The 57671-nt window shown below is 49.5% G+C and carries 48 protein-coding genes (2 of these 48 running past the window's edge); 32 read left to right on the forward strand and 16 right to left on the reverse strand.

The genetic code is table 11. From position 1 onward, the window contains the following. The 5 genes in view from L2712_RS11080 to dinG are tightly spaced (at most 9 nt apart) and all read right to left on the reverse strand, a layout consistent with a single transcriptional unit that may run on beyond the window. Nucleotides 1–112, reverse strand: the 5' portion of a protein-coding gene (locus L2712_RS11080; protein WP_248977813.1) for a histone deacetylase family protein. Its footprint begins 791 nt before the window's first position; the window shows 112 of its 903 coding nt (coding positions 1–112); the start codon lies at nucleotides 110–112; the stop codon falls past the left edge of the window. 9 nt (nucleotides 113–121) lie between these two features. Continuing rightward, nucleotides 122–805 carry a DUF2057 domain-containing protein gene (locus tag L2712_RS11085; protein ID WP_033537684.1) on the reverse strand — a complete coding sequence of 228 codons (684 nt, stop codon included), beginning with the start codon at nucleotides 803–805 and terminating at the stop codon, nucleotides 122–124. A gap of 9 nt (nucleotides 806–814) precedes the next feature. Then, nucleotides 815–1477 (reverse strand): primosomal replication protein, encoded by a 663-nt coding sequence (locus tag L2712_RS11090; RefSeq protein ID WP_033537685.1) that lies wholly within the window; start codon nucleotides 1475–1477, stop codon nucleotides 815–817. Further along, nucleotides 1474–2247 (reverse strand): sulfite exporter TauE/SafE family protein, encoded by a 774-nt coding sequence (locus tag L2712_RS11095; RefSeq protein ID WP_033537686.1) that lies wholly within the window; start codon nucleotides 2245–2247, stop codon nucleotides 1474–1476. The genes L2712_RS11090 and L2712_RS11095 overlap by 4 nt, the downstream gene beginning before the upstream one ends. 8 nt (nucleotides 2248–2255) lie before the next feature. Continuing rightward, entirely contained in the window at nucleotides 2256–4328 is a 2073-nt protein-coding gene (dinG, locus tag L2712_RS11100; protein WP_248977814.1) for an ATP-dependent DNA helicase DinG, read from the reverse strand. 137 nt (nucleotides 4329–4465) lie between these two features. On the opposite strand from dinG, the gene L2712_RS11105 reads away from it, so the two are divergent. The 10 genes from L2712_RS11105 to L2712_RS11150 all read left to right on the forward strand — a co-directional run bounded on the left by L2712_RS11105 (nucleotide 4466) and on the right by L2712_RS11150 (nucleotide 18124). After that, on the forward strand, nucleotides 4466–6832 hold the full coding sequence (locus L2712_RS11105; RefSeq protein WP_248977815.1) for a DNA polymerase II: 2367 nt from the start codon (nucleotides 4466–4468) through the stop codon (nucleotides 6830–6832). A gap of 233 nt (nucleotides 6833–7065) precedes the next feature. After that, nucleotides 7066–8280, forward strand: a complete 1215-nt coding sequence (locus L2712_RS11110; protein WP_033537689.1) for a porin — start codon at nucleotides 7066–7068, stop codon at nucleotides 8278–8280. A gap of 685 nt (nucleotides 8281–8965) precedes the next feature. Beyond that, nucleotides 8966–11596: a TonB-dependent receptor gene (locus L2712_RS11115; RefSeq protein WP_248977816.1), complete on the forward strand. Its 2631-nt coding sequence runs from the start codon at nucleotides 8966–8968 to the stop codon at nucleotides 11594–11596. A 94-nt stretch (nucleotides 11597–11690) separates the two neighbouring features. Next, nucleotides 11691–12668 carry a class I SAM-dependent methyltransferase gene (locus tag L2712_RS11120; RefSeq protein WP_248977817.1) on the forward strand — a complete coding sequence of 326 codons (978 nt, stop codon included), beginning with the start codon at nucleotides 11691–11693 and terminating at the stop codon, nucleotides 12666–12668. Nucleotides 12669–13171: 503 nt separating this feature from the next. Continuing rightward, on the forward strand, nucleotides 13172–13954 hold the full coding sequence (locus L2712_RS11125; protein WP_033537691.1) for a DUF3450 domain-containing protein: 783 nt from the start codon (nucleotides 13172–13174) through the stop codon (nucleotides 13952–13954). Further along, a complete protein-coding gene (locus L2712_RS11130; RefSeq protein ID WP_088904318.1) occupies nucleotides 13954–15309 on the forward strand; it encodes a MotA/TolQ/ExbB proton channel family protein in 1356 nt (451 codons plus the stop codon). The genes L2712_RS11125 and L2712_RS11130 overlap by 1 nt, the downstream gene beginning before the upstream one ends. Continuing rightward, the gene (locus L2712_RS11135; protein ID WP_081953751.1) at nucleotides 15309–15836 is read left to right on the forward strand and encodes a MotA/TolQ/ExbB proton channel family protein; all 528 of its coding nucleotides are present in this window, start codon (nucleotides 15309–15311) and stop codon (nucleotides 15834–15836) included. The genes L2712_RS11130 and L2712_RS11135 overlap by 1 nt, the downstream gene beginning before the upstream one ends. 14 nt (nucleotides 15837–15850) lie before the next feature. Further along, the gene (locus L2712_RS11140; RefSeq protein WP_033537693.1) at nucleotides 15851–16255 is read left to right on the forward strand and encodes an ExbD/TolR family protein; all 405 of its coding nucleotides are present in this window, start codon (nucleotides 15851–15853) and stop codon (nucleotides 16253–16255) included. Nucleotide 16256: 1 nt separating this feature from the next. Further along, a complete protein-coding gene (locus tag L2712_RS11145) occupies nucleotides 16257–16874 on the forward strand; it encodes an energy transducer TonB (RefSeq protein WP_033537694.1) in 618 nt (205 codons plus the stop codon). Nucleotides 16875–16876: 2 nt separating this feature from the next. Further along, the gene (locus L2712_RS11150; protein WP_248977818.1) at nucleotides 16877–18124 is read left to right on the forward strand and encodes a tetratricopeptide repeat protein; all 1248 of its coding nucleotides are present in this window, start codon (nucleotides 16877–16879) and stop codon (nucleotides 18122–18124) included. Nucleotides 18125–18184: 60 nt separating this feature from the next. Here the strand turns inward: L2712_RS11150 and L2712_RS11155 are convergent, their stop codons facing one another. Further along, nucleotides 18185–18694 (reverse strand): diguanylate cyclase domain-containing protein, encoded by a 510-nt coding sequence (locus tag L2712_RS11155; protein WP_033537696.1) that lies wholly within the window; start codon nucleotides 18692–18694, stop codon nucleotides 18185–18187. 79 nt (nucleotides 18695–18773) lie between these two features. Here L2712_RS11155 and L2712_RS11160 point away from each other — a divergent pair, with 79 nt between their 5' ends. The 6 genes from L2712_RS11160 to L2712_RS11185 all read left to right on the forward strand — a co-directional run bounded on the left by L2712_RS11160 (nucleotide 18774) and on the right by L2712_RS11185 (nucleotide 24296). Further along, the gene (locus L2712_RS11160) at nucleotides 18774–20615 is read left to right on the forward strand and encodes a DUF885 domain-containing protein (RefSeq protein ID WP_033537697.1); all 1842 of its coding nucleotides are present in this window, start codon (nucleotides 18774–18776) and stop codon (nucleotides 20613–20615) included. 91 nt (nucleotides 20616–20706) lie between these two features. Next, nucleotides 20707–20985: a peptidylprolyl isomerase gene (locus L2712_RS11165; protein ID WP_011866267.1), complete on the forward strand. Its 279-nt coding sequence runs from the start codon at nucleotides 20707–20709 to the stop codon at nucleotides 20983–20985. Nucleotides 20986–20998: 13 nt separating this feature from the next. Continuing rightward, nucleotides 20999–21544 carry a GNAT family N-acetyltransferase gene (locus L2712_RS11170; RefSeq protein ID WP_248977819.1) on the forward strand — a complete coding sequence of 182 codons (546 nt, stop codon included), beginning with the start codon at nucleotides 20999–21001 and terminating at the stop codon, nucleotides 21542–21544. A gap of 49 nt (nucleotides 21545–21593) precedes the next feature. After that, nucleotides 21594–21824 (forward strand): RNA-binding S4 domain-containing protein, encoded by a 231-nt coding sequence (locus tag L2712_RS11175; protein WP_033537699.1) that lies wholly within the window; start codon nucleotides 21594–21596, stop codon nucleotides 21822–21824. Nucleotides 21825–21843: 19 nt separating this feature from the next. Next, nucleotides 21844–22230 (forward strand): ribonuclease E inhibitor RraB, encoded by a 387-nt coding sequence (locus L2712_RS11180; RefSeq protein ID WP_248977820.1) that lies wholly within the window; start codon nucleotides 21844–21846, stop codon nucleotides 22228–22230. Nucleotides 22231–22322: 92 nt separating this feature from the next. Beyond that, nucleotides 22323–24296 (forward strand): NERD domain-containing protein kinase family protein, encoded by a 1974-nt coding sequence (locus L2712_RS11185; protein ID WP_248977821.1) that lies wholly within the window; start codon nucleotides 22323–22325, stop codon nucleotides 24294–24296. A gap of 33 nt (nucleotides 24297–24329) precedes the next feature. Here L2712_RS11185 and gcvA read toward each other — a convergent pair whose 3' ends face one another. Next, nucleotides 24330–25229 (reverse strand): transcriptional regulator GcvA, encoded by a 900-nt coding sequence (gcvA, locus tag L2712_RS11190; RefSeq protein ID WP_248977822.1) that lies wholly within the window; start codon nucleotides 25227–25229, stop codon nucleotides 24330–24332. Between the two features lie 111 nt (nucleotides 25230–25340). On the opposite strand from gcvA, the gene L2712_RS11195 reads away from it, so the two are divergent. The 10 genes from L2712_RS11195 to L2712_RS11240 all read left to right on the forward strand — a co-directional run bounded on the left by L2712_RS11195 (nucleotide 25341) and on the right by L2712_RS11240 (nucleotide 41114). Beyond that, nucleotides 25341–26105, forward strand: coding sequence for a TSUP family transporter (locus L2712_RS11195; RefSeq protein WP_248977823.1), 765 nt, complete (start codon nucleotides 25341–25343; stop codon nucleotides 26103–26105). 147 nt (nucleotides 26106–26252) lie between these two features. Continuing rightward, nucleotides 26253–28454, forward strand: a complete 2202-nt coding sequence (locus tag L2712_RS11200; RefSeq protein ID WP_248977824.1) for a hypothetical protein — start codon at nucleotides 26253–26255, stop codon at nucleotides 28452–28454. Nucleotides 28455–28463: 9 nt separating this feature from the next. Beyond that, complete coding sequence (locus L2712_RS11205; RefSeq protein WP_248977825.1) at nucleotides 28464–30176, forward strand: toxin-antitoxin system YwqK family antitoxin; 1713 nt, start codon at nucleotides 28464–28466, stop codon at nucleotides 30174–30176. Nucleotides 30177–30260: 84 nt separating this feature from the next. After that, nucleotides 30261–32582: a toxin-antitoxin system YwqK family antitoxin gene (locus L2712_RS11210; RefSeq protein WP_248977826.1), complete on the forward strand. Its 2322-nt coding sequence runs from the start codon at nucleotides 30261–30263 to the stop codon at nucleotides 32580–32582. Nucleotides 32583–32692: 110 nt separating this feature from the next. Continuing rightward, complete coding sequence (locus L2712_RS11215) at nucleotides 32693–33733, forward strand: toxin-antitoxin system YwqK family antitoxin (protein ID WP_248977827.1); 1041 nt, start codon at nucleotides 32693–32695, stop codon at nucleotides 33731–33733. An 83-nt stretch (nucleotides 33734–33816) separates the two neighbouring features. Further along, entirely contained in the window at nucleotides 33817–34140 is a 324-nt protein-coding gene (locus L2712_RS11220) for a hypothetical protein (protein ID WP_232479518.1), read from the forward strand. A 201-nt stretch (nucleotides 34141–34341) separates the two neighbouring features. Continuing rightward, a complete protein-coding gene (gene yghU, locus L2712_RS11225; RefSeq protein WP_248977828.1) occupies nucleotides 34342–35202 on the forward strand; it encodes a glutathione-dependent disulfide-bond oxidoreductase in 861 nt (286 codons plus the stop codon). A gap of 221 nt (nucleotides 35203–35423) precedes the next feature. Then, nucleotides 35424–36563 carry an exonuclease SbcCD subunit D gene (locus tag L2712_RS11230; protein ID WP_248977829.1) on the forward strand — a complete coding sequence of 380 codons (1140 nt, stop codon included), beginning with the start codon at nucleotides 35424–35426 and terminating at the stop codon, nucleotides 36561–36563. Beyond that, a complete protein-coding gene (locus L2712_RS11235; protein WP_248977830.1) occupies nucleotides 36560–39616 on the forward strand; it encodes an AAA family ATPase in 3057 nt (1018 codons plus the stop codon). Before L2712_RS11230 ends, L2712_RS11235 begins: the two co-directional genes overlap by 4 nt. A 241-nt stretch (nucleotides 39617–39857) precedes the next feature. Beyond that, entirely contained in the window at nucleotides 39858–41114 is a 1257-nt protein-coding gene (locus tag L2712_RS11240; protein ID WP_033537790.1) for a peptidoglycan DD-metalloendopeptidase family protein, read from the forward strand. A gap of 51 nt (nucleotides 41115–41165) precedes the next feature. On the opposite strand, the gene L2712_RS11245 is transcribed toward L2712_RS11240, so the two are convergent. From L2712_RS11245 to L2712_RS11255, 3 genes are all read right to left on the reverse strand, one after another. After that, complete coding sequence (locus L2712_RS11245; protein WP_033537711.1) at nucleotides 41166–41672, reverse strand: M48 metallopeptidase family protein; 507 nt, start codon at nucleotides 41670–41672, stop codon at nucleotides 41166–41168. A gap of 45 nt (nucleotides 41673–41717) precedes the next feature. Beyond that, complete coding sequence (locus L2712_RS11250; RefSeq protein ID WP_033537712.1) at nucleotides 41718–42158, reverse strand: DUF3010 family protein; 441 nt, start codon at nucleotides 42156–42158, stop codon at nucleotides 41718–41720. A gap of 213 nt (nucleotides 42159–42371) precedes the next feature. Continuing rightward, entirely contained in the window at nucleotides 42372–43715 is a 1344-nt protein-coding gene (locus L2712_RS11255) for a DEAD/DEAH box helicase (RefSeq protein WP_248977831.1), read from the reverse strand. Nucleotides 43716–43932: 217 nt separating this feature from the next. On the opposite strand from L2712_RS11255, the gene rssA reads away from it, so the two are divergent. The 6 genes from rssA (at nucleotide 43933) to ribA (ending at nucleotide 49976) form a co-directional block, all read left to right on the forward strand. Beyond that, nucleotides 43933–44880, forward strand: coding sequence for a patatin-like phospholipase RssA (rssA, locus tag L2712_RS11260; protein ID WP_033537714.1), 948 nt, complete (start codon nucleotides 43933–43935; stop codon nucleotides 44878–44880). A gap of 85 nt (nucleotides 44881–44965) precedes the next feature. Further along, nucleotides 44966–45664 (forward strand): hypothetical protein, encoded by a 699-nt coding sequence (locus tag L2712_RS11265; protein WP_248977832.1) that lies wholly within the window; start codon nucleotides 44966–44968, stop codon nucleotides 45662–45664. A gap of 250 nt (nucleotides 45665–45914) precedes the next feature. Next, entirely contained in the window at nucleotides 45915–48032 is a 2118-nt protein-coding gene (nrdD, locus tag L2712_RS11270) for an anaerobic ribonucleoside-triphosphate reductase (RefSeq protein WP_033537716.1), read from the forward strand. A 96-nt stretch (nucleotides 48033–48128) separates the two neighbouring features. Continuing rightward, nucleotides 48129–48614 (forward strand): anaerobic ribonucleoside-triphosphate reductase-activating protein, encoded by a 486-nt coding sequence (gene nrdG, locus L2712_RS11275; protein ID WP_033537717.1) that lies wholly within the window; start codon nucleotides 48129–48131, stop codon nucleotides 48612–48614. 147 nt (nucleotides 48615–48761) lie between these two features. After that, entirely contained in the window at nucleotides 48762–49118 is a 357-nt protein-coding gene (locus tag L2712_RS11280; protein WP_033537718.1) for a YibL family ribosome-associated protein, read from the forward strand. A gap of 240 nt (nucleotides 49119–49358) precedes the next feature. Beyond that, nucleotides 49359–49976: a GTP cyclohydrolase II gene (ribA, locus tag L2712_RS11285; protein WP_248977833.1), complete on the forward strand. Its 618-nt coding sequence runs from the start codon at nucleotides 49359–49361 to the stop codon at nucleotides 49974–49976. A 284-nt stretch (nucleotides 49977–50260) separates the two neighbouring features. On the opposite strand, the gene L2712_RS11290 is transcribed toward ribA, so the two are convergent. The 6 genes from L2712_RS11290 to L2712_RS11315 all read right to left on the reverse strand — a co-directional run. Next, a complete protein-coding gene (locus L2712_RS11290) occupies nucleotides 50261–50605 on the reverse strand; it encodes a VF530 family protein (protein WP_033537720.1) in 345 nt (114 codons plus the stop codon). A gap of 98 nt (nucleotides 50606–50703) precedes the next feature. Then, nucleotides 50704–53115, reverse strand: coding sequence for a S8 family serine peptidase (locus L2712_RS11295; RefSeq protein WP_033537721.1), 2412 nt, complete (start codon nucleotides 53113–53115; stop codon nucleotides 50704–50706). 524 nt (nucleotides 53116–53639) lie between these two features. After that, nucleotides 53640–53954, reverse strand: a complete 315-nt coding sequence (locus tag L2712_RS11300; protein ID WP_408640512.1) for a rhodanese-like domain-containing protein — start codon at nucleotides 53952–53954, stop codon at nucleotides 53640–53642. A gap of 172 nt (nucleotides 53955–54126) precedes the next feature. Further along, a complete protein-coding gene (locus tag L2712_RS11305) occupies nucleotides 54127–54339 on the reverse strand; it encodes a YgaP family membrane protein (protein WP_033537722.1) in 213 nt (70 codons plus the stop codon). 11 nt (nucleotides 54340–54350) lie between these two features. Next, nucleotides 54351–57605 carry an efflux RND transporter permease subunit gene (locus L2712_RS11310; RefSeq protein WP_248977834.1) on the reverse strand — a complete coding sequence of 1085 codons (3255 nt, stop codon included), beginning with the start codon at nucleotides 57603–57605 and terminating at the stop codon, nucleotides 54351–54353. A 30-nt stretch (nucleotides 57606–57635) separates the two neighbouring features. Further along, nucleotides 57636–57671, reverse strand: partial view of an efflux RND transporter periplasmic adaptor subunit gene (locus L2712_RS11315; RefSeq protein WP_033537724.1) — the final stretch only. 981 nt of this gene lie beyond the right edge of the window; 36 of the gene's 1017 nt are visible here — the last part of the coding sequence; its start codon lies off the right edge, out of view; it ends in the stop codon at nucleotides 57636–57638.

The following is a 57671-nucleotide window of genomic DNA, read 5'->3' on the forward strand; positions in this document are numbered from 1 at the left end:
TCTTGTTATCTCTTAGATATTGGTATAAAGCCTGATATTTGGTGATGGGAAATCTATGGTGTTGGGGTAACGCCAGCTGAGAATAGCTGGCGTGATAGACGAGTGGAACCATGTAAGTTGTTTATAGCTGTTGAATTGCCCAGCTCATAAACTCTTTACGTGTTTTCTCATCGGCATGTAGCCACCAATATTGCAGCATTTGCTGTGCATGGTCAGCATCGCTTGGGTTGGCAGGGAGTTTGGCTGGCAGAGTGACAGCTTCTACGGTATTGGCTTGCTGGGCAGGCGCAGTACTACGGGCAACGGCGGCGCCACCTGTGGCGGCGGCTGTAGCGGCTTCAATATCCTGGCCAGAGTCACCATTAAAGAGTTTACTGACAAAGCTGCTTTCGGTGATATCGGTTTGAGTGACCTTATAGTTGACGTTGCCTCCGTCAACACGGCTGATCACAACGGCTGGCGACTTAGCAAAACTCTTAGGTTTCTTGATGATCTCGCCTTCTGCTGGTTGAAGCTGGTATTCATAATCACCATCAACGGCCAGGGTCACAATAAATGGTGAGGATTTAACGAAACTTTCACTGTCGCTGAAATCGTCTTGTACCATATCATGGTAACGGATAGCGATTTTGTGGGTACCTTCGCTTAGTTCCAGATCCGACTTATGGTTAAACAGGCTGCCTTCAACTTTTTTGCCGTCCAAGGCAAGGTATTCGAACGACATGGGAATCTTGAGATTTGCAGCCATTGCCGATGAGGCACCAAGCAGAGCGATTAAAGCGGTGATTGGCTTGATTGATTTCATTGTTGCTCCTTAACGATTTTGATGCTTATACGGGCGTTCAAACGCCTGAATACGATCTTCTATATAGCTAATAGCTTGTCGGCACTTGCCTAAGCGGCGATGGACCAAAAGTATTTCATTTTGCAGTGCAATTTTGTCAGCACTATGACAGTTTTCAAGCTTAGATTGCAAATGCGCAATTTTTTGTTCAAAGGTGTGAACCCAGTTCATATGTTTGTTCAATTCTTCATAGAGCTGGTGGCTATTATTCATCACCCCGGCCGCGATCCAGCTAAAGCCACTTTGTGCATGGCTGTTTTGGCGGCGTTTTCTTGCATGGGCAATACGCGATGTCTTCTGTTGCTGTGCTGACTTAACCCCGAGTCCCGTAGTGTTGAGTGCACGTTTTAAAGCGGTAAACCTGTCTTGTATCCCTTCACAACTCAGTGCGATAGTGTCTGCCGAGATATTGCCTTGAAGCAGTTTCTCTAATTGGGCGATCTTCTTACTGAGTTGATCTATGCAGGGACCGAGTTGGGCGCCCGCCTGATTGAATAGTTTGTCATTAAATCGCTCAGTGTCTTGCAGCAGTTTTCGTTCCCCTTTGGGGAGCTGGCTGTCGTGTTGTAACACCTCTTGCTCTAACTGTTTCAGTTGGACTCGTAAGCGGTGGATAAGTTCATTGGTCTTCATGACCAGGCCCCCCAGGCCAAATTAATGGCGATGAGTATGACGATGGCTATAAAGAGGGGACGAATAAAGGGAACCCCAAACTTTATCGCTGTTCTGGCACCGATAAAGGAGCCTAGCATCATGCAGAGCCCCATTGATAAACCAATGATCAGGTTCACCTGGCCTAAGGCAAGAAAAACCGCTAAAGAGGTCAGGTTACTAATAAGCGTCATTGCTCTGGCGAGGCCGCAACTGTTTAGTACTGGCAACTTATATTGCGAGACGCTGCTAATTGTCCAAAAGGCGCCTGTGGCGGGGCCGGCAAACCCATCATAGAACCCTAGCGGCAAACCTTGGCGCCACTGTTTGAACTTAGAGGGCGCTTTCTGCGGTGGCTCATAGCTGGGGCAACCCATGGCATTGGGTTTGAGTAGGGTGTAAAGGGCTACGGCGATGATAAATAGCGGTAGCCACTTTTCTAGCCATTGGTTGTCGATAAGGTAAACCACAAAGGTGCCCATCACGGCGCCAATAAATGTGGCGACGGCAGCGTGATACCAAAACTTGGGGGTAAAGAACTGTTTTCGATAATAGGTAAAGGCTGCCATGGATGAACCAAAGCTGGCAGCTAACTTATTGGTGCCCAGTGCCGTATGGGGGGGAATGCCTATCGTCAGCAAGGCGGGGATGGAGAGTAGCCCGCCGCCGCCGGCTACGGCATCAATAAAACCTGCGATGAAGCCCGTAGCAGCAAGAATGGCCCAGCTGCTGGGTTCGAGTAATAGATCCAAAGAGTTTCCTATTCAATAACTTGGCGGAAGGGTGGCAGGGCATCGAGCAACGATTTGCCGTAGCGTTTCGTCACTAAACGGCGATCCAATATAGTGATTCTGCCATAATCCTCTTCTTTACGCAGTAATCTACCACAACTTTGAATGAGTTTACGTGAAGCATCGGGAATCGTCAGTTGTAAAAAAGGATTTCCCCCTTTGACTTTGATGTATTCCGCGTGGGCTTGTTCCACCGGTGAGGTGGGGACGGCAAAGGGGAGCTTGGTAATGATCAGGTTAGTCAGGTAGTCGCCTGGAAGGTCCAAACCTTCTGAAAAGCTGCCGGTGCCAAAGATGATACTGACCTCGCCGTTATCACAACGCGTCTTATGATCTTGCAGTAGCTGTTGACGCGACGCTTCTCCCTGTATCAGTAGCGGGCTTTTAAGCTTGGGCCGAACCAGATCGGCCACTTTCTCCATCTGCCAGTAAGAGGCAAATAGCACTAGGGTTGCCATCTCCCCATCGATCAGGGTCAGGATCTGCTCGGCCAACTCATCTGTGTAGCGATCGTCTGTGGGTTCAGTGCGCATCTTAGGCAGATAGAGGGTGGCGTTCTGTTGGAAGTCGAACGGGCTGTCCATGGCCAGGTATCGACTGCCATCATTGACAGACAAGCCAACCTGATGGGTAAAGTGATTAAAGTTGTTCAATGCCCTTAATGTCGCGCTGCAAAGCACGACACCGGCAGCCTTTTCCCACAGCAGGGATTCCAGCATGAAGCCGACTTCGATAGGAGAGACATTGAACAGGTAGTCGCTCTGCTTGCCGACAATATGTTCTACCCAACGTGCCATAGGGGCGCCTTTGCTATTGTCCTCTTTGGCCATCATCTTCCAGAGCTTTTGCAGGTTTTCCAGACGCTGAAGCATAAATCCGGTTTCGCTCAGCAGCTGCTCAGCCTGATGCTTGGGCAGCTCACCATCTTTAATGGCTTCGCTAAGCAGTGCCAACATCTTGTTGAATTGCTTAAGTGCCCCATTTGAGGCGGTAGCCAGGTTTTCCGCCTGTATGGTTAAAGCCTGAGGCAATTTGCCGTGCTCAAACCGAATACGACGTTCGGGGTTATCAAACCCGGCCGCTTGACCATCACAATATTGGGCGACGCTGGCGAGTAGGCTGGTGAGCTCATTGATGTGATCAAGCATTGCCTGAGCTGGCGCTATGATATGGTTGCTCTTGAGCTGATTTTGCAGTTTAGCGCTGGTTTTACCGACCTTTTCAAGCCAATCGATAGCGCCTCTCAAGGTTGCTTGGGCGCTAGAAAAGTCCCTGGCGACCACTGGTAAGTGATGCGCCTCGTCAATGACATAGTAGAGATCTTCTGGGTCAGGCAGTATCACGCCGCCCCCCAGTTCAAGATCGGCAAACAGCAAACTGTGGTTGGCGATCAATACATCCCAGGTGTCGATATCTTCTCGGGCCTTATGAAAAGGACACTGTCTGTGGCTAGCCAGTTGTCGGTGGCAGCTGTGCTTGTCACAGGCTATCTGTTGCCACAGGTGATCTGGCAATGCTTGGGTGAGGGTGTCTCGCTCGCCATTCCAGCGACCCTCATGGAAATCTTTCAGCAAGCTTTGCAATAGTTCTACTTGACTGTGATCCGGTTTGGTTTGCCACATCGCCATCTGAGTGCCGTCATCGCCGCCGATCAGCATCTCCAATTTGGCCAGACAAACATAACGCTGTCGTCCCTTGACGAGACCAAAACTAAAATCGAGCCCAGATTGCTGTAAAAAGAAGGGCAGATCCTTGTTAAGCAGCTGTTCTTGCAGGGCAACCGTGGCGGTAGCGATACAGACTTTCTTTTTACTGGCAAGCGCCAGGGGGATGGTTCCCAGAATATAGGCTAAGGATTTACCTATACCTGTGCCTGCTTCCACGACTATGATCCGCCTGTGCTTGTCATATTCTCCTGCAAGCGTCTTTGAGATCTCGGCAACGATATAGTTTTGTTCCCGGCGTGACCTGAAGTTAGGTAAGGCCGCGGCGATATCTTTGTAAATGGTACGGATCTGGGTTTTAACGTCTGCAGATAACATGAAGGCATAGTGCTGGACAAATAATGCTGTACATAATAACAGTGATTACATAGCCTAAGAAGCATTGATGTGATGATTTGGCGACTTATTTACAGTTACCTAATCTAAAGTTATGAAATAAATGGAAATAGTTTAATTTGCGCGACGCTAATTCGCTGCTTGTCAGCATAAAAGGACGAATACTCACTCGTCATCATTTTGCTAACGAGCTGCATTATTATCTCAGAACTCCTCAAGGTCCAGTGCGGGTCATCGTTCCCCATGGTGAGCGTATCTGCTTTTGCCGCACACAAGATCTCGCAGCGCTTGGTACAGCACTGCAAGATACTGGGGTAAGGCAAGAATCGCTGGTATTGAAAACTTTCGATGATGAGCCAGTAAGTGCGCTTTATTTTTCCTCTAACCAAAGTTTCCGACACCTGAGTCGCACCGCGACGGATAAAGGCGTGGCGTTGTTCGAATCTGAACTGCGCGCCGAGCAGCGTTATTTGATTGAACGTTATATCGCCCTCGATGTGGAATTTGTGGGGCAATGGCAAGCAACAGAGCAGGGGATACCGACACTGTTGGCTGACAGGGGGCGGCGAAGTGATGCCAAGGTTTCCATGTCAGTCGTCTCCTTAGATTTTGAATGCTCTGTGGAGGGGGAACTATATAGCGTCGGCTTATTTGGTCATTCGGCCAGTGGAGAGCGTTTTCAACAAGTCATCATGGTGGGCGAGGCGGGACAAGCCGAAGCTGACTATCTCGAGATGGTTGAGGATGAGCGCGCGCTAATTTTGGCTCTGCTGCAATGGTTTAAAGAGCAGGATCCCGACATCATCATTGGCTGGGCGGTAGTGACCTTTGACTTTGCACTTCTCTATCGCCGGGCAAAATTGCTTGGGATAGATCTCACCCTGGGACGTTGCGGCGCGCGCTTATCCTGGCGAGTCGAAAATAAATTTAGGCCGGAAACCTTGGTGCTGCCAGGGCGTGTGGTACTAGATGGTATCGATTGGTTAAAAGCCGCATTTTATCAATTTGATAGCTTTAGCCTGGAGAACGTAGCACGTGAGCTGCTGGGGGAAGGTAAAGCGATTCACAACGTCAGTCAGCGCGCCGAGGAGATCACCAGTCTGTTCCTTCACGATAAAGTGGCGCTGGCACATTACAATATTACCGATTGTCGCCTTGTGTGGGAGATCTTTGAAAAAACCTCTCTGTTAGCCTTTGCGTTAGAGCGTTCACGCCTGACCGGATTGGAACTTGGGCGAGTAGGTGCATCGGTTGCAGCCTTTAATAACCTGTATTTACCCCATCTTCACCGAGCCGGTTATGTGGCGCCAAGCGCGCCGGTAAGTGATGGCGTTGAGAGTCCGGGGGGCTATGTGATGGACTCAAAACCCGGCCTTTATCAACACATATTGGTATTGGACTTTAAGAGCCTTTACCCATCAATTATTAGAACCTTTTTAATCGATCCCAAAGGCTTGATTGAAGGGCTTAAACAAGGTCAAGACACAGTTCCTGGCTTTCTGGGGGCCGAGTTTAGTCGTCGGGAGCCCATCTTACCTGAGCTGATCGCCAGCTTGTCGGCGAAACGGGAGTTAGCCAAACAAGAGGCGAATGGGCCCTTGTCTCAAGCGATTAAGATCATCATGAACTCTCTTTACGGGGTGCTTGGGTCTCGCGGATGTGTGTTTCATGATGCCAGACTGGCAAGCTCGATCACCTTGCGTGGTCACGAGATCATGAAACAGACAAAGCAATGGATTGAAGAGCAGGGGTTAACGGTTATCTATGGCGATACGGATTCAACTTTTGTGCATCTGGCTGAGCCTGAACAAGTGGGCGATATTGACGCCTTTGCCCGCAAGCTGGTTGATAGCATTAACCAGAAGTGGCGAGCCAAGTTAAAGCAAGAATATCAATTAGAATGTTATTTAGAACTCGAATATGAGCGCCATTTTGAGCAGTTTTTCATGCCAACGTTGCGGGGCTCAACCTTAGGGTCTAAGAAGCGTTATGTGGGCGCCTATCGAACATCGGAGCAAGAGCTTAAATTAGTCTTTAAGGGTATGGAGCAGGTCAGGAGTGACTGGAGTCCATTAGCGCGAGAAATTCAGGCCGAGATTTACTATCGACTGTTTGCCAAACTGGATGTGGTGGCGTATCTCAAACGGATCATTAGCGAGTTACAGCAAGGGATGTTGGATGACAAACTCATTTTCTCTAAACGTTTGCGCAGGGATATTGTCGACTATACTGCTAAATCATCACCCCATGTGAAGGCCGCAACAATATGGTGCGAGCGTAGTGGGGAAAAGGAGCACGGCAAGCGTGGCGCTAAGATCAGTTATCTGATGACACAAAATGGCGCTGAACCCGTGCAGTATCGTGTCGGAAAAATCGATTATCAGTACTATTTGGATAAACAAATAGCACCTATTTCTGATCCTATACTTTCAATTTTAAACACTAGTTTCAATAATCTTGTGGACAAGCAAATGACGTTAATTTAGTTGTTTTCACGTTGAGTAGATAGTGTGTACTTGTTAACAATTAGTATGAAGTCTGAGTTTTCTGAATTTTTTTAGTTAATTTGGTGAAAAAAGGCACGGTTATTGTGATTTTCATCTTTGAGGGGGTGCTGATCTTTTGCTAATCTTGAACTGAAATTGGAACGAAATAAAACAACGGAATGTAGCAAAAAATAAAGCAAACTGAACATAACAAACAAGGTTAGATTAACAAGATGAAGAAGAGTGTAATAGCAACAGCGCTAGCGGCAGTCATTTTTGTTCCCGCTGCATCCGCTATCGAGATCTATAAAGACGATAAAAATGCTGTAGAAATTGGTGGTTTTGTTGATGCCCGTGTTATTAACACTCATGGTTCAACCGAAGTGGTAAACGGTGCATCACGGATTAATTTCGGCTTTACGCGTGAGATGAGCGATGGCTGGAAAGCATTTACTAAGTTGGAGTGGGGTGTTAACCCATTCGGTAACAGTGAAATCGTTTACAGTAGTGAAAGTAACTTCGAATCAAAGAGCGGTGACTTTCTTAATAACCGCCTAGGCTATGTTGGTATTGCCCATGACCTATATGGTAGTTTGACTATCGGTAAGCAATGGGGTGCATGGTATGACGTGGTCTACAACACAAACTATGGTTTTGTGTGGGATGGTAACGCTGCTGGTGTATACACCTACAACAAGGCTGATGGTGCGATAAACGGCGTAGGTCGTGGTGATAAAACGGTTCAATACCGTAACGCTTTTGGCGACTTCAGCTTTGCGGTACAAGCTCAGCTAAAACACGATACCTTCTACACCTGTGAGGCAGATCCAAATCCAGCGTTGTCGACTGATTGTAAAGAGCGTTGGGATGACCCTGCTGTTTTGGATTCAGAAGAAGTTAAGTACAACTATACCTATGGTGCATCGGCGACTTACCAAGTTACCGACAAGTTTGCTGTTACAGCGGGTCTTAACCGTGGTGAATTTGATGTGACCTTCAGAAAGACAGCCGAGCAGATCACCGCTATAGACGTGATCTACGGTTTAGGTCTGACCTGGGGTAATTGGGATGGCGATGGTTTTTACGGCGCCGCTAACTTTAACAAAAACGAAAACCATGACACTGATAACCTTGGTCGTTTGATTAAAGATTCTTACGGTGTGGAAACCCTGTTTTCTTACAAGTTTGACAATGGCCTACGTCCCTTTGTTTCTTACAACGTATTAGATGCGGGTAAAGACTACATCATTCAACCGAATAACGTTGATCCTAACTCATCTTTCAAGCGTCAGTTCGTGGTGGCCGGTTTGCATTATGTGTGGGATGCCAACACAGTACTTTACATCGAAGGCCGTAAGGACTTCAGTGAATTTGAAGGTGCTGATGCCGAAGCGCAAGCTAAGTTTGAAGAAGATGGCGTAGCCATTGGTATTCGTTACACCTTATAATCAACAAATAGATCTTTTTCTGTTTAAAGAAGCGCCCTTTGGGGCGCTTTTTTGTGTCTGTAAAACAGTGGCGTATTAATTGAGTCGATTAAGCCGACCCTATGTTCTCTGTCTGTTCTCTTGATGTTTGTAACATCTTGTTCTATTTCATTATGCTTTTGCCGAATTCAACAGGCGAAAGGCTTAGATTTCTACCCTTGTATCGCTTGTTTTGTAATCAATTCTTTACGAGTCCACCAGAGTCTAGCTTGATATTGCTACTTACCTATAGGTTTTTATCAAGTTGTTACCATCTTCGTTTTGTTACATTTGCATATAGATAAATTATCCTAATCGCTAATTAAGCGCCCCATTAAATTAGCTTGGGCAGATTAAAGTTAATGAAGTGAGATGTGGTTAAGCTGATGTTTTATATTGATTTTTTCGGCGTCCCGCATTGCTCTGCTAATTAAGGGATGATGAAACCAAGCAAAGGGATCTGGCTAACAAAGATCATCCCAATTGTGATAAGCGTCTACAAAATGAGCGAACGCAAATTAATTCTGTGAAAATAGTGATGCGATTGTTGATTAAATGTTTCACATGTGGTTCTATTTGTTGGCGAATGTGCACAAGTGTAACGATTGGTGTTTATTTGTGTTTACTTTCACAAAAAAATAAAAAATAAAGTCCAGGGAGAAACAACATGTATAAGAACAGCTTATTAGCTAATTCGGTGCGTTTTGCGCTAGTTAGCGGTGCAGCTATGACTGCTTTTACTGCTCCAGCAGTATTCGCGGCAGACGAGGAAGCTGCGGATAAAGTTGAACGTATTGAAGTTACTGGTTCACGCATTAAGCGTAGTGATCTTGAGGGTGCTTCACCTGTAACAACGATCACTGCAGAAGATATGAAAGTTGAAGGTAACTTTACGGTAGCTGATGCGCTACGTAACAGTAACTTAAACTCTTTTGGTTCATTCTCTGAGCGTTCAGGTAGTTCTGCTCAGTCTCAAGCAACTATCAACCTACGTGGTGCCGGTTCAAGCCGTACACTGGTTCTGATCGATGGTAAGCGTTTCCCAGGTTCACCAACACTGGGTGGTGCTTCTGCTAACTTGAACGCCATTCCAATGGCGGCAGTTGAGCGTATCGAAATTCTGACCGATGGTGCTTCTTCTACTTACGGTTCTGACGCGATTGCTGGTGTTGTTAACATCATCATGAAGAAGAACTTCCAAGGTATTGAGTTCAATGTAGGTGGCGGTTCACGTGACCGTGACGGCGGCCTGACAAGTAAAGAATTCTCTGTGGTTGCTGGTTATGAAATGGATAAGGGTAACATTACCTTTGCATTCGACCACCAAGACCGTAAAGGTATCTCTGATGCAGACCGTGAGTTCACTGCGCCATGGATGAAAGATTTAAATAATGACGGCGTTATCCAAGCTTACTCTGAGACTGATGGCTGGTCCATCTACGGTGCAACTATTGCCTCACCTGATTTCTCAGAAGCTCAGGCATCTCCACTTTGTGATCAATTAGCAGCTGAATATGGTGATAACGTATTTAAGACTGTTGCCGCTGATGATGACTGGGGCCCAGGCTCTAGCTACTGTATGTATGCATACGGTAACGTTTCATTCAACAAGGCTTCTGTTGACCGTAACACTGTATATGTAGATGCTAACTATGAGTTGGGTGAAGATGTTGAATGGTTCGGCCGCATCATGTTTACTCAAAACAACTCATTCGGCCGTTATGCGCCACCAGCTGCACCTTGGTATAATATGGCAGCGGATAATCCACACAACCCATATGGTGAAGAAACTCGTGGTTACTTCCGTTGGGTTGGTATCGGTACCCGTGATGGTCGTGTAGATGATTATAACCAAGACTACCTAACTGGTCTTCGTGGGTCTATCAGCTCATGGAATGATGCAACGTGGGAATTCTATTACCACTTCAACAAGGCCGATAACAAGTCTATCGGTGAATACTACCTAAGCTATTCAGGTCTTGCTTACAACGAAGCTAACGGAATCGATCTAGGTTCTGAAGCCGGTGTAAACAACATGAAGGCGACTACCCTGACTCAGGATAAGGCGACTTTCCATCAGTATAATTTCGGTATCGGATTTGATGCTGGTGAACTGCCTGGCGGTACTGTAGCTCATTACTTCGGTGCTGAGTACTTCGAGCAAGATTACGCTTCTATCTATGACGCTCAGTCAGAAGCTGGTCTAATTGGTGGTAGTGCTGGTAACTCAGCTGGCGGTGACCGTCAAGTATGGGCTGCTTTCTATGAAGTAGCTATGCCAATAATCGATTCTGTCGAGTTGAACCTTGCGGCTCGCTACGATGATTACAGCGACTTCGGTGACAACGTTGCACCTAAAGCGTCTATTCGCTGGCAAGCTCTGGACAACTTAGTTGTTCGTGCTTCTTACTCTGAAGCATTCCGCGCACCAGCTCTTGATCAGCTTTATGCAGCAACAACCTTTAGTGCAGACGATGGTACCGATTACCCATTCTGTGTATCTAACGGCATTTCTGATTGTCCAGAAAAGCAGTATGACACATATATCCGTCCAAACTCGGAGCTAGGTGCTGAGACTTCTGAGTACATCAACTTAGGCATTGCATGGGATTTCGTTGACAGCTTTGGTGTCAAGGTTGACTACTTTGACTTGAAGATCGATGACGTTATTAGCCGCCGCTCAATCACTAACGTTATGCGTGGTATTGACAGTGGTAACCTAGCTCCTTCTGAAACTTTCTACGTGGTGCGTGCACCAGGTGAAGGCGGCAAGCTAGGTAAGGCTCTTGAAATCGGTACCGGTTATGGCAACACTGATAAGCTACAGATCAAAGGTGTTGACGTTGCATTCAATGGTAACATCGAGACTAGCTTTGGTGACTGGGGTATTAACTGGACTAACAGTTTCGTACTTGAGTATGTAGAAGAAGTGGAAGGTGGTTCAGGTGCACTCGATACTGCCGGTTGGTCAGGACAGCCAGAGTATAAGTCAGTATTCACTACGACATACACCAATGGCGATCACCGTGTATCGTGGAATATGAACTACACTGACAGCACATACGAGTCAAGCCGCAGTGTTGGTGATACGATTGTTCCAGAAGGTGAATTGGATTCATGGTTAATTCATAACATCAGCTATACATATAATGCTGGTGCATATGGTGCAATCATGGTTGGTGTAAATAACCTGACTGATGAAGATCCAGTTCTATCTTCAGATGGTAAGTTTGAAAATCCAGACCTATACAACAACTTCGGTCGTGAATACCGTGCTAGCTACACTCTTAAGTTCTAAGAGTTAGTTAATAGTTGTAATATAAATACTTGATAAAAAGGCCCTTAATAGGGCCTTTTTTTATGGTATTAATAAAGCCAATAAAGATAACAATATGAAAAGGGCAAGCATTATGAGCCAACATTGGGACGAATACTGGCAACAGGGGCACTTAACTTCATTCGGCGCCAGCTTTAGCGGAAACTATTCTGGCGTGCTTGAAACTATATGGCATCAGGATTTTAAATGTTTGCCTGATGATTTTAAGGTACTGGATTTAGCGACGGGCAATGGGGCACTGCCGCTTTTACTCAATCAGTTTTTTGCTGATACGCAGAAACCTGGAGAGGTAATAGGTGTTGATCTTGCCAAAATTAATACTGATCTTGCCAAGCTAGATCTCAATAACAATATCGATGTTTCCTTGGTTTCTCATGTTGATTGTGCTTCATTGCCCTATGCTAATAATCATTTTGACCAAGTGATCTCTCAGTTTGGCTTGGAATATTCAGACTTAACACTCTCTATACCGGAATCAATTCGTGTTTTGAAACCAGAGGGAGCTTTGAGCCTGGTTACCCATCATAGTCGCTCTTTGGTGATAAATCGTAACCGACGAATTTTAACTTTAATCAGTCGCGATGAAACCCTGCGTGTATTTGCCACAATGGAGGCCTTAGTTGCACAAATGGGCACTTTAATCGATGCGGAGGATTTGAGAAAAGTTAAGCAAGACCCTGAATGTGAGCGTCTAAGGCATGAGCTAAATCAACACATATCGGCCCTTGTTCAGTTTGATGAAGACGCATTGAAAGATAGTGAACTGTTAGCCTATGTTGCGACACTTTTTCAGCAGGGGCTTTTTTGGTCTCTGGAGCAAAAGACGACATACCTTAATTTCGCCAATACCCAAATTGTAACGTTAAAGGAGAGGTTGTCAGAATTGATAGCCGCTTCACTCGACGAATCCGCCTTGGCCAGTCTATTGGCTAGTCTCAATGAATATGGCGCTGTGCTCTATAGCCTAAGTCAAATAGCGAATGAGGACGGGCAGATTTTAGGATGGAAGATTGTTATAAACAAAACTGTCTAGCAGGGGAGGGGGCTAAACCGATCATATGTATATATTATGTTTCGAATATCCCTCATGGCAACGCCGGAGCAACATAATTGCATTTGCATGCTTTTCCCATGGCAAGTTGGTTATCACTTTGTTAATTAATCTTTTGTTTATTGTTAATGTAGATAGCCCTTTAAATTCAGGTGCTTAGTTACTTGCGCCTGTTTAAACTCCTGGGGGCTTGTTTAATTTGTAAATATTGACTTGTTTGAAAAAACACCTCTTGTAGTAATTTCGCCTCGTAAGAGCTTTTTCTGCTAGTTTTAGCCGTTTCCAAATGTTGACACAGGTCAACATTTTGTGAAATGATGCCTGCGGGTCTACACCTCACCCGGTGTAGAAAAGGGAAGATAATAACTAACAATCACAAGAGAAATGCACACTTATGGTGGCGGAATTCATGCAAATATAAGCAGAAAACCCGTGTTACCAATAAGTTAAACCTTTTATTTTTCACTTCAAATTGGTTGGGAACTATGTCCAAGGTAAGCAATAGAACTAAAATCGCTACAGCGCTCATTGGCGCGCTGGCCTTAGCAGGCAGTAACTTAGTGGTTGCCGATCCACTTTCTGACGTTCAGAAAGCGGATTCTAAAATTCATACAGATGCAGCAGCATCTCAGAAGAAAGTCGATAAGTATTACGATCAAGCGCAAGATATGGCGTTTGAATATGGCCAAGTTGCAGACACTCGTGAGTCAACTAAGTCATACAATGATTACGTGGCTGGTTTGGTTGCAGACCAAGAAGCCACAATGAAACTGATTCAAGAAGATATCAACGGTGTTGATAAGCTACGTCAAGGTGTTGTGCCTTTGATGTTCAAGATGGTTGATGCCCTTGAGCAGTTCGTTGCACTGGATCTGCCATTTAATAAGGAAGCTCGTGAAGCACGTATTCAGCGTCTTCGTGAGACCCTTGATACCGCTAACGTCACTTTGGCTGAAAAGTACCGTTTGATTCTTGATGCTTATAACATCGAGCGCGAATACGGTTCTAAGCTGAACGTTGAAACCGGTAAGCTACAACTAGACGGTAAAGAGATCTTGGTTGATTTCATCAACTTTGGTCGCGTTGCCTACTACGCACAAAGCCTAGATCAAAAGTCTGCTTGGATGTTCAATCCAGAGACGAAAGCATGGGACAAGCTAGAAGATAGCTACCTACGTAACATTACTAAAGCAATTCGCCAGGCTCGTGGCCAGGGTGCTCCAGATATGTTCGCGTTACCAATCCCAGCTGCGGAGGCTGCACAATAATGAAAAAGTTAATCTCTACAGCAATCGTTGCTGCAAGTCTATCTTTAACAGCTGGTATGGTGAGCGCTGCTGACGCGCCAAAGAGCATCGACCAGCTACTTAAGCAAGTTCAAACTGAACGCGCTAACGCTGCTCAAGTTAACAAGAAGCGTGAAGCTGAGTTCCAGGCAGAGCGTGGCGACAAAGCTGCACTACTTAAGCGTGAAAAGGCTGCACTTGCCGCTGAAGAACAGCGCGGTAAAGATCTGTCACAAGCATTTGCCGATAACGAGCGTAAAATTGCTCAGTTAGAAGAAGACCGTAAGATTGCTCAAGGTGACTTGGGTGAAATGTTCGGTGTGGTTAAAGGTGAAGCCGGTGATTTCGCTGGTAAGCTTGTTGCGTCAAACGTTAGTGCACAGTACCCAGGTCGTGATGCGTTCATCGCTGAACTTGGTGCGCGTAAAGAACTGCCAAAAATCGAAGAACTCGAAAAGTTCTGGGAAGAGCAGCTATTTGAAATGGCTGAATCTGGTAAGGTTGTTACCTTTGATGCAGCGGTAACGGGTATCGATGGTAACGTTCACACCACTAAGGTAACTCGTGTTGGTGCGTATAACCTACTAGCCGATGGTCAGTATGTTGTTTACAACGCCGACCTAGGTCTTATCCAGCAGCTTTCACAGCAGCCTGGTAGCGAGCAAGTAGCAAGCGTTAAAGCTTTCGAAGGCCAAACTTCTGGCGTTCACAAACTGTTCGTTGACCCTGCACGTGGTGTACTGCTAAACGTATTCACTCAGAAAGCAACTATCGAAGAGCGTATTGAAGCCGGTGGTACAATCGGTTACATCATTATCGGTCTACTGGTACTAGGTGCCCTGATCTCTATCGAACGTCTGGTGACTCTGTATGTTGTTGGCGCTAAAGTTAACGCTCAGCGTAAGAACATCGATAACCCAGGTAACAACCCTCTTGGTCGCGTGTTGAAAGCTTACCACGACAACAAAGATGTTGACGTTGAAACGCTTGAACTGAAACTTGACGAAGCGATTCTAAAAGAAACGCCTGCACTTGAGACTCGTATCTCAATCATCAAGGTTCTGGCTGCTATCGCTCCTATGATGGGTCTACTGGGTACGGTAACCGGTATGATTGCAACCTTCCAAAGCATCCAGCTATTCGGTACTGGTGATCCTAAGCTAATGGCTGGTGGTATCTCTATGGCACTGATGACAACCGTACAAGGTCTGGTTGCTGCACTTCCACTAATGCTAATGCACGCTATCGTGATTGCACGTAGTAAGTCAGTTGTTCAAGTACTTGAAGAGCAAAGTGCGGGTATCGTTGCCGAGCACGCTGAGAAGAGGAACGCCTAATGATGCTATACCTGATGGACATCTGGGATTCCGTCAGGGGCTTCATGGCCTCCGGAGGCGACGTCCTCTGGTTGGTTGCGGCAGTGCTATTTCTAATGTGGGTGTTAATGCTTGAGCGCTATTGGTATCTCAATTTGATTGCGCCAAAAGAGCACAAGAACATTATCACCGCATGGGACAATCGAGAGGATTCTACCTCTTGGCATGCACACCGTATCCGTGAAGCTTGGGTATCCCAAGCGAAACAAGATATGAATGCTCGTATGCTGATTATCAAAACCTTAGTAGCCATCTGTCCAATGATCGGTCTACTAGGTACCGTAACCGGTATGATACAGGTATTCGATGTGATGGCAGTTCATGGTACGAGTAACGCTCGTATGATGGCAGCTGGTATTTCAATGGCGACAATGCCCACAATGGCAGGAATGGTCGCAGCACTATCGGGTGTATTCTTTAGCACACGTTTAGATGCAAAAATGAAAATCAGTTTAGAAAAGCTCAAAGATAGCTTGCCACACCACTAGAGAGAGTATTGAACATGGCACGTAAAAAGCATTCAAGTATAGAAGAAGAAGCGCAAATTGATATGACGCCGATGCTCGACATCGTGTTTATCATGTTGATCTTCTTTATCGTAACGACGTCGTTCATTAAGCCATCTGGTCTTGACTACAACAAGCCAGAAGCTTCTCAAGCGACAACTAAGAAGTCTGCAAACATCTTTATTGGTGTCAGCAAGACAGGCGTGATTAAGATGGAAAACCGTCAGGTTGACATCGAGCGTGTGACAGCAAACGTTGAGCGTATGCTGGCTGAAGCACCAGAAGCGGCTGTACTGATCGAAGCAGATAAAGAAGCTGAACACGGCATTGTTGTAAAGGTTATGGACAATGTGAAGAAAGCGGGTATCGATAAAATATCGGTTTCAGCGGGGAAAGACTAATATGCTGAGAGGAATAGTATCATTATTAGTTGGTGGTGCTGTTACTTTTGCCCTGTTTGTTTTCATGGCCTTCTTGGTCGGTGGCGGCGCTAAACGCGCCGACACCAAAACTGATTCTCCAGTTATCGAGATCAGTATGGATAAACAGGATACGAAAGTGCAGGACAAGCCTAGGGTAAAACCTAAGCCACCTACACCGCCTGAGCAGCCACCTTTACCAGATACGCCACCGCCAGATAGCTCATCTGACATTGATACCAACATGGCTTTCAACATGTCTGGTGTAGTTGCTGGCTCAGCGAGTACCGGCTTTAAGCTGGGCAACATGATGACCCGTGACGGTGATGCGACACCTATCGTACGTATCGAACCACAGTATCCAATTGCTGCGGCACGTGACGGTAAGGAAGGCTGGGTACAACTTAGCTTTACCATCAACGAACTTGGTGGTGTAGAAGATGTGCAGGTGATCGACGCCGATCCAAAGCGTATTTTCGATAGAGAAGCTAAGCGCGCACTGAAAAAGTGGAAATACAAGCCTAAGATTGTTGACGGTAAAGCCCTTAAGCAACCTGGCATGACTGTTCAATTGGACTTTAAACTAGATGGAGGCAAATAGAGATGCAAAAAGTTAATACGCTTGCAGCAGCACTATTGTTTGCTATCGGTGGAAGTCTAACAATTGCGCCAGTCGCAAACGCCGCTGAGAAGTGCCCGATTGAGAAGCGCCAGTCTAAGGCCGTAGGTCAAAGCTCGGCAAAGAAAGTCCAAAAGTCTTTCGAAGCTTATCAAGAAGGTAACATTGACGAAGCGATTGCCGTTCTGCTTGAAGCCAGTCCTCGTGATGATTTTGATAAGGCCTATATTGCCCGTATGTTGGGTAACTTCTATGCCGAAAAGAATCAGATGGGTACAGCAGTCAAGTATTTGAAGCAAGCCGTAGACGCTGACATTCTTGGTGGTACAGACCATGGTGCTACCCTGCGTTTGTACGCTGACCTGTTGATTCAGGAAAAGAAGTTTAAAGAATCTATCCCTTACTACTATGAGTGGATGAAGTTTACCTGTAAGGAAGATGCACAAGTGTATCGCCGTATTGGTATCGCTTACTCTGAGCTCAAAGAGTGGGACAAGGTTCTTGGCGTTGTTGATAAAGGTCTGGCCATCAGTACTAAGCCCGATAAAGGCTTGTACCAGATGAAGCTGACCGCTTACTTCAACAAGAAAGATTATAAAAATGCGATTAAAGTACTCGAAACCATGGTTCCCTTGTTCCAACAAGATGGCCGTCTTTGGGTACAGTTAGCGCAGTTTTATTTGATGACTGAAGATTATGAAAAGTCACTAGCAACTTATCACTTAGCTTATATGAATGGGTTTTTAGAGACTGCGGCTAATATTACACGTCTGTCTCAACTGCTGGCACAAAACGGTTCACCGTATCGTGCAGCGAAAATCTATGAAAAGCATATGAAGAGTGGCCTGATCAAGGAAGATGAGAAAACCTTGTCTATCCTAGGTGGCTTCTATCACAATGCGAAAGAGCTAAAAGAAGCGGCTGAATACTATGGTAAAGCTGCTGACGTTAATAACGACGGTAAACTTTATCTTAAGCAAGCAAGACTTTTGACGCTTCGCGAACAACATAAGGCTGCTATTCCAGTGCTGAAGAAAGCACTTGCAGCAGGTGGCGTGAGCGAGGGTGAAGTTGAGTTTGAATTGGCGCTGGCTTATCTCGGCACTAAGCAGTACAAGGCAGCGTATAACGCTTGCTTAAAGGCTGCTAAGGATGAGAAGACTAAGCGCACAGCTAATAGCTATCTTGCTTATATCAAGGAAAAAGCACGTATCTATAACGTTGCACTTTAATCCTGGTTGTTATGACATAAAAAGCCCCGCGAGGGGCTTTTTTTATGTCATTTAATCTAGTTAGTTGAGACAGCGCATCGCCGTATGATGCTCCTTTTGCCCCTCGAGGGTATGAGTCAACGAGCGCACATCTTCAAACAAATTTTCGATGTTGAGACCGTCCTCAGGCTGGCAAAGGCAGGCAGCCAACTCATAGTCGATACGGTAGTTGTGTTTACGTTGAAAATCCTGGTTAAAGGCCATGATTTTCTGCTCGATGCGGCCGATAACGATTTCGGTTCCTTCTCTGTCTATGTTAAACAACCCCAAGGCAAAGTTATCCTGATTTAGCCTTGCAACCAGATCCGTGGTCCTTAATATCGCTTCTTGAACCTGTTTCATGAATAATTCAAGCAAATGAGGTTGCTTTACTGTTTCATGAATGTGTGGGCAAAGATACAATAGTGCCAGCGTCTGGCGTTCTCGCATATGGCGGTGCCACTCACGATTGAACACCTCCATAAAGTAGGTTTGATTGTAGACGCCAGTTTCAGGATCTCTGAATCCAGAATTACTAAATGAGTAAATCATTAACTCGCTCCTCAGATACACCTAAGGTAAGTATAGAAAACAACGTACACTTGCACAGAATATGAAGGATATAACTCGAATGAATAAAACGCTTCTCGCATTGACGATATCAGCTTTAGTAGCCATGGCTGGCTGCTCAGACAAGGACACTAGTGCAAGTCAAACGACAAAGGGCTCGCCGGCAGCAGAGAAAGTCTCTGCCACACAGACTCAGAGCGCTGAGCAGGTTTACCTTGAATTAGTCGATCGTTATTTTGACGATCTACTCAAGCTCGAACCTATGTACGCTACCTTTGTCGGTGTTAATGATTATAACGATCAGTTTGGTGGCAGTCTGACTGAAGAGTATTTAAAGGCACGTCATGACTTCAACAGTCGCTATTTGAAGGAAGTTAAGGCGATAGATCGAAATGCCTTACCTGAGGCGCTACAGCTTAGCTATGACATGTTTGCCTATGATAGAAACATGGCTCTAGTGTCTGAAACTTTCCCGGCTTATTTTATGCCGATGAACCAATTCTATAGCACAGTGATCACCATGGTGCAGTTGGGTAGTGGGGAGAGTGCCCAACCTTTCAACACGGTTAAAGATTACGAAAACTGGTTGTCGCGTTTGAGCGGCTTCATTCAATGGACCAAGTTGGCACAGTCGCGCATGGATGAGGGGATCGCCAGTAAGGTTGTGCTGCCAAGGGTTTTGGTTGAGCGCATTATTCCTCAGCTGGAGGCCCAGCTGGTCGAAAAGCCAAGTGAAAGTCTCTTCTATGCACCAATTACCAAGTTGCCGGCAAGTTTTAGTGAGCAAGAAAAAGCGCAGCTCACCCAGCAATATAGTGACTTAATCAGTAAAGAGCTGCTCCCAGCACTTACGTCACTTAAACAATACTTCCAAGACACTTACCTACCAGTTGCCAGAGCCAGTGACGGTTGGTGGGGATTGCCAAACGGTAAGGTTTGGTATCAGCATCTCGCCAATTCTCATACTACCACCAGTATGTCGGTGGATGAGATACATCAGATTGGCCTCGATGAGGTGGCGCGCATCTTGAGTGAGATGGACAAGGTGAGAGCTCAGGTAGGTTTTGAAGGCGATCTCACGGCATTCTTTGATTCGCTATCATCAGAGCCTCAGTATTTCTTTAGCGACCGTCAGGGGTTGATTGACGGATATGGTGTGCTGAAAGATAAGATTAACGCCGAATTGCCACAGTATTTTAATGTCATGCCAAAAGCCGACTATGTGGTTAAGCCGGTTGAGAGTTTCCGTGAGCAGTCTGCGGCAGGTGCTTCTTATCAAGCGCCTGCGGTAGATGGCTCTCGTCCTGGTGTATTCTACATCAACACCTTTAACCTTAAGGCGCAGCCCAAGTGGGGCATGACGACCCTGTCTTTGCACGAGGCGGCGCCAGGACACCATTTCCAGATCGCCATCAAGCAGGAGTTGACCGGCGTTCCTCAGTTCCAACGCTTTAGTGGATATACTGCCTTCGAAGAGGGATGGGCCCTTTACGCCGAGTATCTGGGGATTGAGATGGGATTGTTTGAAGACCCGTACCAATATTTCGGCAAGCTGTCCGATGAGATGCTGCGCGCTATGCGTCTTGTGGTTGATACCGGACTACATGCTAAAGGCTGGAGCCGCGAGCAGGCAATCCAGTATATGAAGGATAACTCGCCGATGGCCGAGAGCGACATTATCGCCGAAGTGGAGCGCTATATGGCGATCCCCGGACAGGCTCTGTCATACAAGGTGGGTCAGCTGAAGATATTGGCACTGCGCGCCGAAGCGGAAAAAGCTTTGGGGGACAAGTTCGATCTTAAAGGTTTCCATGACCAGATCTTGACCTCGGGCTCGCTGCCGATGGCGGTAATGGAGCAAAAAATCCACCGTTGGATCAAAGCCCAAGGCGCTAAGGCATAATCTGAGAGGAATGCCTTTTTAAACCCAGCAAATGTTTTATACTTGCTGGGTTTTATTTTATTCATTTTTAGGGAAATTAGAGGAGTGCCACATGGTACAAGCAACAGCACGTCATTTATTAGTCAGCAGTGAAGAAGAGTGTGCACAGATCAAACAGCAGATCTTAGATGGCGCCGATTTCGGCGAAATGGCTAAGGCACATTCATCATGTCCATCAGGCGCTCAGGGCGGCGATCTGGGCTCATTCGGTCCAGGCATGATGGTACGTGAGTTCGATGAAGTGGTCTTCAGCGCACCATTAAATGAAGTGCAAGGCCCGGTTAAGACCCAGTTTGGTTATCATCTGCTCGAAGTGACCAGTCGCGGTTAATTAAGGCGAGTTGATGCTTGAGTTATATACAGACAACTTAAGGATCCGCTCGCTCACACCTGATGACTGGCAAGACTTCTTGTCGGTTCATCAGGATGAGCGGCAAAATCGCTATGTCAGAGCGCCGCAAAGTGAACCCGTTATACGGGATAAGTTTGCCGAGCGGCTTATGCCATGGAGATTCGAGTCTGGTGCCTGGTTAACCTTAGTGATCGAAGAGATTGCCACAGGCGAGTTCATCGGCTTTAGTGGCTTTTATACTGTTGATGTTAGCCTTGGGCAGGTCGAAGTGGGCTATATGTTAAGCCGCAATGGTCAAGGACGGGGTTACGCAACCGAAAGCCTTAAGGCGGTGATCGATTGGGCTTGCCTGCAATATGAAGTGCATAAGTTCATTGCCTTATGTTCTAACGATAATCTCGCCTCGGTGCGGGTGCTGGAAAAGTGTGGTTTTGTGCATGAAGGCACCCTAAGACATAATTTTCGCCTTAACCATGTCTGGGTAGATGATTGCTACTTTGGTCTGTTGGCCAGTGAGCGTGGTGATAGCCCGCACTAGCCCCGAGGTGGTATACTCGCCCGGTTCAAATTAAACAAAGGTAGTTAGTGTGACCACAGAATCTCAAACCCTGGCGTTGTTGCCAGGAGAAACCTTTATCGAACTTTATAAAGTGTTAAAGGTTCAGTCTATGACCTCTGGTGGCGGCGAAGCCAAGGTGGTGATCAGCGAAGGCTTAGTCACTGTTGACGGTGAGGTTGAAACCCGTAAACGTAAGAAGGTGATTGCCGGACAGGTGGTCAGCTATAACGGCGAAAGTGTCACCATAGTCGCTGAGTAATCAAAGAGGGAGTCATATTATGCAGTATCCAGATGATGACAACGGCAAGATGTTAGCGGCTATGGCCGATGCTGGCATAGATTTAACCAAGGCCTTGGACGTAGACTTTTTCTTGGTCTTCGAAGATCAGCGTGATGCGGAATCTGCCGTTGAAGAGTTGGCAAAGTCAGATCTTGAGGGCGAGTTAGAGTTGCACCTTAACGATGAGCTGGGTAAGTGGGAGCTGATCGTATGCATTAACATGGTGCCAGAGTATCAGGCGATCGTTGATCAAGAGTTTGAACTCAATGAGTTTGCTGCCGAATTTGGCGGCGCGACCGACGGTTGGGGCGTGATGCAGCACCAAGAAGGTGATGATGAGTTTGCCGATCATGACCATGAATGCGGTGATGGCTGTCAGCACTAATGACCAAAAATTCGAGAAGCCACTATTTTTAGTGGCTTTTTTATGCTTTAAATTTGTCTCATAAAACAAAAATGCCTAAGTAGGGAGAGCCCATGGCAAAACAGATCAGTTTCGGTACGCCGGTTAATGACGCCGAGCGCTGGGCATTTGGCATGTTGGCAGATGAGTTGCCAGAAAATTATATCTTGCTTACCAACGTAGAGATCCCCACTAAGTCAGGTCAGGCAATGGAGGTCGATGCCCTGGTGATTGGCGAATGGGGCGTATATGTCGTCGACGTCAAAGGTTATATTGGTAGGCTGGATGCTGGGCTGCACGCCTGGTCTCTCGATGGTCGACAGGTAGACAACAGCCTTGCCAAGGCCAACTATGTGGCGCGGGTGCTGGCGGGTAACGTCAAGCATAAGATCCCGGTTGGTGTTTATGCCCCTTGGTGTCAGGGAATGGTCTTTGTGACTGGGCGAAAGGGCGAAGAGATAGAACTGGAGAAGCAACAGGGTTCCCTGAGCATCTATACACCGAGTCAGATAGTGGCTGCGTTAACCAAGGAATGGGGGCTCACGGCGCCACGTAAACATCAGGTGACCGACGAGCAAAAGCAGATGGTGTTAGAGACCATAGGTCAGGTGGCCTTGGTGGAGCAGCGCAACAATAAGATCCAAGATTTCATTAAGCTTAAGTGCCTGTTCATTCAAAGTGGTCTCGAGGTATGGCAGGCCGAATACAATCCAGGGGGCTGGACCGCGCCATGGCTGCTTAAGGTGTTGGTTCCGACACAGTTTGACAATAGCGATGAATCGCTCAGCTATGAGATGCGGCTACGTGATGAGTTTAAGCGCTTACAAACCTTGGCCGGTTGTAGTGGTGTGCCTCAGTGTGCGCCGCTGATTCAAGATGGCGAGCAATTAGTCCTGCCCATCAGAATGCCACGCGGTGTTCCCCTTGACGTACTTGAACATGAGCAGCTGACTACTTATCAGCTCTTGGAGATTTTGCGACGTGCCGTGTCAGGGCTGCAACAGATCCATCGCCGTGGTATCACGGTTGGCGGTTGGAGCAGCAACTGTATCTTTATCTCGGATCTGGGGGATGTGGAGTTTATCGACATCAAGGATAACCTGAATACCAGTGAAGATATTTATGCTTTTGCTAAGTGTTTCCTGACGCTAGCCGAGCAAACACGTCAGCCGAGGGTTTACCAGTGGTTCAGGCTGGCGGCGAGCGGTGCGATGACAGATCTGGATATGATACGCTGCGATATTGCGGCGCTGATCGACAATGGGGTGTGTGACACCTTACCCCAGCGGATCACCATCGCCAGTGGCGCCATCATAGATCACCACTACCAGTTAGAGCAGTTTATAGCGGCCACTGAAAACAGCCAGTTCTGGCGCGCACGGCATCTGCAGGGCAGTTATCCGTGTGGCATCTCTATCTATGTCAAGGTGGAGACCAATTGGTCGATGCTCAGCAGCCTCTACCGCAGTTTATCTAAGCTTTATCATCCTCATGTGGAGAAGGTGCTTAATTTCGGCCAGTTACCTCAGAGTGATGAGCTGTTTATCAGCCGCGCCTGGGAACAGGGGGCATCCCTCGACGAACTGACCGAGATTCAACTGGGCCAGCCATCGACCTGGTTTACTCAGCTGTTGTCGGCGCTGCAATATCTGCATCAGATGGATATTTATCATGGGGCGATCTGCCCGAAAAATATCATCTGCAATGATGATCGGGCCGTGCTGGTGAATTTCGGTATCGGGCTGGATATTGCCACCAGTCATTATGCGAGTCGATATGCCGATCCTCAGTTGTGGGCGGCAGAAGGAGACGCCGAGAAAGATCTCTATGGGCTTGTGGCGAGTTTTATCGCCACCCTGACGCCCGAGACGTTGCAGGGAGACGGTGGTCAGGCGGGTATTATCAAGGCACTGCACGCGTTTGACAGAGAGTGGTTTGGCGAGAAAACCTTCGATACCTGCCTTAAGGTGTTAAATTTTGAGTTGGATATCACCCCGGGTTGTAACTATCTAGAAGCGTTCGATGTGACCGACCTCCTGAAGAACTAAGCCTTTGTTTAGGCGCAAGTTGATGCCTTGCGCCTAACTGCTCCCATGGCGATAGGGAGCAAAGATCTCCAATAGCCAGTCGATAAAGGCTTGCGCCTTAAGCGGGCGCTCGTTGGCCTTGGGCGTCAGCACATAATAGGCATAGGGGCTGATAAATGATGTCGATAAGGGGATCACCAGGCTGCCTTCGGCCAACTCCTTTTCGATAAAGAAGCGCGGGATCAAGGCCAGTCCCATTCCGCTCACCGCGGCCTGGCTCAGCATATAGAAGTGCTCCATGCCGAGCATCTTGTCTGTGGTCAGGTTCAAGCCCACCTCGTCGGCCCACAAGGCCCAAAGTCCTGGTCGCGTAGTGTGCTTGAGCAGTGTCATCTGGTTAATATCTTCAAGGGTGTGTATCTGTTTGGCCAGCTGCCGGGAGCACACCAGACAAAGATCTTCATCCATGAGTTTTAGTACATGACAATGGCGTGGCCGCGCTGTGGCGCTGCGGATCGCTACATCATATTTATCTTGAGTAAAGTCGACCTGGAAGTCACCGATGGAGAGATCCACATAGAGGTGAGGGTGGCGGGCCTTAAACTCCTCTAGCCTTGGGATCAACCAGTTAATAGTGAGGCTGGGTAATACATTGATTGAAAGCGCCTGCGCCAGGACAGGCTGTGAGATCAATTCCTGAGTGGATTGACTGATACTCTGTAGGGCACTGCTAATGTGCCGTAGGTAGCGCTCCCCTTCAGGGGTGAGACACAAGTGTTTGTGCTGGCGCTGAAACAGGCTGACATTAAGGTAGGTTTCTAGGCTTTTTATCTGTTTACTGATAGCGCCATGGGTGACGAAGAGTTCCTCACCGGCACGGGTAAAGCTTAAATGTCTGGCCGCCGCTTCGAAAGCCCGTAGTGCATTGAGGGGAGGTAGCGTTAATGGTGTCATTGTTTATCTGTGAGTTTATTTCACGCACTGTTGAGGATAACTCCTTTGCCAAACGCTTGCAAAGGGCGTTTAATAGCCGCCAATTCATTTTACATTTGACCCAGAATTGTTATGTCTCTCGAGCTCAGTTACGAAATCTTAGCCCTGCTGTTTGCCGTGGCGGCCCTTGCGGGTTTTATCGATGCCATTGCCGGTGGCGGCGGATTGATCACTATCCCCGCGCTCATGTGGGCTGGTTTGCCGCCCACGGCGGCGTTGGCGACCAATAAACTGCAGGCCTGTGGCGGCAGCTTTTTTGCCAGTTTTTATTTTGTGCGTAAGGGGATGGTGAATCTCGGGCAGATGAAGCTGGCGATTGCCTGCGCCTTTGTGGGCTCAGCGTTAGGCACCATAGCAGTGCAGTTGATTGATACCAGTGTGCTCAAGCTGTTGCTGCCTTTCTTGATTCTAGCTATTGGCAGTTACTTTCTTTTTTCCAAGAAAATCAGCGAAGAGGATAAGCAGCAAGTACTGACGCCCTCAGTATTTGGATTTACGGCCGCGCTTGGGGTGGGGTTTTATGATGGTTTCTTCGGGCCGGGGACGGGCAGTTTCTTTGCCTTGGCCTTTGTGTCGCTGGCGGGATACGGGCTGGCAAAGGCTACGGCTCATGCCAAGGTGCTGAACTTCTCAACCAATATAGCCTCATTGATCTTCTTTGCCTTGGGCGGCAAGGTGCTCTGGTTGCTGGGTGGCATCATGTTGCTAGGGCAGGCTATAGGGGCGACCTTAGGCTCGCGTATGGTGCTGACTAAGGGCAGTAAGATCATTCGTCCTCTGGTGGTGACCATGTCGATAGCCATGAGTGCCAAGCTGCTGATGGAGCAATATTTCTGATCCGCTGTTAGATGGACTGTCACTGATCCTATCAAGAACCCTTTAGCTTGCCTGGCTCTGTATTTCGTCTGACTTTTGTGTAGAATGGCCGAGGATTTGATTTAATCATATTACATTTCAGTAATATGCATAGCCAGGGATGTCAGGATGGCCGGTCGTCTAAACAGGGTTGTTTATGTCGCGCTCACACTTTGTTTGAGCCTGCTCAGCGTACTTCAGGGCGCTTATTGCAAGGAAGCTGAGCGCAAGCTTGGTCAATACCAGATCACCATGAGTACAGTTTTTGCCTATGGTGATAACCAACAAGTCGTCAATCGCGCAAGGGCCTTGCTTGATTATCGCGATGGCGCTAACGCCGCCGATCTCTCTATCACTCCTCAAATGTTGCAGTATCAAGATCATCGTTATCGATTCAGGGTCAACAGTTTCGATGATGCAGGTTCTGCAGCAAAACTCGGCGCGATAATTCGACAAGGGATGCTCCTCAGCCGTGAAGGCCAACAGCCGCCAGCGCTGACATTTAAAGCGCAACAAGCCTGGCAAGCCTATAACGACAGACAAGGCGATAAGGTAAGGGCGGCACTAGCGCCTCTGTTATCACTGTTTCATTTAAGCCCTGTCATCGCTCAAGCTAATACGCCCGAGTCGGGCGGGGTTATTGCGCCTGTGTTAGGTGAATTTACCGATTGGCATGTGGAGGAGAGAGAGGGAGAGCTGACGACGGCTAGCCTGCTCAATGCCTATCAGCAAGCGGGAGTGGCATACCGGCGTTTTGGCCGCTTAACCTATCATCACCAAACCGGCCTGCTCGATAAGCTCTTGCTCGTTGAGCAAAAACGCCTTGGCGAAAAGCTAGAGACACGTCGCTGGGTGATGGCCCCCAAGGACAGTCTCTATGTCAGCAGTATGCTGTGGCAGGACGAAGGCGATATTGATTATGATGAACCGGATGACAGCCTGTATGAGATCACTCCTTTAGCCAAGACCCCTGATGACCCAGATGGCTCGGCGTCTATGATGGCGCAGGCTCAGGGGATCATGTCTGCCGGCTGGGGAGGTGATGATATTGAGCTACGTTATATTCACGGTTTAGTGCCGGGCGACTACGCCACCTCGGTAGCATACAGCAACATTGAGTTGATCGACTGGCAAGAGCGGGTCATCGATTTGCCGCTTTGGGTTCATAGCAGTAGCGGTGCCCGGGCATTTGGCGGCGTGGTGAGCTCGCAGCTCAACTTATTACCGCTAGGCTGGGGCGAGAGCAAAACCAAACTCGACGAGCTTGAGCATATTCGCGCCGATCTGCGCCTGACACCGATAAAACGTGTGAGTAAATCGCTCCCCTGGCAGCAGTTACTGAGCGCTCCCTACCGCTATGGGGACTCGACTCTTACCTTAGAAGCGATGAACACCACAGGGCGCTATCGCCTGTCGGTGACGAGTCGCGGTAACTATGATCTCTCTCCAAATTTCAATGGTCTTATTGGTCAGTTGCGCTTGGAAAACATGGTCTATCATGGGCCTGAATGGCTCTCTATGACCGAGCAGATGCTGCTTGATGAGTTATTTACCCTTGAGCCGCCGCCAACCGTCTATATTTTGCAGCTGGCACAGACGCCAAAAAGCCTTGAGCTGTTACATCTTGAGTCGTTGGTCGACGCCCAGATCAGCCGCAGCGTCAAGTTTGTGCGTCAGTCTGAGTATGACGCCAACCTCGAAAATCCCCCGATGCAACTTTCAGAGCAAACTGCATCTAAGCCCAAGCCATCTGGCAAGTTGACACCAAGGGATGGATTAAGCCAACTGACAACGGTATCGCTCAGCGGACACGATCTCTTTATCCCCTTGCCAACGGCGCTGGCCAACTGGTGTCAGCCTGAAATTACTCAAGGTTTCAATGAGGGGGAGATGCCCGTCGTATGGCGTCTTGTCAACGATGGCCAGGGGCAGAGCGCCTATCTACTGACCACAGAGGATGATACCCGGCACTACTTTTACGACCAACAAGTGGCGGGCACCATTCGTTGTCAGGGAGAACCTAAGTGGCATGAGATTTTGATAAAACCTGGCGAGCGTCCCTGGTTGGTGGATCTCTCGGCGCTTGTTTCACACACGGGCGGGGACTCTCAGGAGCCGATGAACTTGAGATCTTTGCTGATCACTGATGCCAGTGGTAGGCGTCTTAACCCGCGTCTGCCCAAGGGGAGTCAGGGAGATACACTGGAAAGTGCCCTGATTGATGGGCGTTGGTTGAGTGTCGATGGCGCCGCGCGCCGCGCCGCTTACCTTGAGGTGAGTCATAAGCCGCTGACGATTCCTTACCAATTTCATTTTAAGCCATTGCCCTAGGAGATGAAGATGAGACCTGCTCTCCTGTTCGCGATCGGTTGTTTTACCCTAATCCTTGGCGACGTCCAGGCCAATATCTGGTTGGATGATGATTGGCAGCCCACCCAAGATAAGCAACAAGCCAGTTTCTATTTGAAAAACGCAATTGAGCCTAAAGCGGGGCGCTTTCGTTTCGAGCCCTATTATCTTGGTAGCGATATCATGCAATTTAGCGGCACCTTGAGCGGTGAGTCGCTAAGTGATAACGCCCATCCCGTGGGGGCTTATCGCTTCTTTGCCAAAGATGGCACCTTGGTGGAGCAAGGTGAGTTTAATTCCCAGGGGCAGCGTCAGGGATTGGTAAAGATCTATGATGGCGCCGGCAAACTCAATTGTGATTGCCAGTTTGATAAGGGAATACGTCAGGGGCTGCAACGGGAATACTATGGTGATGGTCGGCTCAAACGTGAGCTGGTATTACATCAGGGTGAGCCCATTGAGCAAGAGAAGGTCTATTCACCGATGGGCCACTTAGTGCGTGAGCTCTGTCATACCGGGTTGTGCAGTGACCGTTTTTATGACAAGCAAGGTCGGCTTACCATGGAAAGCCAAAAACGAGATGGGCTTAAGCATGGGGTCGAAACCTTTTGGCGAGATGGCCAGATGGAGGTCACTCAGGCTTATCTTGATGGCAAGCAAGATGGCGACTATTTTGCCTATTTTCCAAATGGTCAGATTAAACAGCACCATAGGTGGCAAAACGACTTCAAGGTAGGCGAGCAGCTGAACTACTTCGAAGATGGCCGCCTGGCGAAACGAGAAATCCTCGATGGCCGTGGGCGAACCCTGAGCTTGGTCGAGTATCGAGAAAACGGCGATCGATATCGGGAGGCCGAATACGATTACAGCGCCGATGGCGATGTTCAGGAGGTCAGACGTTTTTATCATAGAGGCTCGCTGAGCAAGCAACTAGAGAAGCGTAAGCTGAGTCAGTGGCGCCTAGTGACCCAATATCATGACGGAAAAGTGATTGGTCGGGAGGAGACCCAGGCCGGCAAGCTGACAGGATTAAAAATCGCCGCCAAGTTGGATCGTAAAGAGAAGCTTGCCTGGCTAGAGAAGATCCACTATCGAGACGGGCTGCGTCATGGGCCAGCCGAGAAGCGCGGCGGCGATAATAGTTTGTTCTATCAAGGTGAGTATGCCTTAGATAAGCCGGTTGGCGATTGGCAGATGCAGACTCGCGAGATGCGCACTTGGTGTCACTATAACGCCCAAGGCCAGCTTGATGGCGAATACCTGTCATTGGGTGAGTCAGATCAGGTGCTGGAACGGATCAATTATCAAGATGGAGAGCCTGCAGGAAGGTTCGAGCGTTTCTATGCCGATGGCGAGATCTACCAGCAGGGGCAGTATGTCAATGGTCAGCGCGAAGGCAAATGGATAGTGGTTCAAGAAGGTGATTATTCGCCTCAGCCTAAGCCTCATCGAACCTATTGGCAGGGGGAGTACCGCGCGGGTAAACAGGTTGGCCGCTGGGAAAGACGCTCGGCCAAAGGGTATGGATTGGCCATCGCTCAGTATGATAGTGAGGGGCGAAGGCATGGCATTCAATATGATTTTTACGCCGACGGCGCCCTGCGCCAGCGCAGTGAATATCGTCATGATCAGCTGATGAGTGAAACGCAGCCCGCAAGGCCCTATCGCTCGCTACAAGCACAAATCTTCGCTCTTTATCGTTAAACCGTCAGACAGATACTAGCTGACAGCGCAGCGCTATGGCTGCGCCGTCAAGGAAATGATTTTTATAGGTACAAGGAAGCTTGAATGAACCTTTCCCGCCCGATCCTCTCTGCGTTGTTGGCAGGCGTCAGCCTTAGTGCAACAGTCTTTATCACTTGCCCGGTTGAAGCCAGTCAGAAGCTGTCGACCCTGATGGTGGAGATTCGCCAGCAGGAGGGCATTGCCACTTATTACAATTTGGCCACAGGTATGGCGCTCAATGGCCAGGTGACCCTAGTGCGTGACAATCAGGGGTATACCTTAGGGGAGTTTTCCCAAGGCGTGCCTAATGGGCGCTGGCTGGTCTATTTGCCCAACAATCAAAAGCTTGTCGAGGGTGAATACCTCAACGGTTTGCAAACAGGGCGTTGGCAACTGTTTTCCAACACTGGTGAGTTAAGTGAAGAGCAGTTTTACATCAAGGGCGTGCCGAGCGGCGACTGGAGCCAATATGATGATCTGGGCAACCTCTATCAGAAGAGTGTCTATGAGGCCGGGGCTAAGACTCAGGTGCTGCGTTACTTTGCCAGTGGTAAATTGCAGGCCAAAGAAACCTATGTGGACCATTTGCGTCACGGGATCTGGGAAACCTATCATGGCAATGGCGTCTTGGCTCAGCGTCAGCAATACGCCAACAATCAGATCTCAGGCCCTTATCTTGCGCAAAACAGTCAAGGTCAGGTGTTAGAGGAGGGCCGTTTCGATGCCAACGGTGAGCGCCAGGGTCGATGGCAGACTTTTTATGATGATGGCACACCAGAGCGAGATGAACATTATGAGGCCGGTCGCCTCGAGGGCGAGAGCCTGAGCTACTATCCTAACGGCCAGCTGTCGCTTAAGGGACAATATGCCAACGATATGCGCCAGGGACGATTACTGCATTACAGCGATACCGGAGTGAAGCTTGAAGAGGAACATTATCTCGATGGCGATCATCATGGTGTGCAGCGCTACTTTAACCGCGCTGGCGTATTGGTCAGTGAGCTCAATTACAAGGCGGGCCAGCAGGCGGGTGTTCAAAAGACCTATTACGATAACGGTAAGCCCAAGAAGGTGATTCGCTATCATGATGAACTGCTTGCCGATAATGGCCAGTATCCCCTGCACGGAATGCAGCAGCGTTTTGACGAGGCAGGGCAGCTTATCGCGACTGAGCACTATCAGATGGGGCTGAAAGAGGGCGAGTTTACCACCTATCGTCAAGGGCGTTTACAGCATCAGCAGCAGTGGCAGCAGGGAGAGCGTCATGGGGACTTCATCAGCTACTATGACAATGGCAACCTGCGTAGTCTGGATCAATATCAGGCCAACCAGCAAACTGGCAAGGCTGAGCGATATTATGAAGATGGAACCCCCAAGGAGCGCGGCACACGTATCCAGGGGCAATGGGTAGGCCTATATGAGTCCTTCTATGAAACGGGGAAACCACGAGAGCGACTTCACTATAGCGACGAGAAAAGTGCCAGCAGCGAGCGTTTCCCGCTAGATGGTCAATTTTCCCGTTGGTATGCCAATGGCGATCTCAATGAAGAGGGGTTGTACCATAAAGGCGAAAAACAGGGGGGATGGCGCCAGTACCGCCAGGGACTCGTCAGTCGGGAGATGACGTTCGCGGCCGGCAAACTCAACGGCCCTTACAGCGAGTATGATAATGGTCGTCGCAGGGTCACGGGCCATTATCAAAATAATCGCAAACAGGGGTTGTGGACCGAGTATCGCTTTCAGGAGAAAGATCCCAGTTTTGGAGCGATCCCCGAGGGTAACATCTACCGCACCAGTCATTATCACCTGGATAAACTCGAGGGCGAGCGGCGCTATTTCAGTTTCAAGCAAGTTTGTTACCGCAGCGAGCAGTATGTGGCAGGCGAGTTGACAGGCCCCTACAGCGAGTATTACCCAAGCAATGGTCAACTCAAGCGCCAAGGCACTATGGTGCAGGGACGTCAGACCGGACTGTGGCAGAGCTGGTTTGAAGATGGTGTCTTGTCTGAAAGTGCCGAGTATCTGGATGGCAAGCTACAGGGAGAAGTTGCCAAGTACTACGCCAATGGTCAACTTAAGCAGAAGTCTCTGTACCAAAAGGATAAGTTAAGCGGCGAGCAGTATAGCTACTTCCAGACGGGTAAGCCCAAGACCAAGGAGATGTGGTTGGATGGTCTGCGTGAAGGCGAGGCCAGCTATTTTCATGCTAATGGTAAGCAGGCCGAGCAAGGCACTTTTCTGCGCTCACGCAAAGAGGGGTTATGGCGCACCTACTGGCCCACTGGCGAGCTGCGCAGCGAGGGCAGCTATATCGCCGATAGGCAGGCCGGTGACTGGGCCTTCTATGATCAATTCGGCAAGCTGATCAAGACGGAGCATCACTAGGTGAGGGGGAATTACGTGCCACATATCCAAAGGACGCTGGAACAGAACAATTCGAGCAAAGCTGGAACAAGAATTCTAGCTTTGCTCGAAAAAATTGGAGCCGGGATAAGATGAAGTCAGGCGTTAAGCTTATCTCCCCGGCGTTCTTGGCCTTGCTGTTATCCGGCTGTCATCAGGCGCCTCAACTGCCCATAGATGAGCAGCTACTTACGTCTATCGAGTGCAGCAAGCAGCAGATTTACGGGATCTGGGTCGAGACTGACTGCCTTACAGGCTATCGCGGCAAGCCCTTTAGCGGCATAGCGACTCGGGGCGAGTTGGCGACTTACTTTGGCGCTACTCAGTATCTTGAGGGTAAACGTCACGGATTTAGCTTCTCGGCCAATGGGCGTCGTATCCTGTCCCAGGGTTGGTATCGTCAAGGAATAAGAGAGGGTGAACACTTAGACTATTATGAGCAAAGCCAGCGAGCGAAACGTCAGGCCATCTACAAGAATGGTGAGGAACAGGCGATCGCCCTGTTCGATGAGACTGGCATCATAGAAAGTTATCGCCGCCTAGAGGGTGATAAGACAGTCGAGTCCATCATCTATGAGCAGGGACGCCCCTGGACGCACATCTTCTTTCAGGATGGCGAGCAGCGTGAGCGCCTGCGTCACTATTTTCCAGATGGCAGCTTGGCTAGCGACGCCCTGTTTCGTAAACAGGATCTTAAGCTGCTCAGCGAGATCACCTTCTATGCCAGCGGCAGAGTAAAGACGCGCTATGCCTATGATAGGAAGAGCGATCTGGCCACGCAGCAGACCTACTGGCCAAACGGTCGCCTACAATCGCAGCAGCAATATGGCTTCGATCCGCTTATCGTACGCCACGGTGAGCAGCGCAGTTTCTGTCAGTCTAGCGGTGCGCTGGAGGAGCTCGCCCACTATGAGATGGGGGTCGAGCATGGGCGATTCGAATGGTATCACTGCAGTGGTCAGCTGATGAATGCCAAGGAGTTTCGACAGGGGGTCATGGTGGATACTCAGGTGAAGACCTTCGATGATTCGGGCAACTTGATTAAGCGTGAGCGGTTCGACGGCAAGGGGAAATTACTCGAGGCGTTTTATTTTAACGCTGCCGGTCAGCAGATCTATTATGAGCGTCCTTGATCAAGGTCCTGTTTTGTTATCTAAGGGAAAGGTAATATAGCGGTCTTATTTTTCGTCAGATTCGATGCGAGACATTAACGCCCGTGACGCGCAAGCCAGATAGCACCATCGCCATGTTGCAGTTAATCGAACAGGTAAAACAGACCATGCCGCTCGATGATCCTGAGACCTTTGCCTGTGGCCCAAAGGGGGACTGCATAGGTTGTCCTAAGAAGTTGCTTGAGCTGGTGGACAGTGAAATGCGCTATTGGGAAAGCGCCATTGAGCGGGGAGAAAGACCATTGCTTGGCGAGCTTAGCCGTTTTGCCAAGTTATGCCGCAATGTTCATCGAGGCCTGGCGCGTAGCGGCACCCTGGAGCGATACCAAGCTACGCAGACAAAGCGGTCTGACGAATCCCATAATTAACTTGCTCTGGGTCATCTTTACTTTTCAATAGCCTATGGCTACTTTTGATTTTCTTTCATGCCAATTCCATCGAGGGTATAGCCAAAGGTTATAACTAAATGGCAGCCTCAGGGTTTAAATTATTAGCAGGCGACCCGAGATTATAGGCATAGGGTTAAACCCATGTCGGGCCTAACCTCATTTATTCGATAAGGAAGCAGTATGGCAAACCAATATATTCCCCCGAAAGTTTGGGTTATGGACAGCGAAAATGGTGGTACCTGGGCCAGTATCAATCGGCCCGAAGCCGGGGCAAGGCACGAGCAGGCTTTGCCGGTTGGCAAACATGACTTGCAGCTCTACTCGTTGGCGACGCCCAATGGTCAGAAGGTCACTATCATGCTCGAAGAGCTGTTGGCGCTGGGCGTTGAAGGTGCCGAATATGATGCCCATCTCATTCAGATTGGTGAGGGGGATCAGTTTTCATCAGGTTTTGTGGCGGTTAATCCTAACTCTAAGATCCCAGCATTAGTAGATACGAGCGGGGAGACGCCAGTTAATGTGTTTGAGTCCGGGGCCATCTTGCTCTACTTGGCAGAGAAGTTTGGCCATTTCCTCCCAAGTGACCATGTTGCGCGAACTCAGGTGCTCAACTGGCTGTTCTGGCTTCAGGGTTCGGCTCCCTATTTGGGCGGTGGTTTCGGTCATTTCTATGCTTACGCGCCGGAAAAGTTTGAATACCCGATCAACCGATTCACCATGGAGGTTAAACGTCAGCTAGACCTGCTTGATAAACAGCTGGCCAAGCAGGCTTATATCGCTGGCGATGAATACTCGATTGCGGATATGGCGATCTGGCCATGGTACGGTAACCTGGTGTTGGGCCAAGCCTATGACGCTGCCGAGTTTCTCGATGTCGATGCCTATAAGCATGTAAAACGCTGGGCGCAGCAGATCGCGGCAAGACCTGCGGTGCAGCGTGGCCGTATTGTTAATCGCAACTGGGGCGAGCCTTGGGAGCTGTTGGCTGAGCGTCATCAAGCTGAAGATATCGATGCTGTGCTGGCGTTAAAGCCTGAATAGGTCTAACGGACTAACTCAATTCCTGTTTCAGCACTGATTAAGTATTTTAAGCATGACCCGCCCTGTTGGCGGGTCTTTTTGTACTTAGTCTTGACGCTGAACGTCACTTTACACACAAGCGGCCAGAGGAAGGGAGAAGCGCATTGCCTATCTAAGTGACATTTCTTACTATAGCTAACATCAGATACTTAGCTATCCTCCTCATTTCTAAACGAGAAAAGATGAAATTTATCCATACCTCAGACTGGCATATCGGTCGTCAGCTGCATAATCAGAGCCTGCTTGATGATCAGCGTCATGTGCTTTCTCAAATCGTCTCACTCGCTAAGACCCATGAGGTCGATGCCCTGATTGTCGCCGGAGATATCTATGACCGCTCCGTGCCGCCCGCCAATGCGGTAGCCCTACTCGATGAGGTGCTCAACGAGCTGATTGCCTTGGGAATCAAAGTGATCATGATTGCGGGTAACCATGATGGCCATGAGCGTCTGGGCTTTGCGGCGCGGCAGATGCAGAGTAGTGGTCTCCATATCGTCGGCCCGCTGACAGCTGAGAACAGCCCAATCCATTTAGGCTCAGCCAGCGGTGATGCCGTGTTCTATCCTCTGCCTTACGCCGAACCCGCGACCGTCAGGCAGCAGTTGGACTGCCAGGTCAGTACTCATGAGGAGGCGATGGCCGAGCTGCTGGCTCAGGTGCATCAAGATGACAGTCAGGGACTACCCAAGGTGGTGATTGCTCACTGTTTTCTCGATGGTGGTAGCGAATCTGAATCTGAGCGTCCCCTGAGCATAGGGGGGGCGGATAAGATCTCTCCCAAACTCTTCGAGGGATTTGACTATACCGCCCTGGGGCATCTGCATGGCCCACAATATAAGGGCGCTGAGCAGATACGTTATTCAGGCTCCATCCTCAAATACTCCTTCAGCGAGCAGCATCAAAATAAGTCGGTGACTTTAGTTGAGCTTGCTCAAGGTGAGACCAGTATCAGTTTGTTACCCCTTGAGCCACTGCGGGATGTGCGCATTCTCGAAGGGGCGTTGGATGAGTTGTTGGCCCAAGGCGTCAAGGATCCCGGCCGCGAGGATTATCTGATGGTGAGGCTACTGGATAAGCACGCCATCTTAGATGCCATGGGCAAATTGAGAAATGTCTATCCTAACGTGCTGCATCTCGAGCGTACCGGACTGATGGCAGCTAACGAGCAACTGGCCATTGCCTCAGATCATATCAAGAAGGGTGAGCTTGAGATGTTTAAAGATTTCTTTACTCAGGTATCGGGCGAGCCGATGAGTGAGGCGCAGCTTGAGCTAATCACCCAAACCTTGGATGAGCTGCACAAAGGGGAGGAAGGCAGATGAGACCACTGCGACTGACCATGACCGCCTTTGGCCCCTTCGCCGATGAGCAGACCATTGATTTTAATGCCCTGGGCAGCAATCCGCTATTTTTGATCAACGGCCCGACCGGCGCCGGTAAGACGACGATTCTTGATGCCATCTGTTTTGCGCTTTACGGCAAGACGACGGGAGATGAGCGTGAAGGCACCCAGATGCGCTGCGACATGGCCGATAGCCAGCGTCTGACTCAGGTAAGCTTCGAGTTTGAGCTTGGCACTAACCGTTATCTGATCCGCCGCGTCCCTGAACAGTCCAGAGCCAAGAAGAGTGGCGATGGGGTGACGCAGCAAAAGAGCGAGGCGCAGCTGAGTCAATTCGATGCCGATGGCAAGGAGACCCTGCTGGTGGCGGCTAAGGTGTCCGATGCTACCGCGCAGATAGAGCAACTCACTGGGTTGGATGTGGATCAGTTTCGTCAGGTGATGGTGCTGCCTCAAGGTAAATTTCGTGAGCTGCTGATGGCCGATTCCAAGGCCAGAGAGAAAATTTTTAGCCAGCTGTTTCAGACTCACATCTACCGCAGAATCGAAGATAAGCTTAAGCAGCAGGCGGCGGGGATCCGCAAAGAGGTGGAGGCGATGCGCAATCGCCGCTCGGGCATATTGGAAGGCGCCGAGCTTGAGTCTGATCAGGCACTGCTTGACGAACAAACACGCCTCGCCCCCGAGTTGCAAAAGGCCGAGTCGGATAAACTTGCCCGAGAAAAGGCGCTGCTTGAGGCCAATCAACAACTGGATAAGGGGATGAAACTCCAGGCTGATTTTAATCGCTTGCAGGCCTTGCAACAGGAGGGCGAAGAGCTTAAAACCCGCCAGGCTGAGGCCACTTTGTGGCAACAGCGTCTGCAAGCGGCGCAGCGGGCAAATAACTTAAGCCCTCTATATCAGGCGATGCAATCACGTTTGGGTGAGCAACAGGCGGCGACTAAGCTGCGTGACGAGCGCCAGCAGACGCAGCAGACTGCCCTGCAGGCATTGACGCAGAGCCAGCAAGCCTTCGAACAGCTCGGTGAGCTTGAAGCGCAACAGTTGAGTCAACAGCAGAGGCTGACTCAACTCGAGGCGCTAGCGCCGCAGCTGGAGCAGCTAACTCAGTTGAGTCAGCGTCTGACCGAGCTTCAGGGCAAGATGCAGGCGGCCGAAACCAGTGGTAAGCAGAGCGCACAGCAACTTGAAGCGCTCAAGCAGGCGCGCCAGGAGATGCTTGGGCGGCGCGAGCAGCTTAAACGAGAGGCCGAGCCGCAGCTCAGTTTGCAACAATCTCTTAATGATGCCCGAATCCAGCTTAAGGTGTTTGAGCGCTGGCAACAGCAGCAACATGAGATAGCGGCCATTGGACATAAGCTGGAGGCGGCAAAGGCCGCAGGCAGTGAACTGGCCGGCAAGCATAAGCAGGCTGAAGATGCCCATAAACGCCTGGAGCTGAGCTGGCATCGCGGTCAGGCGGCGCGTCTTGCCGCCGAGTTATCGCCAGGTGAACCTTGCCCGGTTTGCGGCAGTGTTGAGCATCCTGAGCCCGCTCAGGGCGAGTTTGATTTACCATCGGATGAAGCGCTGGCCGAGGCCAAACAACAGGAGTTGGACGCGCTGAATCAGCTGCATCAGGCGCGCAGTGACTTTAAACTGCTCAAGCAGTCGCTACAGACCCAGCAGCAGAGCGCGGAGCAATTGCAGCAGGAGCTTGGGCAGGCGGCCGATTTGTCCCTTGAGCAACTGCAGACGCGGCTAACCGAACTCAATGAGGCCTTCGAGAAGGCCAAGGCGGCGCAAGCATCGCTTGTTCAGTTAGAGACTCAGCTTGAGATCAGCGAGCAGCAGGGAAGAGAGTTACAGACAGGCCTGGATGAGGCGCGCGCTCATTATGGCAAGCTGGCCGAGCAACAGGCCAGTGATAAGGGACAATATCAGCAGATTAGCGCGGCCATTCCGAAAGAATTTAGCGACGCGGCGGCAGTAAGTCAGGCCATTGCAGAGCTGGGCGCTAGCCTCACCGCGCTTAAATCGCGCCAGCAGTCGATAAGGGCGAATCACGCTAAGGCTGAGCAGGACAAGGCCGCCGCGCAGGCCTCACTCGATGCCGCCAGTTCTCGTGTTGTTGAGGTTAGTGCTGCTGCCGAGCAGGAGCGCCAGCGTTTCGAACAGGCGCTTGAGGCTTCCGAATTTGATAGCGTTGCCGCATTTGAACAGGCCAGTTTGAGTGAGTCTGAGCAGGCCGAACTGGCGCAGCAGATCAAGGCTTTCGAGCAGGCACAGATCACCCATCAGGCTAACCTGGCGCAGTTAACTCAGGTGCTCGCAGATTGCGAGATGCCAAATATTACTCAGCTAGAGCAGCATAAGGTGGACGCCGAGCAGGCGATGCAAACTGCCTTGGGGCTTTGGCAGACGATAAGTGGCAGAGCGCGCCAATTGGCCCAGACTCAAGAGCAGCTCAAGGCGCTTGATACCAAGGCCCAGGCGCTCGAGCAGCAATATGCCGTAGTGGGTACATTGGCCGATGTGGCCAACGGCAATACGGGCAACAAGCTCAGCCTGCAACGTTTCGTGCTCAGTGTGCTGCTCGACGATGTCTTGCTCGAGGCCAGCCACAGATTGCAGCTAATGAGTAAGGGGCGTTATCGACTGCTACGTAAGGAGGAGCGTGCCAAGGGCAACAAGGCTTCTGGGCTGGAGTTAGAAGTAGAGGATGCCTACACGGCCAAGGTACGCGCCGTGGCGACCCTAAGCGGTGGTGAGAGCTTTATGGCGGCCTTGTCGATGGCGCTGGGATTGTCGGATGTGGTTCAGGCCTATGCCGGCGGGATTAAACTCGATACCCTGTTTATCGACGAAGGTTTTGGCAGCCTGGATCAGGACTCACTGGAGCTGGCCATCAGAACTTTGATGGATTTGCAGTCGGCGGGGCGTATGGTTGGGGTGATCTCCCACGTGACCGAGATGAAGGAGCAGATCGCCAGTCGCATCGATATTCATAAAAGTGCCAATGGCAGCGAGATTAAATTAGTTTTACCTTAAGATTAAAAGGTGCTGATCTTGATTGGGATTTCAGCACCTTTTTAGTATTTTTGCCTGTTTGCACGCCTAAAACCTCAGTTTATTCCATTAAATTGTGTTGTTGATCAGTTTGTAATTGTCGTTATTTTTGATATAACTTGGCATCGGCCCCATTGTTTATGGGGTTTTTGGGCTCTAATGATAAGCATAATAATGAAAGATGAGGCACAGGTTGCGCGCAGGTAAAATTTATTTTTTGAGCATGTCTCAATCTCGTATCATGGCGTTACCTTCGCCACATAAAAAAATCTTGCTTGCAGCAGGCTTGGTATTGGGCGCCGCCGTGTTATGGCCTACGCAGCAGCAGACCCTTCCGCAACGCATTCCGGTTGCCCTGGATATTGAATCTTTGGTGACTAATCTGCAAAAGAGTGATGAAGTGGTTGAAATTGCCACTCATCCCGATTTTGTCAAAACTATCGTAACTGGCGATACCTTAAGCGGCTTGTTTGTTGAGGCCAATGTCGATCAGCAGACCATGTATAGGGTGCTTGAGGCCGACCTGAATATTTTGGCGCTGGATACCTTAAAGCCCGGTAATATTATCCGTTTCTGGCTCGATGACTCAGGCGAGCTCGAGAAGCTTGAACTCTATTTTAGCGCTGCGCGCCAAGTGGTGTTTAGTCGTTACGAGGAGGGGGGCTTTAGTGTCGAAGAGATCAATGTTGAAGGGATATGGCAAAACCGGGCCTTGAGCGGTGAGATCCACGGCTCTTTCTACCTGTCGGCGCAACGTATCGGCCTCAATGCCGGTGAGATCCAGCGGATCGAATCTCTGCTCAAAGAGAAGCTCAATTTTGCCCGGGATCTGCGCGCCGGCGATAAGTTTGCTGTGCTCAAGAGCGATCAATATATCGATGGTGAAGCGACGGGAAATAGCGATATTCTTGGGGTCCATATACAGCGTGGCCGCAGTGACATCAACGCCTATCAAAACAGTGACGGCAACTTCTATGACGAACAGGGACGCAGTCTGGCCAGGGCTTTCCAGCGTGTGCCTTTACTCAAGAACTACCGCATTAGTTCACGCTATAACCGCCATCGCCACCATCCTGTGACCGGGCGCACCGCGCCGCATAATGGCACAGATTTCGCCACGCCCATCGGCACTAAGGTGGTCGCGCCAGGTGATGGTATCGTGTCTTTGGTGACCGACCATAGATATGCGGGTAAATATGTGGTGATCGATCATGGTAATAAGTATCGCACCCGCTATCTGCATCTATCTAAGGCGTTAGTGCATAAGGGGCAGCGTGTGTCTCGCGGTCAGGTGATAGCCCTGTCGGGCAAGACGGGCCGTATTACGGGTCCGCATCTGCACTATGAGTTTCATGTCAACGGCCGCCCAGTCGATCCTATGAAGGCCAATATTCCGATGGCGAGCAAGTTGTCGACCAAGCAGATGAACGAGTTTGCTCAGCTGGTTAAGGTGCGCCAGATGATGATGGGCCAGAGCTAGTTCAGAGAGTTAGCTACCAGTAATAAAAAACGCCACATGATGTGGCGTTTTTTATGGGTTTTCGGCGGCTTCCAGATCTAACATGGTGAGCCAGAGCCTGAGATCAAACTCCAGCTGATGATAATCGCCTTCCATATGACAACAGAGCTGATAGAAAGCTTTGTTGTGATCTTTCTCTTTTAGGTGTGCCAGTTCGTGTACCACTACCATGCGCAGCAAAGGTTCTGGCAATTGCTTGAGCCTGGCCGCTATGCGGATCTCATTTTTCGACTTGGTCTTGCCGCCATGGTTTTTGGCTATATAGGAATGTAAGCCCAAGGCCTGTTTCTTGAGGGTGAGCTTGTCATCAAAAATCACCTTGCTCAGCGGCGACGATTTCTTGAGATAGCGATTTTTGAAGGCCATGGTGTAATCATACAGGGCCTTGTCGCTGCGGATATCGTGTCCATCGGGGTAACGCCGCTCAAGTACAGCTCTTAAGCGTTTATTCTCGATAAGCTCATAGACTTGACTAAGCAGTTCGGCGCGATAGCCTTGAAGGTAGGGGAGAGAAACCATAATAGCAAACCGGGCGCCTGGCACCCGGTGAGTCTTAGCTGTGTCTTAATCGTTCTTGGCAAAGATGCACTTGTTTTGGTAGCAATAGGCCACCTCAAAGGCACTTTTTTGAAAGCGTTTCAGATCCAGACCGTCGAAATCGACCATAGGTGGATTGCGCTTAAGCTGCTCTTTGATGTTGACCGGCGAGATCAGGTGTACCGGCAGACCGCATAGCTGAATGGCCGCTTCCATCTTAAAGCTGGTGGCACTACCGGCCAGTTTGCCTTTCTGCTCGCGTTCGATGATGACCACTTCGTCGACCTTGTAATCTTCCATCAGCTTGCTAAAGGCAAAGTGAAACTCTTTAATCGACTCAGTCTTAGCCGAATTGGAGATAGTCAGCGAGCGAGAACGGCAATCAGGGACGTTAAAGGTCTCACCTTCATAGCTCAACAAACAGATGATGGCTTCGCCACCTTTTAACTCAACGCCACAAACTCTCATGATAACCCTAATATAAAAAAACCAATGGCGGCTATTGTAACCTTAATTGACCGGATTGAGCACTAGTTGTTGCGGGAAAATCGCCACGGGGGATGCTTTGCTGGCCTCACGGAAGCTTAGAGGAGAGTCGGATAAAAAGGCAGAGATAAAAAAAGCGGTCATTGAGACCGCTTGATGTTAAAGAGATGCTAGCTCACAAGGTATTAGCCAGGCTTAATCTTCAGGCGTATCTTGCAGTTTTGATTTAGGTTTACGCAGCATAGGCGCGTCACCAATATCGACACCTGTGATAAAGCGTCTATCGCGCTGGGCTTTCGCTTTGCCGGCGCTGGCACCTTTAACCGCTTTTGTCTTAGGTTTATGCTGAGATTTCGCCTTTTGCTTGGCTTGCTTGGGGGCGTCTTTTAGCCCTTTAAATTTAGGTTCGAGTCCTTCCAGCTCACTCAGCTCAAAGTTCCTTCGCAGGAACAATTGAACCTGTTTGAAGTTGGCCCAGTCTTTAGGCCCCACTAATGAGATGGCATCGCCCTTGGCGCCAGCGCGGCCGGTGCGGCCAATACGGTGAATATACTCTTCGGCAAATTTAGGCATGTCGAAGTTAATCACCAAAGAGACGTTAAGCAGATCTAAGCCCCGTGAGGCCACATCTGTGGTCACCAGAATTTGCTGCTGGCCACGGCTAAACTGATCCATGATCTGGTTACGGGCCGCTTGCTTAAGCTCGCCGCTAAGGGAAGCTGTGCTAAGTCCCTGCTCGGCCAGTACCGCCGCCAATCTGTCGGTGTCGCCGCGGGTCGCAGTAAAGATAATGACCTGCTTATGTTGCTCTTGTTTGAGCAGTTGAAACAGTAACTTCTCTTTATGGCTCAGGTTGTCACACAGGTAAATTTTCTGGGTAATGTCCTGATTCTCGACATGGGATTCACCAATGGCGACATGCTCGGGTTCTTTAAGCAGCTCAGCGGCGATTTCGTTGATTTGGCCATGATCTAAGGTGGCCGAAAACATCAGTGTCTGACGACGCTTGTGGTCAGCTGCCTGATTGATCGCTCTGAGTTGGTCGGCAAAGCCGAGATCCAGCATACGGTCTGCCTCATCTAAGATGAGTAGCTCGAGGCCGTTAAGAAACAGATGATTTTGCGCCAAGTGATCGGCCAGACGTCCTGGCGTGGCGACGACGAAATGAGGATCTTTAGCCAGTGCCTTGGCCTGGTCGTTAAAGTTTTCGCCGCCTAAGATCTTGAGTGCCTTATATTGAGTGTTAGCCACCAATAGGCGTAGCTGACTGTAGACCTGGGTGGCCAGTTCGCGCGTTGGCAACAGGATCAGTACCCTGGGATCGCGCTTAGTTAACGCCTTGGTGGAGATGACTCGTTGCATTGCCGGCAACAAGAAGGCGAGGGTCTTGCCAGAGCCTGTCTTTGAGGATGCCATGAGATCTCTTCCCGATAAGCCGACGGGAATCGATTGCGTTTGGATCTCGGTCGGCGTGTCGATGCCCATATGTTCAAGGCTGGTCAATAGACGTTTATCGAGTGAAAAATCTGAAAATTGCAATGCTGTGCTCCAAAATAACCATAGGGGCGCATTATACATCGCCGTGAACGATTCAGCCATCGACTTGAGGCGCCAGGATTGTGTTGTTGGGTCGATGACAAATATTTGTGCCGATCAGGCTGCTTGGTGGCTGACTTTGGCTTATGATGAAAAATGAACTCAGTTAAGGTCGGCAAACAGAGATTTGCCAACTATCCCAGGGAGTATTAAAGAGAGTATGGCGAATATCGGCATAGCGCTGGGCAGCGGTGCGGCGAAAGGGTGGGCACATATTGGTGTGCTTAAAGAGCTAGCAAGTATGGGAGTGTTACCCAACAAGGTCGCGGGCTGTTCTATTGGCGCCGTGGTGGGGGCAGCCTATGCGCAAGATAATCTCGATGATCTTGAGGCCTGGGTCAGCAGCTTTTCCAGCTGGGATGTGTTGGGTCTGATGGATCTGAGTTGGCGCAAAGGAGGCTTAATCGGTGGCGAGAAGGTGTTTGATGTGATGCAGCAGCATATCGGCAACCTGGATATCGAGCAGATGCAGATGCCGTTTGCGGCGGTGGCGACCGATCTTTATACCGGTCAGGAGATCTGGTTTAAACAGGGGAACTTGCGCCACGCGGTCAGGGCCTCCTGTTCTATGCCGGGAATTTTGCCACCGGCCAGGGTCGGCGATCGTTGGTTGGTCGATGGCGCAGTGGTTAACCCTGTGCCTGTGTCTGTCAGTCGTGCCATGGGGGTCGATCTTGTGATTGCGGTGGATCTTAATGCCCACCGAAAGGCACGTGTTCAGCAACTGCCGGTGGCTATCTCATCAGATGTTAAACCTAGCCCGGCCGAGCAGATCAAAGCAGACAAAGAGTTGGAGAGCGGCTTTATGGATCTATTGGCAAGGGGCCGAGAGTATGTCACTGGCCTAACCGATAAATTTTCGTTAGGCAATCGCAGTGAGCCTGGGATGTTAGCCGTGATGTCTCAGTCGATGGATATTTTAGAGCAGCGCCACAAGCGGGTTCGCCTGATGGGCGATCCGCCGGATATACTTATCACTCCCAATGTGATGGAGATTGGTACCATGGAGTTCCATCGCGCCAGAGAAGCGATAGAAGCGGGTCAGGAGGCGGTGAAGCTGGTGGCACATATCATTCGCGCTCGTATCGATGAGCTTGAGGGCTCATAACCGCTTAATAGCCAGATAATCTAAACCATGGCCTGGTTTTTGCTGATTGCTTAGATAATTCTTAGCAGCAGTCGGAAAATTGACAATGAATTCAATTAGCCAGGCCATTAGCGGTTCACAAGCGAGTCTTATTGCCAACACCTATGGTCAGACGGACAAGGGTGTCGATGGTCATCTGTCGGGTGAAAAGGTGACCCTGTCGCACCAGGCGGCACAGACCCCGGAGCAGACGACTGGACCTGAGATTAAACAGGAAGAGGTTCGTTTTTCTGCCAGAGCGGCCAGGGCACAAAAGATTGATGCCATGGCGAAAGATTTCTTTGCCTCTGGTCAGTTTGGCCTGGGAGACATTCCTAAGTTGATCCAACGCCTGCATCAAGATGGCATCTTATCCGAAAGTCAGCTCTCCCGCCTCGGTCAGGCAGGGTTTGAGATCCCCAAGGCCGACGAAGCTCAGCCTAACTTACTTGAGTTTATTAACGCCCAGCGCAGTCAATTACAGGCGACTAAGCCAGACAGTGTTATGGTGTCTATTCTCGATGACGCTGAGTCCGTGCTTAAGCAGATGGATAGTTTAGATAGCCAGGGACTGAATCAAAAGGCCGCCAGGGTCTCGGCGCAGCTGTCGGTATTTGTGAATGGCGATCAGGCTATGACAGATGCCGACAGATCTATGTGGCAGGGATTGAAATCGACCATGCAATTGGCTGCCTCTTCGGGAAGTTCGCAACAAGCTTCGGGGCAATTACAGCGTTATTTGGCGCTATCTAAACGAATTACGTAATTTATTCACAGCTTGTCCCATTTTTATCCCGTATCTAGCTTTGTTTGAGTGAGAGGTCAAGGCTAGTTTTGGCGATCAGTGGCCTGGTTGGCAGTAATCTTTTGTCGCAAAATTCCATCGGTAAATTCATGATCTGGATCAAGGTACTTGTTCGCAACTTGTAGCTTAATGCGCTACATATTGTGTTCATCGACTATATTGACACTATATATGGTGTTAGTTTGGCCGTTACTTGAGGAGATATTGAACAATGCCAGTGGTTATTAAGCGGGATGGTTACCGCACGCCTTTTGACGAAACAAGGATTCGAGATGCTGTGATCGCAGCAGCTAATTCGGCAGGTATTGATGATGTTGCCTATGCCACGGCCGTGGCCCAACAAGTACGTCAGTCGGTGGCGGAATTTGACAAAGTTGATATTCACGATCTGCAAGATGCGGTCGAAAATCAGCTGATGGAAGGTCCCTATAAGCAACTTGCCAGGGTCTATATCGAGTATCGTCACGACAGAGATGTTCACCGAGAGCTGAGCAGCCGCCTTAATCGTGATATTCGTGGCTTGGTGGAGCAGAGTAATGCCAGTCTGCTAAACGAAAATGCCAATAAAGACTCTAAGGTGATCCCAACCCAGCGTGATCTATTGGCGGGCATTGTGGCTAAACACTATGCCACCCGTCATATTCTGCCAAGGGATGTGGTATCTGCCCATGAAGCGGGTGAGATCCATTATCACGATCTCGACTATGCGCCATTTTTCCCCATGTTTAACTGCATGTTGATCGATCTGGCCGGTATGCTGACCCATGGGTTTAAAATGGGCAACGCCGAGATTGAAACCCCTAAGTCTATCTCTACCGCCACAGCGGTGACGGCGCAGATCATCGCCCAGGTGGCCAGCCATATCTATGGCGGCACCACCATCAACCGTATCGATGAGGTGCTGGCGCCTTTCGTGGCCAAGAGTTACGACAAGCATTACCAGGTGGCACTGACCTGGGGTATCACTGATGCCAAAGCGTTTGCCACGGCGCAGACAGAGAAAGAGTGTCACGATGCCTTCCAGTCGTTGGAATATGAGGTCAACACCCTGCATACCGCCAACGGCCAGACACCTTTTGTCACCTTTGGTTTTGGCCTGGGGACTTCATGGGAGTCACGCCTTATCCAATCTTCTATGATGAAGGTGCGTATGACGGGTCTGGGTAAGAACCGTAAAACCGCAGTTTTCCCTAAGTTGGTGTTTGCTATTCGAGACGGCATCAATCATAAGGCGGGCGACTGTAATTATGACATCAAGCAGATGGCGCTTAAGTGTGCGTCTATGCGCATGTATCCCGATATTCTCAACTACGAGCAGGTTGAGAAGGTCACAGGTTCCTTTAAGACGCCTATGGGTTGTCGCAGCTTCTTGGGTACCTATGAAGAAGAGGGTGAGTTGGTACACGAAGGGCGCAATAACTTAGGGGTGGTCAGCCTGAACCTGCCTCGAATCGCAATCGAGGCGCAAGGAGATGAGGCGCGTTTCTATCAGTTACTCGATCAGCGTTTAATCGTTGCTCGCCGCGCCTTGGATACCCGTATCGAACGTCTGCAAGGGGTTAAGGCTCGCGTTGCACCTATTTTGTATATGGAAGGGGCCTGTGGCGTGCGTCTGCGCGCCGATGATGAGATCAGCCAGATCTTTAAAAATGGCCGCGCATCTATCTCTCTAGGCTATATCGGCCTCCATGAGAGCATCAATGCCCTTTATGGCAATGACACCCATGTGTATGACAGCGAGGAGCTGAGGGCGAAGGCGATTGCCATCATCGAGTATCTTAAGGCGGCGACCGTGCGCTGGCGTGAAGAGTCAGGTTATGGCTTTAGCCTCTACAGCACACCGAGTGAAAATCTTTGTAGTCGTTTCTGTAAGCTAGATACTAAGGCCTTTGGCGTGATCGATGGCGTGACAGATCGCGGCTATTACACCAACAGTTTCCACCTGGATGTAGAGAAGAAGGTTAATCCTTACGATAAGCTGGATTTCGAGCAGCCCTATCCAGCGCTCACCAGTGGTGGTTTCATCTGCTATGGCGAGTACCCCAATATGCAAAATAATATTGAGGCGCTGGAAGATGTCTGGGACTACAGCTATAGCCGCGTGCCTTACTATGGGACCAATACACCTATCGATGAGTGCTACGACTGTGGCTTCACCGGCGAGTTTAGCTGTACCAGTAAGGGCTTTACCTGTCCTAAATGCGGTAACCATGAGCCGAGCAGGGTTTCAGTGACCCGCCGGGTATGCGGCTATCTCGGTAGTCCTGATGCCAGACCCTTCAACTATGGTAAGCAGGAAGAGGTGAAGCGCAGGGTGAAGCACCTCTAATGAGGTGACTGCACCTTAGTTAAAGGTGCTGTGGCTAGGTGAAACTCAAGATAGCAAGGTGCCTATAGGCTCTTGCTATCTTTGTGTGAGGCATACATGAATTATCATCAATATTTTCCCATCGATGTGGTGAACGGCCCCGGCACCAGGGTGACCCTGTTTGTGTCTGGCTGTGAGCATCAATGCCGCGGCTGTTACAACCAATCGACCTGGAATCCCTGCTCGGGTCACCTCTTTGATCAGGCTATGATTGAGCAGGTGATTAAGGATTTGAACGATACCCGTATCAAGCGCCGTGGGTTGTCGCTCTCTGGAGGGGATCCTTTATACCCTCAGAACTTGGACGATATCCTGGCCTTGGTGCAAAGGGTAAAAAATGAGTGTCCTGGCAAAGATATCTGGCTATGGACGGGTTATACCTTAGATGAGCTCACGCCAGCTCAGCGGGCGGTGATCGCCTACGTAGATGTGTTGGTGGACGGTAAGTTTGAGCAATCGCTGGCCGATCCCAGTTTGGTTTTTCGTGGCAGCAGTAATCAGGTGATCCACTATCTTAGCGATAATCATGAGTTTAAGGCTTAAGTCATTTAATGGCGCAGTCTGTCTTTGGGCATGATGACTTGTCCGCTTCTTCCCCATTAGTGGTATAATGTTCGCCAATTTTGCAGATGCAGCCTATTTTTAGCTAAGGGCTGCATTTGTATTTTAGCTAGATTTTAAGGCAAGTTAATGAATTTAAAGCAAGAGTTACAGCAATTGAACGATCGTCTCGACAAGTATCGCCGCAAGTTAGATGCGGCTGAAAAACGTGGCGATCAGGCGGTGATTTTGCAGTTTAAGCAAGAGATCAATGCGGTAACTAAGCAAATTACCCACGTCAAGCAGCAGCAAAGCCGCCAACTGAACAAAAAAGGCTCAGAGGTGAGTGAACTGGCTTTTAGTCGCGCGCTCACTAAGGCGGAGCAGGCCGATATGGGTAAGCTTAAGCGTTCGGTGAAAGGCTTGGTGGTGGTTCATCCTATGACGGCGCTGGGGCGTCAGATGGGACTCACTCAGGTAACGGGCTACGCACCTAAGGCTTTTTAAGCTAAAGCAATGATAAATTTGATGCTGGCGTGAGCGACTTCATAGCCTTGACGCCAGTCAAAGCGTATCCTTATGAGCCAAAGTGGTTGCGGTGAAGCAATAACCGATTTCAACACTCGGGTATTTCACTGTTAGGCAAAAACACATAGAATGCTCGGTCTGAGAAAGGGGAGAATCCCTCCACCTTATTATTCTTCTTTATTCGTGTCTCAGACTAGAGCGAGTTGTAAAGGTTATTTCATGTCGATTAAGTATGTCGCCACCTCTAAGCTTCCCACCCCTTGGGGAGTATTTGCCATGCACGGTTTCGAAGATACAGAGACGGGCAAAGAACATGTGGCGCTCACCTTTGGCGAGTTAGAGGCAAACCAGCCTATGCTTGGACGCATTCATTCCGAATGTCTTACTGGCGATGCGCTGTTTAGTTTGCGCTGTGACTGCGGCTTTCAGCTGCAAACCGCCATGCAAAATATTGCGGAGGCAGGCCAAGGCTTTATTCTTTATCTGCGACAGGAAGGTCGTGGCATAGGCCTGCTTAATAAGATCCGTGCCTATGAGTTGCAAGATCAAGGCGCCAATACGGTAGAAGCTAATGAACGTCTGGGCTTTGCTGCCGATATGCGCAAGTATGACATGATCAAACCTATGCTGGAGAAGATTGGTGTGCAGCAAGTGAAGCTGATGACCAATAATCCGCGTAAGGTAAAGGCGATGAAGGAGTTAGGTATTGCCGTTATAGAGCGAGTCCCGTTGCAGGTGGGTAAGAATCGTTATAACGAGGCCTATCTTAAGACTAAATCGACCGAGCTGGGTCATATGATGTCTGAATATCACTTTACCGAAGGTCATCAAGACTAGCCTAATTCTCTGGTCAGCGCCGTGACACTCTCGCGGCGTGATAAGATGTGTCTTTATGCTCTTAACTGAGCTTTCGTTTTACGCCGTGACATCAGCTGCCTAGCGATAACTACCTGCTCTTGAAACGGTTTACCTTGCAGCTCGGCGCTCAGGCAATCATTCCCTTGCAATGCCATGAGCTCTTGGTGTAGCGATTTTCTCTTAATGTCTGAATCTTCTTGTTTATCTCAGATCTTCTTATTTATCTCAGGCCTTCTATCTATGTTGTGATAAACCCTGAAAGATCACTCTTTGCTGCCCCAGATATGCTGATTAACATCCTTTTGCCCCTGACTGTCTGCTGTATCAACACGTGGTGTCGCAGCAGGCGCTTGAGCGTCGCGACCGGTTTCGCCTTTTAGGTGTGGCGGGATAGGCTCGCCTATCATCTTGAGGTAAAGGCGCTCGACCTTCTCTCTAGCCCATTGGGTCTTACGTAAAAATTTAAGACTGGATTTGATAGAAGGGTCGTGATTAAAACAGCGGATATCTATGCGTCTGCCCAGCTCTTCCCAGCCGTAGTGATCGACAAGATCTGTGAGTAGGGTTTCTAGTTTGATGCCGTGTAGCGGATTGTTCGCCTGAGTCATGGTAAAGATTTCTAAAAAATTTGGGCCATTATATCAGTTTATTTTGGATGTTTTCGATAAAAAAGGGGACCCTGAGGTCCCCTTATATTGGCATTTGCTTACTGGAAGCTAAGTTCCCAAGCATCGATAGTGCCTGTATCACGACGGGCGCTGTCGACAGCTTTCAGTGTCCAGGTACCGGCAGATTCAACGCCAGACATGTCCACTGTGTAGCTCTTAATAATGTTGTCAGCACTGCCGCCGCTGTTGTCGTGTAGTACGGCAACTTGACCGCTTGGGCTATGCAGCTCAACCTGCAGGTCACCGATATAGGTATGGGTAATGTTAACCTTTACTGTGACAGTGCCAGAGTCGCCGCTACGAGTGACAGCAATTGGGCTGCTGATGCCAGCCGTGTTGTTGTCAGGGATAGCGTAGCTAGTGTTGTTGGTGTAGGTAGCGGCGCCGCCTGTGTTACCGCCTGAGCTTTGCTCAGTGTAGCTGGCCGTTAGGCTTACACCGCTAAAGTCGCTATAGCCTTGAACCATCACATAGTAAGTCCCCGCCTGTGGTGTGCTCACTGGGCAAGACTCGCTGTTGCCGCCTTTCCATGGACGACAGTCGTAGCTGCTTAGAGTAGGCGCCGCACCATACTGAACGTAAAGGTCAGCATCGCCTGTACCACCGCTCATGGCGAAGTTCAGATCGCTGGCACCGGCTGGCACATCGATTGAGAAGTGTAGCTCGTCGCCTTTCACGCCAGTCAGGTTGGTCTTAGCCACGCCATTTTCTAGTACGTTGCTACCGCTGCCTGTACCTGGATCGGTTGGGCCGTTGCAAGAGGCATCGAGATACGCTTTGGCGGCAACTGCGTCGACTAGACCGTAACCTGTCTTGTCATCGCGACCAGCTACATCAAGATCTTCTGCCGTTGCGTTAAGCGCTGCACGAACCTGGGCGGCGCTACACTCAGGGTGATAGCTCCACACCAGCGTTGCTACGCCAGAGACGTGAGGCGTCGCCATAGAAGTACCGTTGTAGTACTCGTAATCTTCAGCATCTGTGTTGGCAACGGTAACATTGGTGCCCAGATGAGCGCGCAGTGCCTGACCGGTTGCGCGATCGACAGAAACAGAAACCATAGGGGCTTCGTTGTTCGTGTCAACCAGGAAGGGGTTTTGCAAACCTGGTAGCGTGGTGTTACTAAAGACGATTGCAGCCTGTGCGCCGGCATTGTTACACGCTTTCACTGCATCGATCTCTGGATAACTAGCGCCTTGATTGCCGACACGTTCAACCAGACAAACCTTGCCAGTCATGTCGCCACAGTTAAAGACGCCACCAGAAACACTACATTCGGCCAGCTCAGCGGTGACAGAACCTATTATCGGTGTGCCAACATAGTTGCCGCTGCTGTCTTTCACAAAGCGGTTATGGGGCACGACGCCATTGTCAAAATAGGACACGCCACCGGCTGTGATGTTGGCCAAACGACCTTCACCACGTGTGACGGTTGATAGAATTGCTTCACCTGGGCCCGAGATCTCTACTTGGTTAGTGTATTGAGAGAAGGCTGCGTGATCTTTGTTGTTATCTACCGCAGCCACAGACATCACAGCGTCGTATGACGCAGGGTAGCTATGAGTGTTGTTACCGGCGTTACCGGCTGCGGCAATCAGTAGCACGCCGTTGTTGGCGTGGGCTGCAAGCGCGTTACGCTCTGTGGTGGTTGATTGCGAACCACCCAGGCTCATGGTTACCACGTTTGCACCATTGTTTACACAAGTGTCAACCGCTGACACTAATGAAGAGGAGTAACCCCAACCTTCGGCGTTAAATACTTTGACCACGTGGATGTTGGCGTTTTGGTTTGGCATAACACCTACTACACCGTCGTTGTTGGCAATAGCCGCGATGGTGCCGGCAACGTGAGTACCGTGGGCATTGTTCGCACCTGGCTCATACCAGTTGCCTGTGCCTGAGTTATTGGTACCAGTTACATTGTTGCCGCTTAGCTCGCTGTGGCTACGGTCGTAACCCGAGTCGATGATACAGATAGTGCGGTTGCCAGCCATGCTGTCGCTCAGGCTGGTGGCGCCCACAAAGGTTTGGCCCCAAGGTGTGGTTTCGCTGAGTAAACGGCGCGGCATATCTTCTTCGACATAATCCACGTCGGCGCGAAGTTTCAGGGCCTTGATACCGTTTGCATCTAACTGAGCTGAGTAGGCGTTTGAGCGACCGATGCGCTTCATCTGCTTGGCCTTCACGCTGTTAAGTGCTCTGTGTTGTGAGAAAACTTCGTTAGCTCTTGGCTGATACTCACTGAGCGCGTTATCACTGGCCTGGGCTGCAGCTTCGGCATTCTTAAATTTGACTATGTAACGCTTAGGCAGTGGTGAGGCTTGATTGATGCGGGCATTGTCTGCCTGCAGGTGGAGTCCTTTCGAAGGGGCTGCATTGACGTTTGCTGCAATTGCCAGGGCAAGCGCAGACAAAGACATAGCGACCGCAGTTGTCTTTTTAACTGTCATTTTGTATTCCATTTTAAAAGTTAGAATTAATAATTATTATTAGAGCGCATTGCAGCATGACTGCCACAATAACCGTCACTCGGCAGTGAATTTATCTGCTGGTGAAACATTTGTAAATAAGGTGTTAAGTTTGGCTGGCGAAAGATTTGGGATGGTTTTTAATACATTTTTATGCACTTGCTAATCAATGAATACGATTGCAATCTAGGTGATTTATTATATTTTTGAGTATTTATTCGAATTTGTAGCGTGTTTATACAGGGTTGGTTTAGCGGGAGAGATAGCGACGAGAAATTGACTGTTAATTTTAAATCTTTGTATTAAATAGAAATTAGATATTCCATAATTGAGATATCTTATATCAAATAGTTATATGCTGTTTGACTTGTTACAGTTTAGGTGGGCAATCGACAGGAAGGCTGATAGCTAAAAACCAAGGTGGTAGCTATTTTGTATTGTGAAAGATATCCAAGCCACTGAAATAAAAAAGGCACCTTAAGGTGCCTTTTTAAATGCTGTATTCGTTACTCTTTTACCAGGCTTTGATAGCCACCACCGTTATAGGTGTTGCTGTAACCCAATTTGATCAGGCTTTCCTGTGCTATACCGCTACGCCGACCGCTGCGACAATAGAGCACAACGGATTGATCTTTATCGATATTACGCTTGGTAAACTCCTCGGCAATCTGCTCAAAGGGGATATTTATTGCGTTTGCTAAATGTCCCTCAGCGAACTCCTCCGGGGTTCTGACATCGACAATCATGGCCCCTTGCTCAATATGTTCCCAAGCGATTTTAGGGTTTTTCTCTTCGCCGTAACTCGGCGCAGAGATACCCATGATGACGATGAAGAACAGCGTCATCAGACTCATTACAGGGGTTGCTAGCATTTTTTTGGCTTGTCTCACCTTGACTCCTTGTGATCTGTGAGTTTTACCAATCTTAGTCAATAACTGCTCATCCTAGCTTGTTAAAACGCTATTTCTGATCACTTACTTACAGTGATTGGTATTATTTCATGCGAGCCAATTCCGCTTCCGTTTTGATCCCCATCTTCTTCATTAACATGGCTGCGGGGCAGAAGCCGGTAAAGGCGCTTTGAAATAGATTAGCGCCAACAAAGGCGGTTAGCCAGATAAAGTTGGGATGTACAAAGGCGGTGAGCAGCAATGACAACATGACCATAAAGCCAGCAAAGGCAAAAATACTACGTTCGACAGACATACTGTATCTCCTTAAGATTGCGGATTGACCGCGGCAAAATATTCGGGGCGATGGCGCATCACGGCGTAATAGAGCACGGGGATCACCACCAGGGTTAATAGCGTTGAAACCAAGATGCCGAAGATCAGGCTAATGGCTAGCCCGTTGAAGATCGGATCATCAAGAATAAACAGTGCACCTATCATGGCGGCCAGACCCGTTAGCATGATGGGCTTGGCCCTGACGGCACCGGAATGGATCACCGCCTGTTCGAAGGGCACGCCAGCTTCGGTTTCCTGATTAATAAAGTCCACCAAGAGGATAGAGTTACGCACGATAATACCGGCCAGGGCGATCATGCCTATCATTGAGGTGGCGGTAAATTGAGCGCCAAGCAGAGCGTGACCCGGCATCACCCCAATAATGGTGAGCGGGATCGGCGCCATGATGATCAACGGGACGCTGTAGGAGCGGAACTGACCGACGACCAGCAGATAGATAGCTATCATGCCCACAGCATAGGCTATCCCCATGTCTCTAAAGGTCTCATAGGTGATCTTCCACTCGCCATCCCAAAGCACGGCAATGCTGTCTAGGCCTGAGGGTTGATTGACATAATGCTGGTCAAAGCCCAGACCGCCTTCTTGGTTGATACTGCCGGCGATGTCGAACATGCCATAGAGTGGGCTATCCAGTGGACCAGACATATCGGCTACCACCATGATCATTGGGATCATATTCTTGCGTATGATAGGGGCATCTATGACGCGCTTATGTATGGTGATCAGCTCAGAGACAGGCACAGAGGTCCCCGACATTGTTGTGAGCCTGAGGTTAAGCACCTGCTCCAGATCTACCTTGGCGCCTTCTTCTAGCTGAAGCTTGATAGGTACTGGGGTCTTTTGATTAGGCTTGTGCAAATAGCTCACCGCCTTGCCACCGACAGAGGTCGCCACCAGATCGACGATGTTGCTATAAGGCACGCCCAGCAGGCTGGCCTTAGAGCGGTCGATATTGACCTGCCACTTTTGCTGCGCGGCTGGCAGGTAGATGTCGATATCGACTACGTCCTGAGTGTCGTGGAATAGCTGTTGCAACGCTTTGGCAGCGGTTTCGCGCATCTCGGCGTTGGGGCCATAGACCTCGGCTAAGATAGGTGACCATACCGGCGGCCCAGGAGGCACTTCGACGACCTTGACGTTGGCATTGTATTGCTTGGCTGTGGCCTGAAGTGCCATACGTACCTCAGAGGCAATGCTGTGGCTGTCTCTGTCGCGATCACCCTTGTCGATCAAGTTGACCTGAATGTCGCCCAGCTCCTGGCTTTGTCTGAGGAAATAGTGGCGAACCAAGCCATTAAAGTTCATTGGGGCATTGGTACCCGCATAGAGCTGATAATTATCCACCTCTTTCACTTTATCCAGCTCTAAGGCCAGCGCCTTGAGGACGCGCTGAGTTTGCTCAACCGGTGTGCCCTCTGGCATATCTACCATCACCTGAAACTCAGACTTATTGTCAAATGGCAGCATCTTAAGCACTACCAGCTGTCCCACCGGCAGCGAGACGGCAATCATGATCAGTAAGGCAATTGCGGCGCCTAGACCAATTCTTGCCTTACCGGCCTGTTTGCCTTGAACAAAGGGCGAGATCAAGCGAGTAAAGAGTCTGAGCATGCGATCGTCTACGTCATGCTCGCTATCGCTGCTCTGATGGCTATGGCCTTTGAGTAGCTTAGTCGCCAGCCAAGGGGTCACGATAAAGGCGATGGCCAGGGAGATCAGCATCCCCATGCTGGCATTGATGGGAATAGGGCTCATGTAGGGGCCCATGAGGCCAGATACAAAGGCCATCGGCATTAATGCGGCGATCACGGTAAAGGTCGCCAAAATAGTCGGTCCGCCCACTTCGTCGACGGCGACGGGAATAAGCTCCACAAAGGATCGTTTTCCAAGGGCCATGTGCCGGTGAATGTTCTCCACCACCACAATGGCATCATCGACCAAGATACCGATGGAGAATATCAAGGCAAACAATGAGATACGGTTTAAGGTGAAGCCATAAGCCCAGGAGGCAAACAGGGTGATCGCCAAGGTGATAATGATGGCGATACCCACCACCACAGACTCACGCAGGCCCATGGTGAGAAACACTAAGATCACCACGGCGGTGGTAGCAAATACCAGCTTAAGGATCAGGGTGTTGGCCTTATCACCTGCGGTTTTACCATAGTTACGCGATACCTCTATGTTGACATCGTCCGGGACTAAGATGTTGTCTATCTTATCCAGTCTTTCCAGGATCACATTGGCGATATCCACGGCATTTTCGCCAGGCTGCTTGCCGATAGCTATGGTAACGGCTGGGTAGATTGCCGACTTGTCGCCATGCCAGGCGTGCTGGGTTGGGATGTCACTATTGAGGCTAATCTTGGCGATATCGCCCAGATACACGGGGGCGCTTTGGCCAGATTCGTCCTGATAGACGGCAACAACCAGCTGTTCAACTTCTTGTTTCGATTTTAAAAACTGCCCAGTTTGTACCTTGATCTCCTGATTATCTTGCACCAGGGATACCGGCATGGAGACATGGTTGTTGCTCGACAAGCTGCGGTTAATATCGTCATAGGTAAGGCCATAGAAGCTCATCTTCGCCGGGTCGATGCGTACGTTCAGGCTGATCTCATGGCTACCAACGCTATAGATCTCCCGGGTGCCCGGAATGCGCTTAAGCTCACTTTCCAGTCCCTTGGCGATATGGGTGAGTTGCTCGGCAGATTGCGCGCTATTTTTCGACCAGAGGGTCAGGCTGACGATAGGCACATCGTCGATGCCACGGGGTTTAATCTGTGGCTCGCCCACGCCGGCATGGCTGGCAACCTTGTCTTTATTGGAATAGACCTGGTTGTAGAGTTTGACTATCGCCTCATTGCGGGGAATGCCAACCTCGAAGATAGCGATGATCAATGCGCCATCTGGTTGAGAGAAGGAGTAAAGGGTGTCTATGCCCTTGATCTGCGAGATCACCTCTTCCATAGGCTGAGTCACCAACTGCTCTACTTCACTCGGGGTCGCGCCAGGGAAGGGGATATAGATATCGGCAAAGGTGACATCAATTTGAGGTTCTTCCTCTTTTGGAGTAACCATGACGGCAAATAGACCAAGCAAAAGCCCAAGCAATGCCAGCAGCGGAGTAATGGCACTGAGCTGAAACATCGCCGCGAGGCGCCCAGAGAACCCAAGGCGTTTAGTATTGTGCGGTCCATCTGTGTGTCGATCTTGCTGATTCATCGTAATACGGCTCCTATGAGATCAACGGCATTATTGCTTTAACTGCAGCAGTACTTGATAGGCATC

The sequence above is a fragment of the Shewanella marisflavi genome, from assembly GCF_023283925.1.
Lineage (GTDB): Bacteria > Pseudomonadota > Gammaproteobacteria > Enterobacterales > Shewanellaceae > Shewanella > Shewanella marisflavi.

Excerpts from the sequence above, each read along its gene's own strand:
- L2712_RS11110 (WP_033537689.1), top strand. The coding sequence starts at position 7,066 with ATGAAGAAGAGTGTAATAGCAACAGCGCTAGCGGCAGTCATTTTTGTT.
- gcvA (WP_248977822.1), bottom strand. The coding sequence starts at position 25,229 with ATGACACCATTAACGCTACCTCCCCTCAATGCACTACGGGCTTTCGAA.
- L2712_RS11305 (WP_033537722.1), bottom strand. The coding sequence starts at position 54,339 with ATGTCTGTCGAACGTAGTATTTTTGCCTTTGCTGGCTTTATGGTCATG.
- L2712_RS11235 (WP_248977830.1), top strand. The coding sequence starts at position 36,560 with ATGAGACCACTGCGACTGACCATGACCGCCTTTGGCCCCTTCGCCGAT.
- L2712_RS11120 (WP_248977817.1), top strand. The coding sequence starts at position 11,691 with ATGAAAAGGGCAAGCATTATGAGCCAACATTGGGACGAATACTGGCAA.
- dinG (WP_248977814.1), bottom strand. The coding sequence starts at position 4,328 with ATGTTATCTGCAGACGTTAAAACCCAGATCCGTACCATTTACAAAGAT.
- L2712_RS11250 (WP_033537712.1), bottom strand. The coding sequence starts at position 42,158 with ATGAGAGTTTGTGGCGTTGAGTTAAAAGGTGGCGAAGCCATCATCTGT.
- L2712_RS11230 (WP_248977829.1), top strand. The coding sequence starts at position 35,424 with ATGAAATTTATCCATACCTCAGACTGGCATATCGGTCGTCAGCTGCAT.
- rssA (WP_033537714.1), top strand. The coding sequence starts at position 43,933 with ATGGCGAATATCGGCATAGCGCTGGGCAGCGGTGCGGCGAAAGGGTGG.
- L2712_RS11310 (WP_248977834.1), bottom strand. The coding sequence starts at position 57,605 with ATGAATCAGCAAGATCGACACACAGATGGACCGCACAATACTAAACGC.
- L2712_RS11265 (WP_248977832.1), top strand. The coding sequence starts at position 44,966 with ATGAATTCAATTAGCCAGGCCATTAGCGGTTCACAAGCGAGTCTTATT.
- L2712_RS11155 (WP_033537696.1), bottom strand. The coding sequence starts at position 18,694 with ATGATTTACTCATTTAGTAATTCTGGATTCAGAGATCCTGAAACTGGC.
- L2712_RS11205 (WP_248977825.1), top strand. The coding sequence starts at position 28,464 with ATGAGACCTGCTCTCCTGTTCGCGATCGGTTGTTTTACCCTAATCCTT.
- ribA (WP_248977833.1), top strand. The coding sequence starts at position 49,359 with ATGTCGATTAAGTATGTCGCCACCTCTAAGCTTCCCACCCCTTGGGGA.
- L2712_RS11185 (WP_248977821.1), top strand. The coding sequence starts at position 22,323 with ATGGCAAAACAGATCAGTTTCGGTACGCCGGTTAATGACGCCGAGCGC.
- L2712_RS11195 (WP_248977823.1), top strand. The coding sequence starts at position 25,341 with ATGTCTCTCGAGCTCAGTTACGAAATCTTAGCCCTGCTGTTTGCCGTG.
- L2712_RS11210 (WP_248977826.1), top strand. The coding sequence starts at position 30,261 with ATGAACCTTTCCCGCCCGATCCTCTCTGCGTTGTTGGCAGGCGTCAGC.
- L2712_RS11300 (WP_408640512.1), bottom strand. The coding sequence starts at position 53,954 with ATGGGTATCTCTGCGCCGAGTTACGGCGAAGAGAAAAACCCTAAAATC.
- L2712_RS11090 (WP_033537685.1), bottom strand. The coding sequence starts at position 1,477 with ATGAAGACCAATGAACTTATCCACCGCTTACGAGTCCAACTGAAACAG.
- L2712_RS11150 (WP_248977818.1), top strand. The coding sequence starts at position 16,877 with ATGCAAAAAGTTAATACGCTTGCAGCAGCACTATTGTTTGCTATCGGT.
- nrdD (WP_033537716.1), top strand. The coding sequence starts at position 45,915 with ATGCCAGTGGTTATTAAGCGGGATGGTTACCGCACGCCTTTTGACGAA.
- L2712_RS11295 (WP_033537721.1), bottom strand. The coding sequence starts at position 53,115 with ATGACAGTTAAAAAGACAACTGCGGTCGCTATGTCTTTGTCTGCGCTT.
- L2712_RS11240 (WP_033537790.1), top strand. The coding sequence starts at position 39,858 with ATGTCTCAATCTCGTATCATGGCGTTACCTTCGCCACATAAAAAAATC.
- L2712_RS11135 (WP_081953751.1), top strand. The coding sequence starts at position 15,309 with ATGATGCTATACCTGATGGACATCTGGGATTCCGTCAGGGGCTTCATG.
- L2712_RS11180 (WP_248977820.1), top strand. The coding sequence starts at position 21,844 with ATGCAGTATCCAGATGATGACAACGGCAAGATGTTAGCGGCTATGGCC.
- L2712_RS11085 (WP_033537684.1), bottom strand. The coding sequence starts at position 805 with ATGAAATCAATCAAGCCAATCACCGCTTTAATCGCTCTGCTTGGTGCC.
- L2712_RS11170 (WP_248977819.1), top strand. The coding sequence starts at position 20,999 with ATGCTTGAGTTATATACAGACAACTTAAGGATCCGCTCGCTCACACCT.
- L2712_RS11165 (WP_011866267.1), top strand. The coding sequence starts at position 20,707 with ATGGTACAAGCAACAGCACGTCATTTATTAGTCAGCAGTGAAGAAGAG.
- L2712_RS11115 (WP_248977816.1), top strand. The coding sequence starts at position 8,966 with ATGTATAAGAACAGCTTATTAGCTAATTCGGTGCGTTTTGCGCTAGTT.
- L2712_RS11200 (WP_248977824.1), top strand. The coding sequence starts at position 26,253 with ATGGCCGGTCGTCTAAACAGGGTTGTTTATGTCGCGCTCACACTTTGT.
- L2712_RS11245 (WP_033537711.1), bottom strand. The coding sequence starts at position 41,672 with ATGGTTTCTCTCCCCTACCTTCAAGGCTATCGCGCCGAACTGCTTAGT.
- L2712_RS11215 (WP_248977827.1), top strand. The coding sequence starts at position 32,693 with ATGAAGTCAGGCGTTAAGCTTATCTCCCCGGCGTTCTTGGCCTTGCTG.
- yghU (WP_248977828.1), top strand. The coding sequence starts at position 34,342 with ATGGCAAACCAATATATTCCCCCGAAAGTTTGGGTTATGGACAGCGAA.
- L2712_RS11160 (WP_033537697.1), top strand. The coding sequence starts at position 18,774 with ATGAATAAAACGCTTCTCGCATTGACGATATCAGCTTTAGTAGCCATG.
- nrdG (WP_033537717.1), top strand. The coding sequence starts at position 48,129 with ATGAATTATCATCAATATTTTCCCATCGATGTGGTGAACGGCCCCGGC.
- L2712_RS11290 (WP_033537720.1), bottom strand. The coding sequence starts at position 50,605 with ATGACTCAGGCGAACAATCCGCTACACGGCATCAAACTAGAAACCCTA.
- L2712_RS11130 (WP_088904318.1), top strand. The coding sequence starts at position 13,954 with ATGAAAAAGTTAATCTCTACAGCAATCGTTGCTGCAAGTCTATCTTTA.
- L2712_RS11140 (WP_033537693.1), top strand. The coding sequence starts at position 15,851 with ATGGCACGTAAAAAGCATTCAAGTATAGAAGAAGAAGCGCAAATTGAT.
- L2712_RS11280 (WP_033537718.1), top strand. The coding sequence starts at position 48,762 with ATGAATTTAAAGCAAGAGTTACAGCAATTGAACGATCGTCTCGACAAG.
- L2712_RS11125 (WP_033537691.1), top strand. The coding sequence starts at position 13,172 with ATGTCCAAGGTAAGCAATAGAACTAAAATCGCTACAGCGCTCATTGGC.
- L2712_RS11145 (WP_033537694.1), top strand. The coding sequence starts at position 16,257 with ATGCTGAGAGGAATAGTATCATTATTAGTTGGTGGTGCTGTTACTTTT.